At 63.6% G+C, this 55,898-nt stretch carries 53 protein-coding genes (2 of these 53 cut by a window edge); 32 read left to right on the top strand and 21 right to left on the bottom strand.

Annotation, left to right across the window (positions count from 1 at the left end):
• From ACQ4W0_RS01875 to ACQ4W0_RS01850, 6 genes are all read right to left on the bottom strand, one after another.
• A protein-coding gene (locus tag ACQ4W0_RS01875) for a LysR family transcriptional regulator (RefSeq protein ID WP_436575229.1) crosses the window boundary here: on the bottom strand, nt 1-74 show its 5' end (the start). It extends 904 nt beyond the left edge of the window; only the first 74 of its 978 coding nucleotides appear in the window; the start codon lies at nt 72-74; the stop codon falls past the left edge of the window.
• Between the two features lie 44 nt (nt 75-118).
• The gene (locus ACQ4W0_RS01870) at nt 119-604 is read right to left on the bottom strand and encodes a hypothetical protein (protein WP_436575228.1); all 486 of its coding nucleotides are present in this window, start codon (nt 602-604) and stop codon (nt 119-121) included.
• Nucleotides 601-2,424 (bottom strand): DNA helicase RecQ, encoded by a 1,824-nt coding sequence (gene recQ / locus ACQ4W0_RS01865; protein ID WP_436575227.1) that lies wholly within the window; start codon nt 2,422-2,424, stop codon nt 601-603. Before recQ ends, ACQ4W0_RS01870 begins: the two co-directional genes overlap by 4 nt.
• Nucleotides 2,425-2,430: 6 nt before the next feature.
• Entirely contained in the window at nt 2,431-3,276 is an 846-nt protein-coding gene (locus tag ACQ4W0_RS01860) for an undecaprenyl-diphosphate phosphatase (RefSeq protein ID WP_436575226.1), read from the bottom strand.
• A 155-nt stretch (nt 3,277-3,431) separates the two neighbouring features.
• The gene (locus tag ACQ4W0_RS01855; RefSeq protein WP_436575225.1) at nt 3,432-4,580 is read right to left on the bottom strand and encodes an MFS transporter; all 1,149 of its coding nucleotides are present in this window, start codon (nt 4,578-4,580) and stop codon (nt 3,432-3,434) included.
• A 33-nt stretch (nt 4,581-4,613) separates the two neighbouring features.
• Nucleotides 4,614-5,384 (bottom strand): DeoR/GlpR family DNA-binding transcription regulator, encoded by a 771-nt coding sequence (locus tag ACQ4W0_RS01850; protein WP_436575224.1) that lies wholly within the window; start codon nt 5,382-5,384, stop codon nt 4,614-4,616.
• Between the two features lie 145 nt (nt 5,385-5,529).
• Here ACQ4W0_RS01850 and ACQ4W0_RS01845 point away from each other — a divergent pair, with 145 nt between their 5' ends.
• Nucleotides 5,530-5,778, top strand: a complete 249-nt coding sequence (locus tag ACQ4W0_RS01845; RefSeq protein ID WP_436575223.1) for a hypothetical protein — start codon at nt 5,530-5,532, stop codon at nt 5,776-5,778.
• A gap of 26 nt (nt 5,779-5,804) precedes the next feature.
• On the opposite strand, the gene ACQ4W0_RS01840 is transcribed toward ACQ4W0_RS01845, so the two are convergent.
• From ACQ4W0_RS01840 to ACQ4W0_RS01825, 4 genes are all read right to left on the bottom strand, one after another.
• Nucleotides 5,805-6,077, bottom strand: coding sequence for a YkgJ family cysteine cluster protein (locus ACQ4W0_RS01840; protein WP_436575222.1), 273 nt, complete (start codon nt 6,075-6,077; stop codon nt 5,805-5,807).
• A 70-nt stretch (nt 6,078-6,147) separates the two neighbouring features.
• Nucleotides 6,148-7,017: a head GIN domain-containing protein gene (locus ACQ4W0_RS01835; protein WP_436575221.1), complete on the bottom strand. Its 870-nt coding sequence runs from the start codon at nt 7,015-7,017 to the stop codon at nt 6,148-6,150.
• A gap of 182 nt (nt 7,018-7,199) precedes the next feature.
• A complete protein-coding gene (locus ACQ4W0_RS01830) occupies nt 7,200-8,435 on the bottom strand; it encodes a sensor histidine kinase (protein ID WP_436575220.1) in 1,236 nt (411 codons plus the stop codon).
• The gene (locus ACQ4W0_RS01825; RefSeq protein ID WP_436575219.1) at nt 8,425-9,777 is read right to left on the bottom strand and encodes a sigma-54-dependent transcriptional regulator; all 1,353 of its coding nucleotides are present in this window, start codon (nt 9,775-9,777) and stop codon (nt 8,425-8,427) included. Before ACQ4W0_RS01825 ends, ACQ4W0_RS01830 begins: the two co-directional genes overlap by 11 nt.
• 278 nt (nt 9,778-10,055) lie before the next feature.
• Here ACQ4W0_RS01825 and ACQ4W0_RS01820 point away from each other — a divergent pair, with 278 nt between their 5' ends.
• From ACQ4W0_RS01820 to ACQ4W0_RS01790, 7 genes are all read left to right on the top strand, one after another.
• Nucleotides 10,056-11,330 carry an efflux RND transporter periplasmic adaptor subunit gene (locus tag ACQ4W0_RS01820; RefSeq protein WP_436575218.1) on the top strand — a complete coding sequence of 425 codons (1,275 nt, stop codon included), beginning with the start codon at nt 10,056-10,058 and terminating at the stop codon, nt 11,328-11,330.
• A 31-nt stretch (nt 11,331-11,361) separates the two neighbouring features.
• Nucleotides 11,362-12,042, top strand: coding sequence for an ABC transporter ATP-binding protein (locus ACQ4W0_RS01815; protein ID WP_141170895.1), 681 nt, complete (start codon nt 11,362-11,364; stop codon nt 12,040-12,042).
• The gene (locus ACQ4W0_RS01810; RefSeq protein WP_436575217.1) at nt 12,039-14,429 is read left to right on the top strand and encodes an ABC transporter permease; all 2,391 of its coding nucleotides are present in this window, start codon (nt 12,039-12,041) and stop codon (nt 14,427-14,429) included. Before ACQ4W0_RS01815 ends, ACQ4W0_RS01810 begins: the two co-directional genes overlap by 4 nt.
• Nucleotides 14,430-14,676: 247 nt before the next feature.
• Complete coding sequence (locus tag ACQ4W0_RS01805) at nt 14,677-15,327, top strand: TetR/AcrR family transcriptional regulator (RefSeq protein WP_436575216.1); 651 nt, start codon at nt 14,677-14,679, stop codon at nt 15,325-15,327.
• 170 nt (nt 15,328-15,497) lie between these two features.
• Nucleotides 15,498-16,148 (top strand): protein-L-isoaspartate O-methyltransferase family protein, encoded by a 651-nt coding sequence (locus ACQ4W0_RS01800; RefSeq protein WP_436575215.1) that lies wholly within the window; start codon nt 15,498-15,500, stop codon nt 16,146-16,148.
• 13 nt (nt 16,149-16,161) lie between these two features.
• The gene (locus ACQ4W0_RS01795; protein WP_102121294.1) at nt 16,162-16,485 is read left to right on the top strand and encodes a rhodanese-like domain-containing protein; all 324 of its coding nucleotides are present in this window, start codon (nt 16,162-16,164) and stop codon (nt 16,483-16,485) included.
• Between the two features lie 141 nt (nt 16,486-16,626).
• A complete protein-coding gene (locus ACQ4W0_RS01790; protein ID WP_436575214.1) occupies nt 16,627-17,949 on the top strand; it encodes a TolC family outer membrane protein in 1,323 nt (440 codons plus the stop codon).
• A gap of 69 nt (nt 17,950-18,018) precedes the next feature.
• On the opposite strand, the gene ACQ4W0_RS01785 is transcribed toward ACQ4W0_RS01790, so the two are convergent.
• Complete coding sequence (locus ACQ4W0_RS01785) at nt 18,019-18,486, bottom strand: DMT family transporter (RefSeq protein ID WP_436575213.1); 468 nt, start codon at nt 18,484-18,486, stop codon at nt 18,019-18,021.
• Nucleotides 18,487-18,577: 91 nt separating this feature from the next.
• On the opposite strand from ACQ4W0_RS01785, the gene ACQ4W0_RS01780 reads away from it, so the two are divergent.
• Entirely contained in the window at nt 18,578-19,483 is a 906-nt protein-coding gene (locus ACQ4W0_RS01780; protein WP_436575212.1) for a LysR substrate-binding domain-containing protein, read from the top strand.
• A 4-nt stretch (nt 19,484-19,487) separates the two neighbouring features.
• Here ACQ4W0_RS01780 and gloA read toward each other — a convergent pair whose 3' ends face one another.
• From gloA to ACQ4W0_RS01760, 4 genes are all read right to left on the bottom strand, one after another.
• A complete protein-coding gene (gloA, locus tag ACQ4W0_RS01775) occupies nt 19,488-19,895 on the bottom strand; it encodes a lactoylglutathione lyase (RefSeq protein ID WP_010401713.1) in 408 nt (135 codons plus the stop codon).
• Between the two features lie 112 nt (nt 19,896-20,007).
• The gene (locus ACQ4W0_RS01770) at nt 20,008-20,430 is read right to left on the bottom strand and encodes an OsmC family protein (protein WP_436575211.1); all 423 of its coding nucleotides are present in this window, start codon (nt 20,428-20,430) and stop codon (nt 20,008-20,010) included.
• A 118-nt stretch (nt 20,431-20,548) separates the two neighbouring features.
• The gene (locus ACQ4W0_RS01765) at nt 20,549-21,859 is read right to left on the bottom strand and encodes a PQQ-dependent sugar dehydrogenase (protein ID WP_436575210.1); all 1,311 of its coding nucleotides are present in this window, start codon (nt 21,857-21,859) and stop codon (nt 20,549-20,551) included.
• Between the two features lie 51 nt (nt 21,860-21,910).
• Nucleotides 21,911-22,177, bottom strand: coding sequence for a hypothetical protein (locus tag ACQ4W0_RS01760; protein WP_436575209.1), 267 nt, complete (start codon nt 22,175-22,177; stop codon nt 21,911-21,913).
• 261 nt (nt 22,178-22,438) lie between these two features.
• Between ACQ4W0_RS01760 and ACQ4W0_RS01755 the strand changes: the two genes are divergently transcribed.
• From ACQ4W0_RS01755 to ACQ4W0_RS01705, 11 genes are all read left to right on the top strand, one after another.
• Nucleotides 22,439-23,410, top strand: a complete 972-nt coding sequence (locus ACQ4W0_RS01755; RefSeq protein ID WP_243857921.1) for an NAD kinase — start codon at nt 22,439-22,441, stop codon at nt 23,408-23,410.
• A gap of 48 nt (nt 23,411-23,458) precedes the next feature.
• Nucleotides 23,459-25,126, top strand: coding sequence for a DNA repair protein RecN (gene recN, locus ACQ4W0_RS01750; protein WP_436575208.1), 1,668 nt, complete (start codon nt 23,459-23,461; stop codon nt 25,124-25,126).
• Nucleotides 25,127-25,265: 139 nt separating this feature from the next.
• The gene (hemH, locus tag ACQ4W0_RS01745) at nt 25,266-26,375 is read left to right on the top strand and encodes a ferrochelatase (RefSeq protein WP_436575207.1); all 1,110 of its coding nucleotides are present in this window, start codon (nt 25,266-25,268) and stop codon (nt 26,373-26,375) included.
• A gap of 344 nt (nt 26,376-26,719) precedes the next feature.
• A complete protein-coding gene (gene grpE / locus ACQ4W0_RS01740; RefSeq protein WP_436575206.1) occupies nt 26,720-27,241 on the top strand; it encodes a nucleotide exchange factor GrpE in 522 nt (173 codons plus the stop codon).
• A gap of 91 nt (nt 27,242-27,332) precedes the next feature.
• Nucleotides 27,333-29,276 (top strand): molecular chaperone DnaK, encoded by a 1,944-nt coding sequence (gene dnaK / locus ACQ4W0_RS01735; protein WP_436531063.1) that lies wholly within the window; start codon nt 27,333-27,335, stop codon nt 29,274-29,276.
• Between the two features lie 160 nt (nt 29,277-29,436).
• Nucleotides 29,437-30,570, top strand: a complete 1,134-nt coding sequence (gene dnaJ / locus ACQ4W0_RS01730; RefSeq protein ID WP_219115251.1) for a molecular chaperone DnaJ — start codon at nt 29,437-29,439, stop codon at nt 30,568-30,570.
• A gap of 134 nt (nt 30,571-30,704) precedes the next feature.
• Nucleotides 30,705-31,376 (top strand): carbonate dehydratase, encoded by a 672-nt coding sequence (gene can, locus ACQ4W0_RS01725; RefSeq protein WP_436575205.1) that lies wholly within the window; start codon nt 30,705-30,707, stop codon nt 31,374-31,376.
• A gap of 189 nt (nt 31,377-31,565) precedes the next feature.
• On the top strand, nt 31,566-32,450 hold the full coding sequence (locus ACQ4W0_RS01720; RefSeq protein ID WP_436575204.1) for a TauD/TfdA dioxygenase family protein: 885 nt from the start codon (nt 31,566-31,568) through the stop codon (nt 32,448-32,450).
• Between the two features lie 32 nt (nt 32,451-32,482).
• Nucleotides 32,483-33,508, top strand: coding sequence for an ABC transporter substrate-binding protein (locus ACQ4W0_RS01715; protein ID WP_436575203.1), 1,026 nt, complete (start codon nt 32,483-32,485; stop codon nt 33,506-33,508).
• A 1-nt stretch (nt 33,509) separates the two neighbouring features.
• Entirely contained in the window at nt 33,510-34,355 is an 846-nt protein-coding gene (locus ACQ4W0_RS01710) for an ABC transporter ATP-binding protein (protein WP_436575202.1), read from the top strand.
• A complete protein-coding gene (locus ACQ4W0_RS01705) occupies nt 34,352-35,224 on the top strand; it encodes an ABC transporter permease (protein WP_436575201.1) in 873 nt (290 codons plus the stop codon). The genes ACQ4W0_RS01710 and ACQ4W0_RS01705 overlap by 4 nt, the downstream gene beginning before the upstream one ends.
• Here ACQ4W0_RS01705 and ACQ4W0_RS01700 read toward each other — a convergent pair whose 3' ends face one another.
• On the bottom strand, nt 35,225-36,112 hold the full coding sequence (locus ACQ4W0_RS01700; RefSeq protein WP_436575200.1) for an HTH-type transcriptional regulator ArgP: 888 nt from the start codon (nt 36,110-36,112) through the stop codon (nt 35,225-35,227). It abuts the gene before it with no gap.
• Nucleotides 36,113-36,256: 144 nt separating this feature from the next.
• Here ACQ4W0_RS01700 and ACQ4W0_RS01695 point away from each other — a divergent pair, with 144 nt between their 5' ends.
• From ACQ4W0_RS01695 to ACQ4W0_RS01675, 5 genes are all read left to right on the top strand, one after another.
• Nucleotides 36,257-38,686: a penicillin-binding protein 1A gene (locus tag ACQ4W0_RS01695; RefSeq protein ID WP_436575199.1), complete on the top strand. Its 2,430-nt coding sequence runs from the start codon at nt 36,257-36,259 to the stop codon at nt 38,684-38,686.
• Nucleotides 38,687-38,690: 4 nt separating this feature from the next.
• The gene (locus ACQ4W0_RS01690; RefSeq protein ID WP_436575198.1) at nt 38,691-39,314 is read left to right on the top strand and encodes a trimeric intracellular cation channel family protein; all 624 of its coding nucleotides are present in this window, start codon (nt 38,691-38,693) and stop codon (nt 39,312-39,314) included.
• Between the two features lie 96 nt (nt 39,315-39,410).
• Entirely contained in the window at nt 39,411-41,315 is a 1,905-nt protein-coding gene (locus ACQ4W0_RS01685; protein WP_436575197.1) for a beta-propeller domain-containing protein, read from the top strand.
• Nucleotides 41,316-41,364: 49 nt separating this feature from the next.
• Nucleotides 41,365-41,931, top strand: a complete 567-nt coding sequence (locus tag ACQ4W0_RS01680; protein WP_436575196.1) for a sigma-70 family RNA polymerase sigma factor — start codon at nt 41,365-41,367, stop codon at nt 41,929-41,931.
• Nucleotides 41,928-42,710: a hypothetical protein gene (locus ACQ4W0_RS01675; protein ID WP_436575195.1), complete on the top strand. Its 783-nt coding sequence runs from the start codon at nt 41,928-41,930 to the stop codon at nt 42,708-42,710. Before ACQ4W0_RS01680 ends, ACQ4W0_RS01675 begins: the two co-directional genes overlap by 4 nt.
• A 6-nt stretch (nt 42,711-42,716) precedes the next feature.
• Here ACQ4W0_RS01675 and ACQ4W0_RS01670 read toward each other — a convergent pair whose 3' ends face one another.
• Nucleotides 42,717-43,862, bottom strand: coding sequence for an MFS transporter (locus ACQ4W0_RS01670; RefSeq protein ID WP_436575194.1), 1,146 nt, complete (start codon nt 43,860-43,862; stop codon nt 42,717-42,719).
• A 284-nt stretch (nt 43,863-44,146) separates the two neighbouring features.
• On the opposite strand from ACQ4W0_RS01670, the gene ACQ4W0_RS01665 reads away from it, so the two are divergent.
• The 7 genes from ACQ4W0_RS01665 to ACQ4W0_RS01635 all read left to right on the top strand — a co-directional run bounded on the left by ACQ4W0_RS01665 (nt 44,147) and on the right by ACQ4W0_RS01635 (nt 52,412).
• Complete coding sequence (locus ACQ4W0_RS01665; protein WP_436575193.1) at nt 44,147-44,929, top strand: gamma-glutamyl-gamma-aminobutyrate hydrolase family protein; 783 nt, start codon at nt 44,147-44,149, stop codon at nt 44,927-44,929.
• Between the two features lie 56 nt (nt 44,930-44,985).
• Nucleotides 44,986-46,356: a glutamine synthetase family protein gene (locus tag ACQ4W0_RS01660; protein ID WP_102121276.1), complete on the top strand. Its 1,371-nt coding sequence runs from the start codon at nt 44,986-44,988 to the stop codon at nt 46,354-46,356.
• Nucleotides 46,357-46,366: 10 nt separating this feature from the next.
• Nucleotides 46,367-47,827 carry an aspartate aminotransferase family protein gene (locus ACQ4W0_RS01655; protein ID WP_436575192.1) on the top strand — a complete coding sequence of 487 codons (1,461 nt, stop codon included), beginning with the start codon at nt 46,367-46,369 and terminating at the stop codon, nt 47,825-47,827.
• A 133-nt stretch (nt 47,828-47,960) separates the two neighbouring features.
• Entirely contained in the window at nt 47,961-49,109 is a 1,149-nt protein-coding gene (locus ACQ4W0_RS01650) for an ABC transporter ATP-binding protein (protein WP_436575191.1), read from the top strand.
• A gap of 7 nt (nt 49,110-49,116) precedes the next feature.
• Nucleotides 49,117-50,046, top strand: a complete 930-nt coding sequence (locus ACQ4W0_RS01645) for an ABC transporter permease subunit (protein ID WP_436575190.1) — start codon at nt 49,117-49,119, stop codon at nt 50,044-50,046.
• Nucleotides 50,043-50,894, top strand: coding sequence for an ABC transporter permease (locus tag ACQ4W0_RS01640; RefSeq protein WP_436575189.1), 852 nt, complete (start codon nt 50,043-50,045; stop codon nt 50,892-50,894). Before ACQ4W0_RS01645 ends, ACQ4W0_RS01640 begins: the two co-directional genes overlap by 4 nt.
• A gap of 30 nt (nt 50,895-50,924) precedes the next feature.
• Nucleotides 50,925-52,412, top strand: coding sequence for an aldehyde dehydrogenase (locus ACQ4W0_RS01635; RefSeq protein WP_436575188.1), 1,488 nt, complete (start codon nt 50,925-50,927; stop codon nt 52,410-52,412).
• A gap of 54 nt (nt 52,413-52,466) precedes the next feature.
• Here ACQ4W0_RS01635 and panB read toward each other — a convergent pair whose 3' ends face one another.
• From panB to ACQ4W0_RS01615, 4 genes are all read right to left on the bottom strand, one after another.
• Nucleotides 52,467-53,342, bottom strand: a complete 876-nt coding sequence (gene panB / locus ACQ4W0_RS01630; RefSeq protein ID WP_436575187.1) for a 3-methyl-2-oxobutanoate hydroxymethyltransferase — start codon at nt 53,340-53,342, stop codon at nt 52,467-52,469.
• 110 nt (nt 53,343-53,452) lie between these two features.
• Nucleotides 53,453-53,941, bottom strand: coding sequence for a 2-amino-4-hydroxy-6-hydroxymethyldihydropteridine diphosphokinase (gene folK / locus ACQ4W0_RS01625; protein ID WP_436575186.1), 489 nt, complete (start codon nt 53,939-53,941; stop codon nt 53,453-53,455).
• On the bottom strand, nt 53,941-55,317 hold the full coding sequence (gene pcnB, locus ACQ4W0_RS01620) for a polynucleotide adenylyltransferase PcnB (RefSeq protein ID WP_436575185.1): 1,377 nt from the start codon (nt 55,315-55,317) through the stop codon (nt 53,941-53,943). Before pcnB ends, folK begins: the two co-directional genes overlap by 1 nt.
• Nucleotides 55,310-55,898, bottom strand: the 3' portion of a protein-coding gene (locus tag ACQ4W0_RS01615; RefSeq protein WP_436575390.1) for a histidinol-phosphatase. It continues 83 nt past the right edge of the window; only the last 589 of its 672 coding nucleotides appear in the window; the start codon falls outside the window, past its right edge — the gene reads right to left on this strand; its stop codon occupies nt 55,310-55,312. The genes pcnB and ACQ4W0_RS01615 overlap by 8 nt, the downstream gene beginning before the upstream one ends.

Genomic DNA, 55,898 nt, shown 5'->3' with positions numbered 1-55,898 from the left:
CGCAGGGCCGCGGAACGACTGAAATTATGAGTTTCAGCGAGCGAGATGAAGTCTTCCAGCCATTTGGTTTCCATCGCGGCAGCGTTCCGTTATCAAGGGCAGAGGCAAGGTGAAGTGGTCAGGGCGTATCGGATGATGCCGCCGGCTGGTACAGGGCGGCGGGCAGGCCGAAGAACGACGGCGGTCCCAAGTTCGTGCCATCGAGCGAGCCGCCCGCGTTCAGGGCCTTGCTGATGGCCGACAGCAGGGAGCTGCGGTCGGCCAGGTTTTTCATCAGCGCGCGCGGGCCATTGTGGAAGGTATGCTGGGCGATGTCCACGGCCATGACAAAGATCGGTTCGCAGCGCATGGGGAACTCCACCCACTCGCCATCGTCGTCCTGGGCGCAGAAGGTGTCGGGCAGGGTCATGTTTTCGGCGCCGGGAAGGTGCGAAGCCAGCACCAGGCCGAAAGCTTCCGGCACCACGTCGGCCAGGCGGCGCACGGTGAAATCATCGCGCACCAGGGCACGCAATTGCTCTTCCGTTTCATCGCTGGCGTCGGGCTGGGCGCCAAGCAGTTTCACGGCCTGGTAAATCAGGTCGGACGAAAGGGCTTCCATCACATCATCTCCAGGATCATGGCGACGATTTCATCACCATACGAGGCCAGTTTTTTCTCGCCCACGCCACTCACGCCGCGCATCTGCTCCAGCGAGGTAGGCTTGGCCTTGGCGATTTCGCGCAGGGTGGCGTCGACAAAAATGACGTACGCCGGCACGTTGTGCGTACGCGCCGTTTCCACGCGCCACCAGCGCAGCTTGTCGAAAATCGCCTGCTCGCTGGTGGACAGGTCCGTCTCGACATAACCCTTCGCCACGCTGGTGCCGCGCTTGCTGGTTTTCACCGGTTTCTGGTACTGGCGCAGCTGCACTTTCTGGCCTCCCTTGAGCACGGGGCGCGAGGCGTCCGTCAGTTTTAGCGAGCTGTATTGTTCATGGTCGACCGAGACGAGGCCCAGCGCAATGGCCTGGCGCAGGATAGCTTTCCATTCCGCTTCGCCCAGGTCCGAGCCGATGCCGAAGACGGACAGTGAATCGTGATGCCAGGTCTTGATGCGTTCCGATTCCACGCCGCGCAGCACGTCGATCACGTGGCCGCCGGCGAAGCGTTGGTCGACGCGGTAGATGGCCGACAGCAGTTTTTGCACGGGCACCGTGCCGTCGAAGGAGACGGGCGGCACCAAACAGGTGTCGCAATTGCCGCACGGCGAAGCCGGTTCGCCGAAGTATTCGAGCAAGCGCATGCGGCGGCAGCTGAGCGTTTCGCACAGGCCCAGCATGGCGTCGAGTTTCACGCCCAGCACGCGCTTGAAAGTGTCCTCTGCTTCCGATTCATCGATCATGCGCCGTTGCAGCACCACATCCTGCAAGCCGTACGCCATCCAGGCGTTGGCGGCCATGCCGTCGCGGCCCGCGCGGCCCGTTTCCTGGTAATAGCCCTCGATGCTTTTTGGCAGATCCAGATGCGCGACGAAGCGCACGTCGGGCTTGTCGATGCCCATGCCGAAGGCGATGGTGGCGACCATGACGATGTTTTCCTCGCGCAGGAAGCGCGCCTGGTTGGCGCTGCGCTTGGCGTACTCCATGCCGGCGTGGTAGGGCAGGGCGCGGATGCCGCTCTGGTTCAAAAATTCCGCCGTCTCTTCGACTTTCTTGCGCGACAGGCAGTAGACGATGCCGCAGTCGCCAGTGTGCTCGGTGTTGATGAAGTCGAGCAGCTGCTTGCGGCCATTCGCCTTTTCCACGATCTGGTAGCGGATGTTCGGGCGGTCGAAGGACGAGACGAACTGGCGCGCGTCTTCCAGCTGCAGACGCAGGGCGATTTCGGCGCGCGTCTGCGGGTCGGCCGTGGCCGTGAGCGCAATGCGCGGCACGTCCGGGAATTGCTCGTGCAGCACAGACAGCTTGATGTATTCCGGGCGGAAGTCGTGGCCCCACTGGGCCACGCAATGCGCCTCGTCGATGGCGAACAGGGAAATTTTTGACGCCTGGAACAGGTCCAGGCAGCGTTGCGTCATCAGGCGCTCGGGCGCCACGTAGACGACGTCGATGCCGCCCGTGCGCACCAGGCGCTCGATGCGGCTCGCTTCTTCGTAGGTTTGCGTGGAATTGAGGAAGGCGGCGCGCACGCCGACTTCCTCCAGCGCGTCCACCTGGTCCTGCATCAGCGCGATCAGCGGCGAGACGACGACGCCCACGCCATCGCGCAGCAGCGCGGGAATCTGATAGCACAGCGACTTGCCGCCGCCCGTGGGCATCAGCACCAGCGCATCGCCGCCATGGCTGACGTGGTCGACGATGTCGGCTTGCTGGCCGCGGAATGCCGGGTAGCCGAAAACGGTTTGCAGCAGGTGCAGCGCGCGCTGGTTAAGATCTTGATTCATAGTGCCTTATGCTGCCCAAACAACCCAGCCGTAGTGGGCGCTGGCCAGGACCAGCAAGCCAAACACGATGCGGTACCAGGCAAAAAACGTGAAGTCGTGCGAGCTGATGTAACGCAGCAGCCAGCGCACGCACAGGAAGGCGGAGATGAAGGCGGCCACGGTGCCCACGCCGAACAGGGGCACGTCGGTGGCCGACAGGATGTCGCGCGCTTTGTACAGCGAGTAGAAGGTGGCCGCCAGCAGGGTGGGGATGGCCAGGAAGAACGAGAATTCGGTGGCCGTCTTGCGCGACAGGCCCAGTAGCATGCCGCCGATGATGGTCGAGCCGGAACGGCTGGTGCCGGGAATCAGTGCAAACGCCTGCGCGCAGCCCACTTTCAAGGCGTCGAGCGGCGTCATTTCATCGACCGAGTTGACGCGCACGGTGACCGGATTGGTGCGCGCGCGGCGCTCCACCAGCAAGATGATGATGCCGCCGATGATGAAGGCCAAGGCCACGGGCACGGGCTTGAACAGCGCATGCTTGATCATCTTGCCGATGGCCAGTCCGATAACGGCCAGCGGGATGAAGGCGATGGCCACGTTCAGCACGAACTTGCGCGACTTGACCTCGGTGCTGAAGGTGGACAGCACGTTGCCGATGCGCTGGCGGTATTCCCAGCACACGGCCAGGATGGCGCCGGCCTGGATGGCGATCTCGAAGACATCCATGACTTCTTTCGAGACATCTTTGGTAAAGTCGAGCAGGCTGCCGGCCAGGATCAAATGTCCCGTGGACGAAATCGGCAAAAATTCGGTAAAACCTTCGACCAGCCCCATGATGATGGCTTTTAACGCAAGAATGAGATCCATAGATGTATAAACGGGTATAAGTGACAGGATGGGGAGAGCGCGTGGCGCCAGCAATGTGCGCGGGGTCGAAGCTTACCACGCCGGAGGTCCGTGGAGCCGATTTGGGCGCTGGCGGGCGGTGCTTTTTTAGCGCCGTCCGCCAGGCAGGAGGGGGATCAGGAGACCTGTTTTGCCGGCGCCACCAGGCGCGCGCTGGCCGCTACCAGCAGCAGGGCGGCGCCCAGCATGGCGAAGGCGATATTCAGGCTGGTGGCGTGCGCCACGAAACCGATGACGGCCGGACCGGCCAGGATGCCCGCATAGCCGATGGTGGTGATGGCCGCCACCGCCAGGCTGGCCGGCATGGCGCGCTGGTTGCCGGCGGCCGTGAACAGGATGGGCACGATGTTCGCTGCGCCCAGGCCGATCAGCACGAAGCCTGCCATGGCCAGGCTGGCGTGCGGCGCCAGCACGGCCAGGAAGAAGCCTGCTGCTGCAAACAAGCCGCCGAAAGTGAGCACCCGCTTGCCGCCAAAGCGTCTGACTACCTTGTCACCTGTGAAGCGGCCCAGCGTCATGGCGATGGCGAAGGCGGCGTAGCCGAGGCCGCCCTTGGCTTCTTCCACGCCGCGCGTGGTGGTGAGGAACAGGGCGCTCCAGTCGAGAATCGCGCCTTCGGCCAGGAAGACGATAAAGCACAGCAAGCCGATAAAAATGACGGCACCATGCGGCATGACGAACAGCGGCGTTTTTTCGCCCGAGGCTGATGCCGTCGGCAGCAGATGGCCTTGCGCCGCGCCCAGCACGCCGCACAGCAGCAGCATCACCACCACGCAGGACCAGGCCGGTGTCAGGCCCAGCCACAGCAGCAGGGCCATGCAGGCCGCGCCGGCAAAGCCGCCCACGCTGAACAGCGCATGAAAACCTGACATCATGGCGCCACCATTGGCCTTTTCGATGATCACGGCCTGGATGTTGATGGCCACGTCGAAGGTGCCCATGGCCGCGCCGAACACCAGCAGCACCAGACCCAGTTGCAGCGGTGTGGCGGCCAGCGCCAGGCCGGGCAGGATGGCGGTCAGGAGCAGGCCGGCGCCGACGATGACCTTGCGGCAGCCGAAGCGGGCCGCGAGCATGCCCGTAAACGGCATCGCGCACAGCGAGCCGGCGCCCAGGCACAGCAGCAAAATGCCGAGGGTGGCTTCATCGAGGCCCAGGCGCGACTTGGCGTAGGGAACCAGCGGCGCCCAGGCCGCCATGCCGAGGCCAGCGGCGAAAAAGACCAGGCGCGTGGCGCGTTGCTGCAGGGTACCGGTGAGATGCATGGGAGAGCTTTTTAAAAATCGGGGTGGATAAAATCAGGCGCGGGCGCGCAACACTTGCACGCCCAGCCGTTCAAAGGCGGCAATGTGGGCCGCATTGGCATCGGCTTCGAGCACCAGGTGTTGCAGCAAGCCCGTGGCCAGTACGCCGAAGGGGGCGGCCGTGCCCAGCTTGTCGCTGGTGACGGCCACCACGACGGCCTTGCTGGCGCCGGCGATGCTGCGCTTGAATTCCGCCTCGTCGTAGTTGAACGCCGTTACGCCTGCGTCCGCATCGGCGCCGCAGGCACCCAGGAAACACAGGTCAGGATGCATGCGCTCGACGGTGCGCAGCGCCTGCGGGCCCAGGCTGGCGCCGGCACGGCGGTCGACTCTGCCGCCCGCCATGATCAGCTCGATTTCCGGGCGTTCCATGAGCGCCATGGCAATCGAGGGGGCATTGGTGATGACAGTGAGCGCCAACTCCGGCAAGGCGCAGGCGATGGCCAGGTTGGTCGACCCCGCATCGAGAAACAGCACCTGGCCCGCGCGCACGAGGGAGACGGCAGCCTGCGCCAGGCGCGCCTTGCGTTCCGGCGCTTCCTGCTTGCGCTGGGTCAGGGTGCCGCCATCAGGCGCCAGCGGCAGGGCGCCGCCATACACGCGCTGGCACAGGCCGGCCGCGGCCATCTCGCGCAAGTCGCGCCGTATCGTATCTTCAGACACGTCGAGTTGGCGCGCCAGGTCCAGCGCTAGTACGCGGCCGTCGGCGTGCAGTTGTTGCTGGATCAGCGCGTGACGTTGTTTGAGGAGCAGGGTGGCAGACATGTGAGCTTATGAATGTGCAGGAATGTGCATGAATATACGCAAACGTGCAACCGGAGTCAAGCCGGATGTTTTATCTGAGCAGGCATTGCCGGAAAGACATAATTTCTGTTAATGTTGCAAAAAATAGAATGAACAAGGGAACATCATGCTGTCAGGTACATCATTGCTGGCCATCCTGCTGGGCCGTGCCAGGCGCCGCCATGGATGGGGAATGCTGGGGGCGGTAGTGTTTTTAAATGTCATGCACTGGGTGCGCCACAGTACGCTGGACTGGCGCGACGCGCGCGACACTCTGTTCCTGCTGCTGATCTATCTGGGCCTTGCCATGCTGTTGGAATACAAGCGCCTGCGCGACGCGGAGGAAGCCTCGGCAACAGCCGAGGATGGCCGCTAAGCGGTAAAGATGGCAGGGGCCACTGCTCAGGGCGCCGTCAGCCGTTCCAGCTCTGCCAGCCAACCGACGGCATGTTCGCGGCTGCCGCCGCACATCTCCTCGGACGGCTGCAAGCCGCCGCAAAAGGCGGGCCGTTCCGGCAGGCCAAAGATCTTGCAGCGGTTGTCGTCGGCCAACTGCACGCAGCGTACACCCGCAGGTTTTCCATTGGGCATGCCGGGAATCGGGCTGGTGATGGACGGTGCGGTGCAGCAGGCGCCGCAGGATGGGCGGCATGCCAAGGGGGCAGAAGGGGACATGGGATTTCAGGCGAGCGGGTGAGGAGCCGACAGTATAGCAAGCCGGCCCCTGTGCCGCGCCAGGGCGCGTTTAGCGCACGATGCTGACGCGCTTGCCCGACAGGGTGCGGCGGGCCGGATCGCCATGCACCGTGATGCGGCCGGAACCGCTGGCGCGGGCGTTGACTTCATTCTGGACGGTGACATCGATGTCGCCGGAACCATTGCTCGCCAGATAGGCAACGTCGCTGTGCAGGGCGGCCAGGTTGATATCGCCCGAGCCATTCACGTTGGCATCGAGGCGCTGCACGGTGCCGCTGGCGCTGATGCTGCCCGAGCCGTTGACGGCCACGTTGATGCGTTCGCTGCGCACGCTGCCCAGTTGGATGTTGCCCGAACCGTTCTGCACCGCGTCCGTGTTGCCGCTGGCGAGGGCCGCCGCGTTGATGCTGCCCGAGCCATTGTTGGCCACGTCGAGGCGTCCCACCGTACCCGCCAGTTCGCTCTTCATCGAACCACGCTGCTCCAGGCTGAAATCTTCGCCATTGAAACCACTGGCTACCAGGCGGCCAGAGCCGGAGATGTTGATCTTCCTCAATTGCGGCGTCGTATAAATGACGTGGATGCCATTGCTGCTGCGAATGTTCGTATCGCTCCAGATGCGCAGGGTATTACCGCTCACTTCGCTATGGATGCGCGGCTGCAGATTGCTGTCCGCTTCGATCACCAGCGAGGTTGCCGGGCCGACGCGCACATCGATTTTCATATCGATGCGCTTCATGCTGTCGATGTCGAGCGTGTTGATGGTGCTGACCTGGCGCACGTCACGGCTCACTTGCTCGTTGCCCTGGATGGCATTGCCACCCGCGTCGGCATAGCGCACTTCGCCATCGTTGGGGTTGATGACGATGGCGCAGCCGCCAAGGGTAACGGCACAGCACAGGGCCAGCAAGGTACGCATGGTGTTTCCTTTATGATTGTTGTCGTTCGGAACAAGAAAAAAAGCCGGCTGCCGCGCCGCGGCTGCCGTGCTGTCGATGTCAAGATAACAAAGCGGCGTGCTGTCTTCGAGGAAAATGCGATGAACTGCGTAAAACGCGGCGTGAACTGCAGGCGCGTGCACTTGACGCGGTGCCGTGCGGCTTAAAAGCTGAGCAGGAAACATGCGCCGGCGCCGACGGGACGCGCATGGCGCAAGGTGCCGCCGTTGGCATGGGCCAGGTGGCGCACCAGTGCCAGGCCGATGCCGCGCCCCTGTTTCCTGGTCGAGAAAAACGGCATGAAAATGTGCGCGGCCAGCGTATCGGGCACGCCATGGCCATTATCGCGCACCTCGATGCGCAGGCGCGCCCCCCGACTCAGGCGGGCGCTGACCGTGACGCGCGGCGCGGCACTATCCTGCGTAGCCTCGACGGCATTTTTGAGCAGATTGATCAGCGCCTGTTCCAGCTGGCCTGCATCGATCCGTACTTCCAGCGACCCCGGTTCGACGGAAAATTCCGCCGTGCCACCGCGCGCCTGCCAGGCCGGTGCCAGCAGGGCTTCCAGGCGCTGGAACAGGTGTTCGAGGCGCACCGTTTCGGGCTGCGGTGCGGGCACGCTGGACAGGCTGCGGTAGCTGGCCACGAAATCGGCCAGGCTGGCGGCACGGCGCGCGATGGCGTCGCGCGCCGTGGCCAGGTCGGCATGGATGTCTGGCGGCAGCAGGGGGCGCACGTCCGCCAGCAGGTCGCAGGCCGTGCGCGACAGCGAGGCGACCGGTGTCAGCGAATTCATGATTTCATGCGTCAGCACTTGTACCAGTTCGCGCCAGGCATTGAGCGCCTCGGCTTCCAGTTCGCTTTCCACCGGCATCAGCGCGGCCAGGTGCTGCGGCGCGCCTTGCAGCGTCAGCGCCGCCACTGCCACGAGCGCCCGCTCCACGCCGCGTTCCGTGTCAAAACTGAGCAGGCGGCGCTGGCCCGGCGGCTGCGCCGCCAGCAGTTGTTGCCATCGCTGCGGTACGCTTGCGTGCCCGGGCGCCAACTGGCGCCGGGCGCATGCATTGAGTGGCGTCACGCTGCGTTCCGCAGTGCCGCTCTGGATACGGAACAGGGCAATGGGCGCATGTTCGAGACAGGCTTCGAGTGCCCTCAGCGATTCTTCATGGGGCGTTGGCGACGGTGCCGCCGTCATGGTCGGTTCCTGGCGCGTCAAACGCGGCGCGAGGCCCGTCAGGCAGCGGTACAGGAGCCACGTCGGCGGTAGGGCCAGCAGCAGGCACAGCACGCTCAGGCGCGGCGACGCCAGTGCGAAAAAATACCCGGCGGCGGCGACCAGCGCCAGCATGGCGGCGATGCTGGCGCCGGCCGTCGTCTTGAGGCTGCGCTCAGATGCCATGTTTGTTCAGCTTGCGGTACAGGGCGGCGCGGCTGATGCCCAGGGCGTTGGCCGCATGGCTGATATTGCCGTCGACCTGTTCCAGCGTGCGATGGATAGCGTCGCGTTCCAGCGCGCCGAGCGTCTGGCGTGCATCGGCGGGTGTCGCGGGCGCCGCTGTCGCCCGGGCGTGGCTGTCGAACAGGCCGAAGTCGCTGCACGTGTAGTGCGCTTCGCGCCCGAGGATGACGGCACGTTCGCAGGCATGGCGCAGCGCGCGCACATTGCCCGGCCAGTCATGTCGCTGCAGGTAGTCGAGTGCCTCCGGTCCAGGTGTGCGCGCGGTGCGCTGGTACTGGCTTTCGTAGTGCGCCAGGTAGTGCCGCAATAGCATGGCGATATCGTCGCGGCGCGCGCGCAGCGGCGGCACGCGCAGCACGATGGTATTGAGACGGAACAGCAGGTCGGGTCGGAACACGGCCGGATCGAACAGCCGTGCTTCATCGACATTGGTGGCGCTGATGATGCGTACGTCGATCGCTTCCGGACGGTCCGCGCCCAGCGGCGTCACTTCGCGCCGTTCCAGTGCCGTCAACAGCTTGGCTTGCGCCGCCAGCGGCAGGTTGCCGATTTCATCGAGAAAGAGCGAGCCGCCGCGCGCCGCCTGGAAGCGCCCCGCGCGTTCATTTTTGGCATCGGTGAACGCGCCTTTGCGGTGGCCGAACAATTCGCTCTCGAAGGTCGCCTCCGGTACGGCGCCCATGTCCACCGGCAGCATGGGACCGCCGGCGCGGCGCGAGGCCTGGTGCAGGGCGCGCGCCACCAGTTCCTTGCCGACGCCGTTTTCACCCAGCACCATCACGTTTGCCTCGGTGGGGCCGACGCTGGCGACCATCGCGCGCAGCTCGCGCATGGCGTGGGAGTCACCCATCAGGTCCGGTGTGGCAGTGGCTGTGGCGGCCGTGCCGGCGCGGCGCGCCAGCGCCTGTTCGACGGCGGCAGCCAGGCGCGCATTGTCCCAGGGCTTGGTGATGAAATCGCCGGCGCCGCGCTGCAGCGCCGCCACGGCCAGCGGGACGTCGGCATACGCCGTCATGGCGATCACGCAAGGCGGTTGCGGCAGTGCGCGCAGCAGGTCGAGCAAGGCCAGGCCTTGTGCGCCATCGGTCTGGCCGGGCTGGAAATTGAGGTCGAGCAGCACCACGTCCGGCACCGCCTGGACCAGCAGTGCGGGCAGGCCTGCAGGGTCGCACAGCGTATCGACTTTGCCGTCGCGATAGCGCCGCCGCAGCAGCAGCTGTGCGGCGCAGGCGACATCGATATCGTCGTCGAGGATCAGGACGTGGGCTGCGGTGAGGGCCATGGAGAGCATAGTGAGCGTCGGTCGGTGGCGCATTCTAGCAGCCGCGCTGGCGTCGTGGCGGCCGCTGCGGGCATGCCTGTTTGCCGGCGCTGTGCGCTTGCGAACAGCCGCTGTCCGGAAACGGACACCGCAGGACACCGCATCGCGCCGCCAAGGTCGGCGCACGGCCGCGGGGCGCATGTCCGCGTTGCGCTTGCTGCTGGCACGCTGCTTGCTGATAGATGGCGAATACTTGTGCGAAAGACGTGAAAATAAAGATGCCTGTTCCTCAATCTGCCATGTCCCATTTGCCGTCCAGCGGCGCGGCCATGGATACGCGCGTGCCGCGCAGCCGGCGCAAGCTGGTCGTCGCCGGCCTGGCGGGCATGCTGTTGCTGGCCGTGCTTGCCGCAGCAGGGTGGTGGGCCATGCCACGCGGCTTGCAGGTGCCTGCCGCCGAATTGCGCATCGGTGTCGTGGCGCGTGGTGTTTTCCTCGATGAAGTGGTGGTGCGCGCCAGCGCCGAGCCGCTGCATTCCGTGCTCCTCGATTCGGTCGAGTCGGGCCGCATCGAAGAGGTGGTTGCCAGTGATGGCGCACTGGTCAGGAAGGGCCAGCTGCTGTTCCGCATCTCCAATCCGCAGCGCAATCTGGAACTGCTGGCCCGCAAGGCCGAACATGCGCAGCAGATTTTCAATTTGTCCAATTTGCGCGTAGCGCAGCAGGCCAGCGCCAGCGAGCATCAGCGCCGCCTCGATGACCTGGCGTTCGCGCTGCAGCAGGGCGGCAAGCAGCATGCGCGCAATCTCAGGCTGGCGGCGCAGGGCTTCATTTCCAGCGTGGCGCTGGAGGAATCGGCCGACAGGCTGCTGCAGCAGCAGCGCGCGCTGGCGCAGGAACAGCAGGCGGCGCAGGCGGAGTCGTTGGTACGCCGCGATGCGGCCGGCCAGCTTGGCGCGTCCATCGCGGGCCTCAGCTCGGGCCTGCTGCTGGTCGGCGCCACGGTCGACGCCTTGGCCGTGCGCGCGCCGTCCGCCGGCCGGCTGACGGACTTCCGCCTGCAGGTGGGCGAGTCGATCGCGACGGGCAAGAATGTGGGCCGCATCGACGACCCTGTGCGCTACAAGCTGTCGGCCAGGGTGGACGAGTTTTACCTGAACCGCATGGCGGCGGGACGGCACGCCAGCATCGTCCAGGCTGGCCGCGATTACGCGCTGACTGTGCAGACGATTTATCCGCAGATCAAGGAGGGTCGCTTCACGGTGGAACTGGTGTTCCTGCACGGCCAGCCGCCCGTGCTCAACCCGGGACAAAGCCTCGATGCGCAGATCACCCTGGGCGAGCCGGCCGCCGCGTTGCTGCTGCCGAACGGCGCCTTCATCAACGATAGCGGCGGCGCCTGGGTCTACGTGCTCGATGCGTCAGGCGGGCAGGCGCAGCGGCGCGCAGTGCGTATCGGCCGGCGCAACAACAGCCAGCTCGAAGTACTGCACGGGCTGCAGGCAGGCGAGCGCGTGATCCTGTCGGCCTACGCGGAATATGGAAATTCCCCCAGATTGCACATTAGCCGGTAAATTCCCACCATCCTCCATAAAGGTTCCACCCATGCTCAAACTAGTCGGCGTCAGCAAGATGCATCAGTCAGGCGATATCCAGACCAAGGCGCTGGATCGCATCGACCTCGAGATCGAGGCGGGCGAATATGTCGCCATCACCGGCCCCTCGGGCTGCGGCAAATCGACCCTGCTGGGTCTGCTGGGTTTGCTCGATATTCCCAGCCATGGCGAATACTGGTTCGAGGGCCAGAATGTGGCGGGATGGAGCGAAGCCAAGCTCAATGCGCTGCGCCGCGGGCGCATCGGCTTCATCTTCCAGAGCTTTAACCTGATCGAGGAACTGAGCGTGTTCGAGAACGTGGAGCTGGCGCTGGAGTACAACGGCACGCCGGCGCGCGAACGGCGCCAGCGCGTGGCCGCCATGCTCGACAAGCTGGGCGTGGCCCACCGCGCTGGCCACCGGCCATCGCAACTGTCGGGTGGCCAGCAGCAGCGCGTGGCGATCGCGCGCGCGCTGGTGGCCGGGCCGGCCGTCCTGCTGGCCGATGAACCGACGGGCAACCTCGATACGGCGCACGGCAATGAAGTCATGCGCCTGCTGCGCAGCATCAATGCGGAGGGCACGACGGTGGTGATGGTGACCCACTCGCCCGACCATGCGGCGCAGGCGTCGCGCACCCTGCATTTGCTGGACGGCCGCGTCATGGTCGACGCCTTGCAGGCCGCATGAAGGCGGCCGATTTTCGCATCGGCTGGCGCCTGCTGGCGCAGCAGCGGGGCGCCTCGGCGGCCGTCATCCTGGGCCTGGCGGTGGGTTTCGCAGCCTGCTTCCTGCTATTGGGCTTTGTCGGCTACAGCCTGGGCTACGATAGCCAGGTGCCGCAGCGCGAGCGCGTGCTGCTGGTCAAGCAACGCATCAACCTGTTCATTCGCCCCGAATGGCAGAACTTTGCCTATCTGTCGTTGCGCGACGCAGCGCAGCGCAGCGGCGCGGTCGCCATGGCGAGCATCGTCAAGGAACTTGACTTGCCCGTGCAGCGCGACGAGCGCCCGTATGCGCTGAGCGTGCAAGCGGTCGATGCGGATTTCGCCAGCCTGTTCGGCGTCACGGCGCTGCAGGGCGATCTGCGTTCGGCGCTGGCGCAGCCCGATGCCGTGGCGTTGACGCAGACGGCGGCGCGCAAGCTGTTTGCCGACGCGCCCGCGCTGGGCCAGCTGCTGCAGATTGGCGGCGTCACGCTGAAGGTGCGCGCCATTCTGCCTGACCATCAGCGCAACACCAGCGTGCCGTATGAAGTGCTGGTGGGCACGCTCAGCAGTGCCTGGCCGGCGGCGCAGCGCGAGGCCGCTTTTTCCGGCAGGGGGCGCGGCGCCATTTACCTGCAGATGCGCCCCGGCGCAGCCCTCGACGCGCTGGCGGCGCTGCTGCAGCAGGCCGTCAACGACTCGCCACAAGACCGGCAGGTGCGCGGGGCATCCATGGGACGCGCGCTGGAGGGGCGCAACGTCACCGACATCGCGCTGCTGCCGCTGGCACAGGCTTACTTCGATGCGGACCTGTACAACAGCCGCGCGGCGGCGCGCCATGGGCAGCGCTCCAGCGTGGCGGGACTGGCCGTGCTGGCGCTGTTGATACTCGCCCTGGCCGTCATCAATTACGTCAATCTGGCCACCGTGCGCACCTTGCGCCGCCAGCGCGAAATTGGCGTGCGCAAGTTGCTCGGCGCCGGTGCGGCGCGCCTGATGCAGCAGTTCCTCGCCGAGTCGGTGCTGACGGCGCTGCTGGCGGCCGCCGCCGGCTTGCTGCTGGCCTGGCTGGCGCTGCCGCTCTTTGCCGAGTTGGTACAGCGGCCGCTGGACGATATGTTCACCGCCTGGCGCTGCGCCGTGGCCTTGCTGTTTGGCGTGCTGACGGGCTTGTGTGCGGGCGCCTATCCTGCCTGGTGTGCGCTGCGCGTGCGGCCCGGTCCCGCGCTGGCGGGCCGCGGCAACAGCGAAACAGCGGGTGGTCTGTGGTTGCGCCGCGTGCTGACGGTATTGCAGTTCGGCGCCGCCATGGCGCTGTGCGCCGCGACCCTGGCAGTCGGCTGGCAATCCTGGTATGGCAGCCATGCCTCGCCCGGCTTCGCGCCGGACGGCTTGCTGGTGCTGGACTTGCCACCTGATAGCGAGGCTAGCCCGCAGGCGCGCGCCTTCGAAGAGGCGCTGGCACGCCTGCCCGGCATCGGCGGCGTGGCTGGCATCGCGGAAGCGGTCGGGCGCGATAGCAGTAAGGTCGTCGGCAGCGTCAGGACGCGCGACGGGCGCGACGTGCGCCTGGAATACAAACCCATGACGCCGGGCTGGTTTGCGCTGCACCGCATCGTGCCCTTGCACGGGCGATTGTTCGATGCGGCGCAGGACCGGGTCGGCAGCCAGGTGGTGGTGCTCAATGCGGCGGCGGCGCTGGCGCTGGGCTATCCCACGCCGCAGGCCGCCGTGGGACAGGCGATGCCGGACGGGCAGGTGATCATCGGCATTGCGCCGCCGATCCGTTTCCAGGACATGCGCCAGGCTGCCCAGCCGATGCTGTTCGATCTGCGCCACGGCGGCGCGCTGTCCTTGCGCAGCAATGACGATGTGGCAGCCGCCCATGCGCGCATCGAGCCGCTGTGGCGGCGCTATTTTCCGGAGCGGATGCTGGAACTGCGCACGGCGCAAAGCCTGCTGACGGCGATGTATGCCGAGGACCTGCGCCTGGCGCGCATGCTCGGCCTGGCCAGCCTGATCGCCATGCTGCTCGCCGCCTTCGGCATCTACGTGCTGTCGGCCTACAGCGTGCAGCGCCGCAGCCGTGAAATTGTGCTGCGCAAGTTACATGGCGCAGGCCGCGCCGCCATCGCCCGCCTGGTGGGGCGCGAGTTCATGCTGCTGCTCGCCGCTGGCGCCGTACTGGGCCTGCCGCTGGCGGCCCTTGGCATTGCGCGCTACCTGGCCGGCTTTGTCGAACGCGCGCCGGTGGGCGCCTGGCCCCTGGCGGCGGCATTGTTGCTGGCCCTGTTGGTGGCCTTGCTGGCCACCGTGCGGCACACCTGGTCGGCCATGCGCATGGCCCCGGCGCAAGCCTTGCGCGATTGAGACGGGCTTGCGGCAGGCGTCAGCCCCAGGCACTCCCGGCCGATGGGCGCCCTGCAACTGCGACGCGTTACAATGGCGAGCGTGCACGTCAGCTTGCACGCGAGGTGCTGATACTTATATGTATACGTGCCAGTGTACTTCTGCGCTCCACGCCCGGGAGCAGGATGGGCCTGGCGGCCTGCGCTTGACCTTGGCGGTAGACAGGTCTACTATTAATGACTCAAAAGTAAGTTACTTGGAAAGACACATGCAAGCCCCGATTGATACCAAGCCCCGCTGGGAGCGGCGCAAGGATGCCCGCCCGCAGGAGTTGCTCGCCGCCGCCCTCGACCTGTTTGTCGAACGGGGGTTCGCATCGACGCGCCTGGAGGATGTGGCCAAGCGGGCCGGCGTGTCGAAAGGCACCCTGTACCTGTACTTTGAGAATAAACAAGAGCTGTTCAAGGCCGTGGTGCGCGACAATATCGTGCAGTCGATCGGCGAGGCGGAAGACAGCATGGCCGCCTCGGACAGCAGCAGCGCCGAGTTGTTGCGCAAGGTGATGATGCAGTGGTGGGAAGAATTCGGCGCCACCAAACTGGCCGGCTTGACCAAGCTGATGCTGGCCGAAGCGAACAATTTCCCGGAACTGGCGCAGTTTTACAACGAAGAAGTCGTCGCGCGCGGCAATGGGCTGATCGTCAGCCTGTTGGAACGGGGCATGCAGCGCGGCGAATTTCGCCAGGTCGATCCCGTGCTGGTCAGCACCATCCTCAGCGCGCCCGTCACCATGCTCATGATGTGGACGCACTCCTTCCTGCCATGCGAGGTCAAGAACATCGATCCGCTCGCCTACATGGATGCGTTTATCGACATGAGCTTGCGCAGCCTGCAGGTGGAGGCGCCCGGAAAAAGCTGATGCGCCGGGCCTGGTGACAACCGTTCAGTTGCCCCTTTTCCAAGGTTCGCCCCCCCAAATCTGCAGATCGTCGCAAATTTCCTCCATTCCCCGCCTTTATGGTTAACATGTGCTTTCAGCCAGTTCAACGATAAAATGGCGGATTATTACTTCACTTACCGAGTCCAAAGATGAATATCGAACAAGCCCGCTTCAATATGATCGAACAGCAGATCCGTCCATGGGACGTACTGGATCTCGACGTGCTGGAGCTGTTGAACGTGGTCAAGCGTGAAGATTTCGTGCCGGCCGCCTATAAAAACCTGGCCTTCGTCGATACTGAAATTCCACTGGGCGGCGGCGAATGCATGCTCACGCCGAAGCTGGAAGCGCGCATTTTGCAAGACGTCGCCGTTAAAAAACATGAGAATGTGCTGGAAATCGGCACCGGTAGCGGCTACATGGCTGCCTTGCTGGCGCACAAGGCGCGTCATGTGACGAGCGTGGAAATCGTTCCCCAATTGAAAACCCTGGCCGAGCAGAACCTGGCCGCCAATGGCGTGACGAACGTGACCGTGGAACTGGGCGACGGCGCCCAGGGCTGGAGCAAGGGTGCACCGTACGACGTGATCGTCGTTTCCGGCGCCCTGGCCGTGTTGCCGGAATCATTGTTGCAACAAGTGAAAGTCGGCGGCCGCATCCTGGCCATCATCGGCGAAGCGCCGATCATGTCGGCGCATCTGATCACGCGCAGCTCGGACAAGGCTTACGACACGCGCAAGCTGTTTGAAACCAATGTTACGCCGCTGCAAGCCGCGGCACCGTCGCATTTCCAGTTCTGAGGCGACCGATTCGATGGAGCATTTGAGTGCACCGCAGCTGGCCGCCTGGCTGGCTGACCCTTCGCGCCCGCGCCCGTTTTTGCTGGACGTGCGGGAACAGTGGGAGTTCGACCTGTGCCACCTCGATGGTGCCACCCTGATGCAGATGAACTCGATTCCCGCCCGCATCGATGACCTCGATGAAGACGCCGAGATCGTCTGCATTTGCCATCACGGCGCGCGCAGCATGCAAGTGGCGGCCTTCCTGGAGCGCAATGGTTTTGGCAAGATCAGTAATTTGACGGGCGGCGTGCATGCCTGGGCGCTGCAAGTCGACAGCGCAATGCCTAAATACTAAGTTATTTTGCAATAGATGCACCCAGGCATGTTTTCCTGCATGCCTGCGGAGGCCTGTACCCCGCTCACCCGGCGGGCGCAAGGCAAGCGGTAGCAGATTTTTGATTCCATCAACTTTTGACGACTCCAACGGAGAAATGCAATGCGGAAACCCCTTATCGCCGTGCTGATGACCAGCGCCTTTGTCTCGATGACATGCTCGCTGCAAGTGCAGGCGGCCGATCTCATCCAGGTGTACCAGCAGGCGCTGGCCAATGACGCGCAGTACGCCAGTGCGCGCGCGGCCCTGTCGGCCGGGATGGAGCGGGTTCCGCAGGGGCTGGCAGGCTTGCTGCCGCAAGTGTCCGCCTCGGGCAGCAATACGCGCAACAGCATCGAGCCGATCACCAGCACGATCTCCATGCCGACGGTCAAGGTGCACACGAATACCTACAACCTGACCCTGGCACAGCCGTTGTTCCGCTGGGACCGTTGGGAAACCTACCAGCAAAGCAAACTGGCACAAGCGATTGCCGAAGCGCAATTTGCACAGGTGCAGCAAGACTTGATCACGCGCGTGGCGCAGGCGTATTTCGACGTGCTGAGCGCGCAGGACAACCTGGGCGCCACGCAGGCGCAAAAGGTTGCCACCACGGAGCAGCTGGCTTCGGCCAAGCGCAATTTCGAGGTGGGCACGCAAACGATTACCGACACGCACGAAGCGCAAGCGGCCTATGACCTGGTGGTGGCGCAGGAATTTGCCGCCATCAATGACCTGGCCAACAAGCGCAGCGCGCTGCAAACCATCATCGGCGAGGCGCCAACGAACCTGGCACCCATGCGCACGGGCGTGGTCATCAGCGCGCCGGAACCGGCCGCCATCGAGCCGTGGGTGAGTTCGGCGGAAGAGCAGAACTATGGCGTCGTCACGGCCCAGTTCAATGTGGAATCGGCCAAGCGCGACATCGGCCGCAACCGCGCCGGCCACTATCCGACGCTGGACCTGATCGCCAACACGGGCCATACCTACACGACGGGCGGCGGCACGGGCAGCGCGAACAACAATGCCATCGGCGTGCAGTGGAGCATCCCGATCTTCAGCGGCTTTGCCGTCACCAGCAAGGTACGCGAATCGATCGCGCTGGAAAACAAGGCCCGCAACGACCTGGAAACGGCACGCCGCACCGCATCGCAGGGCGCACGCCAGGCTTTCCTGGGCGTCAACAGCGGCCTGGCACAAGTCAAGGCACTGGAAGCGGCGGAAGTGTCGAGCAAATCGGCGCTGGAGTCGAACCAGCTCGGCTACCAGGTGGGCGTGCGTATCAATATCGACGTCTTGAATGCGCAGAAACAATTGTACTCGACGCAAAAAGACCTGTCGAAAGCGCGCTACGACACCATCATGAACGGCTTGCGCCTGAAGTCGGCCGCTGGTACCTTGAAGGAAACGGATTTGATGCCCGTCAACGCCTTGTTGGACAAGTAATCCAGCGTTTGTGCGAGATCAAAACCAGCACCGGCAACGGCGCTGGTTTTTTTTCGCCCCGAGGTGTTTTCACACGGTGCGGCTGTTGGCCACTTGCGTGAGGATGACGCCGGCCACCACCAGGCCCGCGCCTGCCCAGTGCAGCGGAGAAATATGCTTGACGGCAAAGCCCAGCAAGCCGTAGCGGTCGATGGCCAGTGCGGCCAGCATTTGCCCGCCGATGACGGCCGCCATGAAGGGACCGGAACCCATGCGCGGCGCCAGCATCAGCGCCGCCGTAATATAAAACACGCCGGCCGCGCCGCCCAGCCAGGACCAGCCCGGGCCGCGCACGGCGAGGTGGAAATCGGGCGCCGGCACGCGCCAGACCAGCATCACCAGCGACGCGAGCACGGCGCTGACGGCCAGCGAGGCTATGGTGGCCCACAGCGGGTGGCCCAGATTGCGGCCCAGCGCGGCATTCGCGCCCGCCTGGAAGGGGACGACGGCGCCGGCCAGCATGGCCAGCGGAGCAAATACGGTAATCCATCCTTGCATGAGTGACTCCTGCAGTTGAGTTGATGGTGTCATCGTATTATGCTGTCAGGATTAAATCTAATTCGTAATTTGTCATTCAACTATGCACAAAATGAATAATCTGCGCGCCGTCGATTTGAATCTGCTGGTGATCCTGGAAGCGCTGCTCAGCGAACGCCATCTGTCGCGCGCGGCGGAACGCTTGCACATGAGCCAGCCTGCCGTCAGCCATGCGCTGGCACGCTTGCGCCACTTGCTCGACGATCCTCTGCTGTTGCGCGGCAAGGGCGGCTTCCAGCCCACGGCGCGCGCTCTGGAGTTGGCGCGGCCGCTGGCCGAAGCCCTGCAAAGCGTGCGCTCCGTGCTGGGCGGCGCCGTCTTCGAGGCGGCCACGGCGCAACGTGTATTTCGCCTGGCCATGTCCGACTATGGCGCAGCGTTGATCTTGCCCGCCTTGCTGCGCCGCTTGCGCGTGGAAGCTCCCGGCATCGACCTGGTCATTAGCTATGCCAGCCGTCCGGCCGTGGTGGCAGGCGTGCAGGATGGCGAGATCGACCTGGCGCTGGGCGTGTTCCCGCAACTGCCTGAGCAGCTCCATAGGGAAACCTTGTTTGAGGAAACGTTCATGTGCGCGCTCGACCCGGCCAGCCTGGCGCCGGGTGAAACGTTGAGTCTGGAGACTTATCTGGCGCGCCCCCATGTGCTGGTGGCGTCCAGCGAGGGCGGCATGGCCGCCGAAGTCGACGCGGCCCTGGCCCAACTGGGCCAGACGCGCCGCATCACCGTGCGCGTGCCGTACTGGACGGTCGCACCGGATGTCGTGCTGGGGACGGACATGATCCTGACGGTGGCGCAGCGCGCCTTGCGCGGCAGCGCGGCGCAGGGTCTGGCACAGCATTCTGCGCCATTTTTCATCGCGCCGTTTGCGTTTGAAGTGATACGGCACCGCCGCACGGAGGGCGATGCGGGGATCGCCTGGCTGCGCGCCGCCATTGCTCAGGCCGCCGAGCCAGGCTGAGGTATTACAAGCCGCCGCCCTGGCCGTCGAACTTGCGTTCGATCAATTCGATCTTGTAGCCATCGGGATCGGTGATGAAGGCGATGACCGTGTTACCGCCCTTGACGGGACCCGGTTCGCGCGTGACGTTGCCGCCATTCGCCCGTGCCGCGTCGCAGGCGGCGACGATATCGTCGGCCGAGATGGCGATGTGGCCATACGCCGTGCCCAGCTCGTAACTGGTGGTGCCATAGTTATACGTCAGTTCCAGTTCCGCATGGTCGGGATTCGATCCATAGCCGACGAAGGCCAGCGTGTACTGGTATTCCGGATTGTCGCTGGTGCGCAGCAACTTCATGCCCAGGACCTTGGTGTAAAAATCGATGGAGCGCTGCAGGTCGCCGACCCGTAACATGGTGTGCAAAATACGCATCGTAAATCCTTGATAATGATAGGGGAATGGCAGGATTTTATGCGTTTTACGGCTTTCTTGCCGAGACCGCCCCGGCCGCCCGCTGGCATAGGGGCGGCGGAAGCTGGCGTGCTTACTCCAGATGGGCGTCCAGCGTGATTTCCGTGGCCAGCAACTTCGACACTGGGCAGCCCAACTTGGCGCGCAGGGCCGCATCCTGGAACGCTTCGTTAGTGGCGCCAGGAATGGTCGCCACCAGGGTCAGGTGTACGGCCGTGATGGCATAGCTGCCATCGATTTTTTCCAGGCTGACATCGGCCGTGGTTTTCAGGGCCGTGGCGCGCAGGCCCGCCTCGCCCAGCTGGCCGGACAGGGCCATGGTGAAGCAGGCGGCATGGGCAGCGCCGATCAGTTCTTCCGGATTGCTGCCGGGACTGTCTTCGAAGCGCGTGTTGAAGCCATATGCCACATTGTCGAGCGCGCCGCTTTGGGTCGAAATAAACCCTTTGCCATCTTTAAGGCCGCCACTCCAGACGGCTGATCCTGTTTTTTTCATGATGTACTCCTTGCGTGGTTCGAGCGTTCATCATGCGCGTCCCACCCTTGCGCTTCCGTTCGTTGCGTCACACTGGAGGCGCATGCAGGGGCGCATGCGCGGCGCGGCGCCTATACGCTCACGGCGCCGGCGTCACGCGCCAGACAACATTGCCCACGTCGTCCGCCACCAGCAGCGCGCCCGCCTTGTCGACGGCCACGCCGACGGGGCGCCCTTGGGCCTTGCCGTTCTCGTCCAGGAAGCCGCTGACGACATCCTCTGGCGGACCGCTGGGCACGCCATTGGCGAAGGGCACATGGATGACTTTATAGCCGCTGAAGGGCTTGCGGTTCCACGAGCCGTGCTGGCCGATGAAGGCGCCGCCCCGGTAGCGGGCGGGCAGCAAGGTGCCGTCATAAAACGCCAGTCCCAGCGAGGCCGTGTGCGCGCCCAGCGCGTAGTCGGGCGCGATGGCGGTGGCTACCAGTTCGGGGCGCGGCGGCTTGACCCGGGCATCGACGTGCTGGCCGAAATAACTGTAAGGCCAGCCATAAAAGGCGCCTTCCTTGACCGAAGTCATGTAGTCCGGCACCAGGTCGTTGCCCAGTTCGTCGCGTTCATTGACGGCCGTCCACAGGGCGCCCGTTGTGGGTTGCCAAGCCATGCCGTTCGGATTGCGCAAGCCCGTGGCGTACACGCGTGCCTTGCCTGTGGCCCGCGTGACTTGCCAGATGGCGGCCCGGCCGTCTTCGGCCGCCATGCCGTTTTCGCCTACATTGCTGTTCGAGCCGACGGAAACATAGAGAAACTTGCCGTCGGCGCTGGCGACGACGTTTTTGGTCCAGTGGTGATTGATGGGTCCGCCCGGCAACTCCATCACCTTCACACCGGGCGCCGTGATGGCCGTTTGTCCGGTGACGTAAGGAAAGCGCATCAGGGCGTCGGCATTGGCAATGTACAACTCGTTGCCGATCAGGGCCATGCCGAATGGCGAATGCAAGCCTTGCAGGAACACGCTGCGCGTTTGCGCCACGCCATTCGCATCGATGCCGCGCAGCAGGGTAATCCGGTTGGCGCTGGGTGTGGCGGCACCCGCCTTTTTCATTTGCATCTGCATGATGGCGCCCTTGATGCCCTTGCTGTCGTCCGGTTTCGGCGGGGCATTCGTTTCCGCCACCAGCACGTCGCCATTCGGCAGCACGTACAGCCAGCGCGGATGGTCGAGGTCGCGCGCATACGCCTGGATGGCCAGGCCGGGCGCGACCACGGGGCGCTGCGCGGCCGTCCAGCGCTGCACGGGGGCAACATTAACGGTGGGAATGAATTGCTTGTTCGGTGCGGGCAGGGCGGGTTGCGGGCCAAAGCCCACGGGCATGGCGGGCGCCTGAGCGTGGGCGATGTGTACGCTGCAGGCAGCGGCCAGCAGGAATGAACAGACGTAGCGGTGCATGGCGTACTCCATAACATTGGCAGTGCGAGCAGCGGTGTGTGACAGTTGGAGTCAGCGCGCCTTCTTTGGTTCCAGCTGCGCGTCGGGGCGGGCTTGCTGCGGCGCGGCGGGCTTGACCTTTTCCACGCCGGGCTGGGCGTGGCGGTCCGTATCGACCAGGCCGCGTTCCAGGTCGCTGGCCGCCTGTTGCATGATTTTGCGCGGGCGCACGTCTTGCGCATCGGGCGATTCATCGCGCTCGTGCGGCAGTCGGTCGACACCGTCATTCCTGACCTTTTCATCGGTATTGATCTTGCGTTCGCTTGGCGGGGTATGCATAGGGCCTCCTGACAGTAAAGATGAATGAGCTCAGTGTCCTGCCGCGCCAGGCCGCCTGCAAGCGGATTTGTCCATGCTGGGAGCGCTGGCGCACGCATGGGCGATTCTTTTTCTGCGCTACACTGCGTGCAACACCAAGAACGCCCCTTGCAGGCACACGGCAGCCGCACTATACTGTGCATATATACAGTATCATGCGATGGCGGTGTGCGACGCGACAGCCTGGGGCGGCTTGCCACTGAATTCACTTCCGAGACTCTTATGCCCGTCGATACACACGCCGAACAGCGCGCCGAACAGCCAGCCGCGACCTTGCCAGCCCCGGGCGAGCGCTTCAACCTGGGCGCCAAGACCATCGCCCTGGTCGTGCGCCAGAATACGGATGGCATTGCCGAGCCCGTTAAAAGCATCGTCGATTTCCTGCAGGTGCTGGGCCACACGGTGGTCTTTGAGGCGGAGACGGCCGCGCACCTGAACCTGGCGTTTCCCGGCGTGCGCGCCATGTCGCCGGCCGAGATCGGCGCTGCCGCCGATTGCGCCATCGTCATGGGCGGCGACGGCACCATGCTGGGCATTGCGCGCCAGCTGGCGCCATTTGACGTCCCCTTGATCGGTATCAATCAGGGGCGCTTGGGTTTCATGACGGATATTCCGCTCGAGCGCATGCTGCCCGTGCTGGCGCAAATTCTCGGTGGCCGCTTCAAGGCAGAACGCCGCACCTTGCTCGAAGGCAGTGTGCTGCGCGACGGTGAGTCGATTCACGTGGGCATGGCCGTCAACGATGTCGTCGTCTCGCGCGGCGGCGGCGCCGGCATGGCCGAATTGCGCGTCGAAGTTGATGGCCACTTCATGTACAACCAGCGTTCGGATGGCTTGATCATCGCCACGCCCACGGGCTCGACCGCGTATGCGCTGTCGGCCGGCGGCCCCTTGCTGCACCCGACCCTGGGCGGCATCGTGCTCGTGCCGATCGCCCCGCATGCGCTGTCGAACCGTCCCATCGTCCTGCCCGACTCTAGCCAGATCGTGGTGGAAATCGTGCGCGGGCGTGATATCAGCGTCAATTTCGACATGCAGACCTTTGCCAGCCTGGTCCAGCAAGACCGCATCCTCATCCGCCGTTCGCCGCACACGATTACCTTCCTGCATCCGGAAGGGTGGAGTTACTACAACACCCTGCGTGAAAAATTGCACTGGAATGAGTACCCGTCGGGCGAGGGCAAGCTCAGCTAATCAGTTTCTCCACGTCAACCCGCGGTGCGCCGCCTAACCACAGAAGCCATGCTCCATACACTGTCCATTCGCGATTTTGTCATTGTCGATACCATTGAACTGGAATTTTCCGCCGGCTTCAGCGTGCTGACGGGTGAGACGGGCGCCGGCAAGTCCATCCTCATCGATGCGCTGACCCTGGCGCTGGGCGGACGCGGCGACGCCAGCGTGGTGCGCGAAGGCGCGGCCAAGGCCGACATCACGGCCGACTTCTCCGTCAGCGAGGTGGCGCAGGCCTGGCTGGTGGCACATGAATTCGCCAACGACGATGGCGGCGCCCTGCTGCGCCGCGTGATCGACAATGCGGGCCGCTCGAAGGCGTATATCAACGGCATCCCCGCCACGGCCGCGCAGTTGCGCGAACTGGGCGACATGCTGGTCGATATCCACGGCCAGCACGCGCACCAGTCGCTGCTGAAAAGCGAGGCGCAGCGTGCCCTGCTCGACGGCCAGGCGACGGCGCGCGAAGCGGGCGTGGAGCAGGATGCGCGGCAGGTGGCGGCGCTGCACAAGCGCTGGCGCGCCCTCGTGCGCCAGCGCGAAGAATTCGAAACGAATGCCGCCAACGTGCTGTACGAGCGCGAACGCCTGGAATGGCAAGTGGGCGAACTGGAAAAACTGGCGGCCAAGCCCGGCGAGTGGACGGAGATCACGAACGAGCACAGCCGCCTGTCGCACGCGGCCAGCCTGCTGGAAGGGGCGCAGGAAGCGCTGTCCCTCATTTCCGAGTCGGAAGACCATCCCATCGTGTCGCAACTGTCGGCCCTGAACCAGAAGCTGGGCAAGCTGGTGTCCGTCGATGCGGAATTGCAGCCGATCGTCGACCTGATCGAATCGTCGCGCATCCAGCTGCAAGAATCCGTGTACGCGCTGAACAACTACCTGGACCGCGTGGAACTGGACCCGGAACGCCTGCACCAGCTCGACGCGCGCATGGAAGCCATGCACAGCACGGCCCGCAAATTCCGCGTCACGCCCGAAGAATTGCCCGAGGAACACGCCAAGCTGTCGGAAAAGCTGCAGCACCTGGCGGACGCTTCCGACATCGAAGGCTTGTTGCGCCAGGAAGCGAAGATCGAGGCCGAATACCGCAGCGTTGCCGAGCGCTTGTCCGATACGCGCCGTGCCGCCGCCCTGGAGCTGGGGCACGCCGTCACGCGCGCCATGCAGGAACTGAGCATGACGGGCGGCAGCTTCGAAATCGCCTTGCACCCGTGCGCTCCGGCCGCCCACGGCTTGGAGCAAGTGGAATTCCTCGTCGCCGGCCATGCGGGCACGGCGCCCCGCTCGCTGGCCAAGGTGGCGTCCGGCGGCGAACTGGCGCGCATCGCGCTGGCCATCTCCGTCATCACTTCGCACGCCACCACCACGCCGACCCTGATCTTCGACGAGGTCGACAGCGGCATCGGCGGCGCCGTGGCCGAAGTGGTGGGGCGCCTGCTGAAACGCCTGGGGCAAGGCCGGCAAGTACTGTGCGTGACCCATTTGCCGCAAGTGGCCAGCCAGGCGAACCAGCATTTTCAGGTGGCAAAAAGCACCCTGGACAATGGCAAGACGGCTTCGCGCATCGACATGCTCGATGCCAAGGCCCGTGTGGAAGAAGTGGCGCGCATGCTGGGTGGCCTGGAAATCACGGCCACCACACGCAAGCACGCGCGCGAATTGCTGGCGATTTGACCGCAGGCTTAAATCCGGGGTCAGACCCCCGGACGCGTTAGCGCTGAGCTTGACGTTAAGCGCATTGAGGGTCTGACCCCCAGCAATTAATGCAACTATAATAACTGGCTAATCCATTCAACGCCTTCGAAGAGCTTTCATGTCATTTCAAACAGAACCGCCATACACGCATGGCAGCATCGACCGCAGCGCCGTGGTGCTGGTCAACCTGGGTACGCCCGATGCGCCCACCTCGTCGGCCGTGCGGCGTTATTTGAAGCAATTTTTGTCGGACCCGCGCGTGGTGGAGATTCCCCGCGTCGTCTGGTGGTGCATCCTGAACCTGATCATTTTGCCATTTCGCTCTGGCCAGTCGGCCAAAAAATACGCGTCGATCTGGACGCGCGAGGGCTCGCCCCTGAAAGTGCATACGCAAAAGCAGGCGAAATTGCTGGCCGGCGCCCTGGCCGAGCGTGGCCACGACCGCGTCACGGTGGCCATGGCCATGCGCTACGGTTCGCCCTCCCTGCCCGAGGTGCTGGCCAAGCTGAAAAGCGAAGGCTGTGAGCGCATCGCCATCCTGCCTGCCTATCCGCAATACTCGGGCACGACGACGGGCTCCATCTACGACGCCGTGTTCGCCCATTACGCCACGGTGCGCAATGTGCCGGAATTGCGTTTTATCAAGCAGTATCACGAACACGACACGTATATCGACGCCTTGCGCGATTCCGTGTTGAATCATTGGGAAGCGAACGGACGTCCGGAAAAACTGGTGATGAGTTTTCATGGTGTGCCCAAGCGTACCTTGCTGCTGGGCGATCCCTACCACTGCCAATGCCTGAAAACGGCACGATTGCTGGCGGAAAAGTTGAAGTTAAGTAAAGAGCAATACGTGGTGACCTTCCAGTCGCGCTTTGGCAAGGCCGAATGGCTGCAGCCGTACACGGCACCCACGCTGGTGGCGCTGGCGCAACAGGGCGTCAAGCGCGTCGACCTGCTGTGCCCGGGCTTTACCAGCGATTGCCTGGAAACGCTGGAAGAGATCGCCATGGAAGCCAAGCATGATTTCGAAACGGCCGGTGGCCAGCAGTTTCATTACATCGCTTGCTTGAATGAAACGCCAGCCTGGATCGCGGGCATGGCGGAAATTGCCGAACAGCACATGATTGGCTGGCCGACGATGAAGACGGCGCCGCAGCGCGAGGCCGACAAGAAAGCGGGCGCGCGGGCGCGCGCGGCGGCGCTGGCGCTGGGTGCTGCGAATTAAGGGGCATTAATTTTTACGCAATAAAAAGCCGCGCTTGCGCGGCTTTGTCATGTCTGGCGTGGCCAAAGCACTATCCAGATAGCAACGCTGCCAGTGGCAATGGCTGCGGCGGGGCTGGTAGAATGCCCGCTTTGCCGTGGGAAGCCTGCAAAATCAAGGGGGCGCGCACGGATCGCTGCCCGAAATGGGAAGTGCTTTGTAATAAGCTGTAACATGGATCGATGTAATCCTGGTTTTGCCGCACATACCCCTTGAAACAATAGGATATAGCCCCATCTGCCCGTTAGTGTTGTAAAGATAATTAGACTAACTCATTTAAGTCATTGATTGTAGGAGCTTTCTAGATGCAAGATCAGGAAAACCAAGCTGTACCTAATCCGCAAGCGGACGCCGCAGCTCCCGCAGAACCTACTTTGGAAGAGCAGCTGGCGAGTACCGAAGCGCGTCTTGCAGAGATGCACGATGCCTTCATGCGCGCCAAGGCCGATGGCGAAAATATTCGCCGCCGTGCGCAGGAAGATGTTGCTAAAGCGCATAAATTCGCAGTGGAAAGCTTTGCCGAAGCCATGGTGCCGGTGAAAGACAGCCTGGAAACGGCGCTGACGGTGGAAGCACCGACCATCGAATCGCTGAAAGAAGGCGTCGAGTTGACCCTGAAGCAATTGAACGCCGCGTTCGAGCGCAACCGCCTGGTGGAAGTGTTGCCGGTGCAGGGTGAGAAGCTCGATCCGATGAAACACCAGGCCGTTGCCGTGGTGCCAGCGGAGCAGGAAGCCAATACCATCGTGTCAGTCTTGCAAAAGGGTTATATGATTGCGGACCGTCTGCTGCGTCCAGCCATTGTAACGACCGCGCAAGCAAAATAATCAGAGGGCGGCATCAAGCAAGCCTTGAAACCATGCCGCTTTGCCACATATAAGAACCATCTGAAATCTAGCAAATAAAAGGGAAAAAATCATGGGTAGAATTATCGGTATCGATCTGGGAACCACGAATTCCTGCGTTTCCATCATGGAAAACGGTCAACCAAAGGTAATCGAAAACGCTGAAGGCGCACGCACGACGCCGTCGATTATTGCTTATCAAGAAGATGGCGAAATTCTCGTCGGCGCGCCAGCGAAACGCCAGGCCGTGACCAATCCGAAAAACACGCTGTACGCAGTCAAGCGTTTGATCGGTCGCAAGTTCGACGAAAAAGAAGTACAAAAAGACATCGCGCTGATGCCGTACCAAATCATGAAAGCCGACAACGGCGATGCATGGATCGGCGTACGCGACAAAAAACTGGCGCCGCCACAAATTTCCGCTGAAGTGCTGCGCAAGATGAAGAAAACGGCAGAAGACTACCTCGGTGAAGAAGTCACCGAAGCCGTCATCACCGTGCCTGCGTACTTCAACGACTCGCAGCGTCAAGCCACCAAGGATGCCGGCCGTATCGCTGGTCTGGACGTCAAGCGCATCATCAACGAGCCAACCGCGGCAGCGCTGGCGTTCGGCCTGGACAAGACCGAAAAAGGCGACCGTAAAATCGCCGTGTATGACTTGGGTGGCGGTACGTTCGACGTGTCCATCATCGAAATCGCAGATGTTGATGGCGAGAAACAATTTGAAGTGCTGTCGACCAACGGCGACACCTTCCTGGGCGGCGAAGACTTCGACCAACGCATCATCGATTACATCATCGACGAGTTCAAGAAGATCAACGGCATCGATCTGAAAAAAGATCCGATCGCTCTGCAGCGCATCAAGGCTTCGGCCGAGCGCGCGAAGATCGAACTGTCGTCGTCGCAGCAGACCGAGATCAATGAGCCGTACATCGCCATGGCCAATGGCGCGCCGGTCCACCTGAATCTGAAGATGACCCGCGCCAAGCTGGAATCGCTGGTGGAAGAATTGATCATCGCGACGATGGAACCTTGCCGCATCGCTATCAAGGATGCTGGTGTAAAAGTGTCCGACATCGACGACATCATCCTGGTCGGCGGCATGACCCGTATGCCGAAGGTACAGGAAAAAGTGAAGGAATTCTTTGGCAAAGATCCACGCAAAGACGTGAATCCGGACGAAGCCGTGGCAGTGGGCGCAGCGATTCAAGGTTCGGTCCTGTCGGGCGAACGCAAAGACTTGCTGTTGCTGGACGTCACCCCTCTGTCCCTGGGTATCGAAACCCTAGGCGGCGTGATGACCAAGATGATCCACAAAAACACGACGATTCCGACCAAGTTCAGCCAGGTGTTCTCGACGGCCGACGACAATCAGCCTGCGGTGACCATCAAGGTCTTCCAGGGTGAGCGCGAAATCGCCGCCGGCAACAAAGGCCTGGGTGAATTTAATCTGGAAGGCATTCCGCCATCGTCGCGCGGCACGCCGCAGATCGAAGTGACCTTCGACATCGACGCCAACGGTATCTTGCACGTCGGCGCGAAAGACAAGGCCACCGGCAAGGAAAACAAGATCACGATCAAGGCCAACTCCGGCTTGACCGAGGCTGAAATCCAGAAGATGGTGAAAGACGCCGAGTTGAACGCGGAAGAAGACAAGAAGGTCAAAGAATTGGCCGAGTCGCGCAACCAGGCCGATGCTCTGGTACACTCGACCCGGAAATCCTTGACCGAATACGGCGACAAGCTGGATGCGGGCGAGAAAGAGAAGATCGAAGCGGCGATCACCGACCTGGAAGCAAGCATCAAGGCGGGTGACAAGGCTGAGATCGACGCCAAGGTGGCTGCACTGTCGAGCGCATCGCAGAAACTGGGCGAAAAAATGTATGCCGACATGCAAGCGCAGCAAGCTGCCGGCGGCGCGGAAGGTGCACAGCAAGCTGCTGGCGCATCGGACGCAGGCGCCAAGCAAGACGACGTTGTTGACGCTGACTTCAAAGAAGTCAAAGACAGCAAGTAATGTCTTGCGCTCCCATGAGCTGGGGGCAGCCGGGCTGAACGCTACATCGCGGGATTAGCCGCGAAGACCGGCCGAGCCGAGTCGTTGCCCAGTGCAGCACTCGACTCGGCTTTTTCGTGTAATTTTTACATCAGTAGATAGACTGCAAGGTGCCGACAACATGGCAAAGCGTGATTTTTACGAGACACTCGGTGTCGCAAAAAATGCTTCGGAAGAAGAGATCAAAAAGTCTTACCGTAAACTGGCGATGAAATACCATCCGGACCGCAATCCGGATAGCAAGGAATCGGAAGAAAAGTTTAAGGAAGTCAAAGAAGCCTACGAGATGCTGACCAATCCGGAAAAGCGCGACGCGTATGACCGCTATGGTCACGCCGGCGTGGACCCGAACATGGGCGGCGGTGGCGGCTTCGGTGGCGGTGCTGGCGGCTTTGCCGACAGCTTCGGCGATATCTTCGGCGACATCTTTGGCGGTGGCGGTGGACGCAGCCGCAATGCGGGTCCACAGGTCTACCGTGGCGCCGACTTGCGCTATAACCTGGAAATTACACTGGAGCAAGCTGCGCACGGCTTCGACACGACTATCCGCGTGCCAAGCTGGGACAAGTGCGACACTTGCCACGGCAGCGGCGCCAAGCCGGGCACCTCGCCGACCACCTGCGGTACCTGCGGTGGTCATGGCCAGGTGCGCATGCAGCAAGGTTTTTTCAGCATCCAGCAAACCTGCCCGAAATGCCATGGCAGCGGCAAGGTCATCACCGACCCCTGCACGCCATGCGGCGGCGCCGGTCGCATCAAGCGCAACAAGACCCTGGAAGTCAAAATTCCAGTCGGTATCGACAATGGCATGCGTATCCGTTCGTCCGGCAACGGCGAACCGGGCACGAATGGCGGTCCGGCGGGCGACCTGTATGTGGAAATCCACATCAAGCCGCACGCTGTGTTCCAGCGCGAAGGCGACGACCTGCATTGCGAAATGCCGATCTCGTTCACCAAGGCGGCTCTGGGCGGCGAAATCGAAGTGCCGACCCTGAACGGCAAAGTGTCGTTCACGATCCCGGAAGGCACCCAGTCGGGCAAGACCTTCCGCCTGAAAGGCAAGGGCATCAAGGGCGTGCGTTCCGGTTACGCGGGCGACCTGTTCTGCCACGTGGCCATCGAAACACCGGTGAAGCTGACGGAAAAACAGAAAGACCTGCTGCGCGACTTTGAAAAGTCGACCACCGAGGGCGGTGCCAAGCACAGTCCGCAAAGCAAGACCTGGAAAGACAAGGTCAAGGATTTTTTTGAGTAAGCACACGTAATACCATGCGCCGGGATGCTTAAACATCCCGGCGTTTTTTTCACCACGACTGAGAAATCTGCGCACATCGCCGGCCTATGGGCGCGATCTGCCGCCCTCAGTCGTATTTACACAATGGGAGCGATATGACCGAAGCGAAAAATGGCCTGGCCCTGGCGGAACTGCTGCAGCGTAACCGCCGCTGGGCCGACTCGATGGTGGCGAAAGACCCGAACTTCTTCAAGAACCTGGAAGCGCAAACGTCGCCCGAATACCTGTGGATCGGCTGTTCCGACAGCCGCGTGCCCGCCAACGAACTGCTGGGCATGGCGCCTGGCGACGTGTTTGTCCACCGTAACATCGCCAATGTGGTCGTGCATTCCGACCTCAATTGCCTGTCCGTCCTGCAATTTGCCGTGGACGTGCTGAAAGTCAAACATGTCATCATCGTCGGCCATTACGGCTGCAAGGGCGTGCATGCGGCCATGACGGGCACGCGCATCGGCCTGGTCGACAACTGGCTGCGCCACGTGCAGGACGTGGGCCAGAAGCACGAACGCTACCTGGGCGACGTGCTGACCAGCCGCCAGCGCGGCGACCGCCTGTGCGAACTGAACGTGGTCGAACAGGTCCTGAACGTGTGCCAGACCACCATCGTGCAAGATGCGTGGGAACGGGGCCAGGAACTCAGCGTCCATGGCTGGGTCTATGGCTTGAAGGACGGTTTGCTGAACGACCTGGAAGTGACGGTCACGGCGGGCCACGAGTTGGCGCCGCGCATGGCGGCCCGCCTGGCCCGCTACGAAGCAACGGCGTAATCGGCGCAGCCAGGTTTTTGCCTGGGAGATATCTTAGCAAGGGCCAGCGCGCTGTTGCTGTGCCATTGCGTGACAGCGCCTGTTGCCGCGTGGCGCAACGCGCCGCGCATATCCATATAGTAAATGCTTCGTTTGCAAGCAGGGCCGGCCGGCATACAGTGGACTTCCCCTGATTCTTGGCAAATTTCCATGTCGGCTGTCCTGAAACCCGTGCAATCCACCAGCCATTTCCGTATCGAGACGTTCGATGCGCCGCTCGGCGCGCAAGTGCTGGGGCTGGACCTGGCGCAGCCGCTGTCGCTGGGCGATTTCCAGCGCCTGCACCACGCCCATCTCGACCATCACGTGCTGGTGTTTCGCGAGCAGCGCATCACGCCGCAGCAGCAGGTGGATTTCAGCCGCCGTTTCGGTCCCCTGCAAATCCACGTGCTGCGCCAGTTCCAGCTGCCGACGCAGCCGGAAGTGCTGATCATCTCGAACATCGTCGAGGATGGCCAGCCCATCGGCCTGGGCGACGCGGGCCATTTCTGGCATTCGGACCTGTCGTACAAGGAAGTGCCCAGCCTCGGCTCCATGCTGCATGCACAAGAGTTGCCGGACGAGGGCGGCGATACCGTATTTGCCAACATGCACCTGGCCTGGGAAAGCTTGCCGGCCGCGCTGCGCCACGCCGTGCGCGGCGCCCATGCCGAGCACAGCTACCTGAGTCAGTATGACGAGTTGCGCCGCCGCAACCCCTGGCGCCCCGCACTGACGCAGGCGCAGATCGATGAAGTCAAACCGGTCGCCCATCCCGTCGTGCGCGTGCACCCGGAAACGGGACGGCGCGCCCTGTTTGTCAGCGAACATTTCACCACGCGCATCGTCGGCTTGCCCGAGGATGAAAGCCGCGCCCTGCTCGACGAACTGTTTGCCCACAGCGTGCGCCCCGAGCACCTGTATGTGCACCGCTGGCAGCCGCACGACCTGGTGTTCTGGGATAACCGTTCCCTGATGCACCTGGCGACGGGTTGCCCGCCCGAGCAGCGCCGCAAGCTGTATCGCACCACCATCGAAGGCGATGCGCCGTACTGACTTTGTCTGTTGATCTGACCCAAGGAGTGTCCATGTTGCCGATCTTTACCTTTGCCCGCCGCCGCCTTTTCGCCACCATCGCCATGCTGTGTTTGACATGCATGGCGGCAAGCATGGCCCGGGCCGAAGGCCAGATCCGCATCGCGGGCCAGCACGGCATCACCTTCTTGCTGCTCAACATTGCTCAAGAACAAAAGCTGATCGAAAAGCATGGCAAGCAGCAGGGCGTCGACGTGAAGGTCGACTGGATCACCCTGTCTGGCGGACCCGCCATCAATGACGCTTTGTTGTCGGGCAATATCGATATCGCGGGGGCTGGGCTGGGGCCGCTGCTGACGATATGGGACCGTACGAAAGGCCGGCAGAATGTGCGCGGCGTGGCGTCCTTGGGCAATTTCCCCTACTACTTGATCAGCAACAACCCGAAGGTGAAAACCCTGGCGGACTTGACGGACAAGGACCGCATCGCCTTGCCTGCCGTGTCCGTCTCCGTGCAGGCGCGCATCTTGCAGATGGCCGTGGCAAAGCAGTGGGGCGACAAGGAATTTGCCCGCCTCGATAAAATCACGCAAACCCTGCCGCACCCGGATGCGGCGGCCGCCATCATCGCCGGCGGCACGGAACTGAGCGGCCACTTCGGCAATTCGCCGTTCCAGGAGCAGGAACTGGCGCAGAACCCGAACGCCCATATCATCTTGAACTCCTACGACGTGCAAGGCGGGCCCAGCTCGTCAACCCTGTTGTATGCGACGGAAAAATACCGCAAGGATAATCCCAAGACTTACCGCGCCTTCATCGCCGCGCTGGCGGAAGCGGCTCAGTATGCGAGCAGCAATCCACAGGGTGCGGCCGACATCTATATCAAGGTGAATAAAAGCAAGGTGGATCGCAATCTGCTGCTGAAAATCTTTGCCAATCCGCAAGTGCAATTCAAGATCGCGCCGCAAAATACCTATGGACTGGCGCAATTCCTGCATCGCGTGAATGCCATCCGCAACCTGCCCGATAGCTGGCGCGACTATTTCTTTGACGACCCTGCCATCACGCAAGGAGGCTGACATGAACGCACCCGCTTTTCACCTGGTACGCCCGCCCGCGACGGTGGTGCCCTTGCTCAGCGTCAAGAATGTCAGCCTGGAGTACCGCACGGAGCAGCGCACGGTGCGCGCCACGCATGACGTCAGTTTCGACGTGTTTCGCGGCGACCGTTTTGTGTTGCTAGGGCCATCGGGCTGCGGCAAATCTTCGCTCTTGAAAGCCGTGGCCGGTTTCATCGCGCCGCGCGCGGGCAGCATCGCCATGCAGGATAAGATCATCACGAAGCCGGGGCCGGACCGTGTCGTCGTGTTCCAGGAATTCGACCAGTTGCCGCCGTGGAAGACGGTGCTGGAAAACGTCATGTTCCCCTTGCTGGCCAGCAAGCGGCTGGACAAGGTGGCGGCCCGCGAGCGCGCCCATCACTGGATCGCCAAGGTGGGCCTGGCCGGCTTTGAAGATGCCCATCCGCATACCTTGTCGGGCGGCATGAAGCAGCGGGTAGCCATCGCCCGTGCGCTGGCCATGCAGCCGGAAGTACTGCTGATGGACGAGCCGTTTGCCGCCCTCGACGCCTTGACCCGGCGCAAGATGCAGGAAGAGCTGAACCGCTTGTGGGAAGAGCTGCGTTTTACCCTCGTGTTCGTCACGCATTCGATCGAGGAAGCGCTGGTGGTGGGTAACCGCATCCTGCTGCTGTCGCCCCATCCTGGCCGCGTGCGTGCCGAGCTCAACAGTCATCAATTCGGCTTGCACAGCGCCGGCAGTGCGGAATTCCAGGCCGCCAGTAGCCGCATCCACGGCTTGCTGTTCGATGAAGACGCAACGGCTGCCCCGCAAGCAGCCAGTGCGCAGCGGGAGGCCGTATGAACGTGCTGCTGGAGCCGCCCATCCGCCAGGAATTTGTGTATGCGGCGCCACCGCCGGCCGGCGTCACCGTCGAGCAGCCGCTGTCGCGCTGGCAGCGCTTGAGCCAGCACGCGCTGTGGCGCAAGGTCTTGATTTTGCTCAGCCTGGCTTTGCTGTGGGAAGGCGCGGCGCGCTGGACGCAGAACGATTTATTACTGCCCAGTTTTCTGCAGACGGCGCAGGCGTTCATCGGCGGCATCGCCAGCGGAGAATTGCTCACGCGCACGGCCGCTTCCCTGGTCGTCTTGCTGCAAGGCTATGCGGTGGGTGTGCTGGCCGCCTTCGTGCTGACCTTGCTGGCAGTGTCCAGCCGCCTTGGGCGCGACGTGCTGGAAACCCTGACAGCCATGCTCAATCCCTTGCCTGCCATTGCCCTGCTGCCGCTGGCCCTGCTGTGGTTCGGCCTGGGGCGCGCCAGCCTGATCTTTGTTATCGTCCACTCCGTGATGTGGCCGCTGGCCCTGAACACGTATGCTGGCTTCCAGGGCGTGCCCGAAACCCTGCGCATGGCGGGCCGTAATTACGGGCTGAACGGATTGCGCCTGGTGCTGCACATCCTCGTGCCGGGCGCCTTGCCCTCCATCGTCTCGGGCCTGAAAATAGCTTGGGCGTTTGCCTGGCGCACCCTGATCGCAGCCGAACTGGTATTCGGCACCACCTCGGGGCAGGGTGGTCTGGGCTGGTACATTTTCCAGAACCGCAACGAGCTGTACACGGACAAGGTGTTCGCGGGCCTGGCGGCCGTCATCGTGATTGGCTTGCTGGTGGAAAACATCGGCTTTCGCAGCCTGGAACGCGTCACCTTGAAACGCTGGGGGATGCAGCGATAGTTATTTCAGCATGGTGCGCGCCGCCGCGATGATGTGCCGCGACAACTGCTCCATGCGCGGCGACTGCACTTTCCACGTGTGCCAGTACAAGGCCACGTCGGCCGGTGTCTTCGGCGTGAGCATTTCCACCAGCTCGCCATCCGTATTCGCTTTCAGCAGCAGCTCCGGCACCATGCCATAGCCGAGGCCGTAGCGGATGGCGTTGAAGTGCGAGGTGGCGCCCGGCACATAATGGCAAGGATAGGCCCCTTCGGGCAGCCCCAGCGCCTCTTGCAGGAACGACGATTGCAAGGTGTCCTTGCGCGTGTAGGCGACGACGGGCGCCGTGCGCGCCGCCTTGCGCGTCAGGCCGTGCGCGAACCACTGCTGGCGGAACGCGGGCGTGGCCACCAGCCAGTAGCGCATCACGCCCAGCGGCTCGGCCGTGCAGCCGCGCATGGGCTTGGGCTCGGTGCTGATGCAGCCAATCGCCATGCCCGTTTCCAGCAAGGTGTAAGTGTGGTCCTGGTCTTCGACGGTCAGGTCCAGCAGCACGCGTTCGCGTATCAGCACCTCGGACAGGGCGGGGAAGAACCAGGTGCCCATCGAGTCCGCGTTCAGCGCCAGCACCAGGGTCAGCGGGGCATCCTGCTGCACCGCCAGCTCCGCCTTCAAATCTGCTTCCAGCAGCTTGGCCCGCTTCAGATACTGCATCAACCGCTGGCCCATGCGCGTGGCGCGCGCAGGACGGCTGCGCACGATCAAGGCATTGCCCAGCTGGCTTTCCAGCGCCCGCACGCGCTGCGAAATGGCGGGCGAGGTCAGGTGCAGCTGTAGCGCCGCCTGCTCGAAGCTGCCCGTTTCAACGACGGCGCGGAACGCTTCCGTGTGCTTGGGATTCAGGTTCATGGTGCGCGCCTAATATAAGAAAAATTTATCAATACTAAATAATACTTACTTTTCATAAGGATAGGTGTGTTGCGGTGCACAATGTTTCTTTGATGGAGTGCCGCGTACCCGTATGCGGCCTCCTGGCAGCAAGGAAATACCACCATGGAAGCACAAACGAACGACACGACCGCCCGCAAGCAGCCTTCGAAGCTGGCGCGCAATCTGAAATTCGGCCTGGGATTGACCCTGGGCCTGGGCATGGCCGCCGCGCTGGCGGGCGGCTGGTGGCTGCGCCAGGCCTGGCAGAACTTGCCGGCCGTCGAGCATCTGGCCCAGTACAAGCCTGCGCTGCCGCTGCGCATTTTTTCCAGCGAAGGCGAACTGCTGGCCGAATACGGCGAAGAGCGCCGCGAATTTTTGCCCTTGAAAGACATCCCGCTGCGCATGCGCCAAGCCTTGCTGGCCATCGAGGATGCGCGTTTCTACGAACACGGCGCCGTCGATTTCTATGGCTTGACGCGCGCCACGCTCGCCAACGTCGTCACGGGTCACCACGCGCAGGGCGCCAGTACCATCACCATGCAGGTGGCGCGCGATTTTTTCCTGTCGCGCGAAAAAACCGTGCAGCGCAAGCTGACGGAGATGCTGCTCGCCTACAAGCTGGAACAGCACTACGGCAAGGACAAGCTGCTGGAACTGTATATGAACCAGATTTACCTGGGCGAGCGTTCCTACGGCTTTTCCGCCGCCTCGAGCATTTATTTCGACAAGCCCTTGGCCGAGGTCAGCATCGCCGAAGCGGCCATGCTGGCAGGCTTGCCGAAGGCGCCGTCGGCCTATAACCCCGTCGCCAATCCTCAGCGCGCCAGCGTGCGCCAGCACTACATCCTGCAGCGCATGCGCGAACTTGGCTACATCACGCCAGCCGAATATGACGCCGCCGTGGCGGAAAAGCTGGCCCTGAACAAGGACCGCAACAGCTCCGTGCATGCGGCCGCGTATGCGGTCGAGGAAGCGCGCCAGCTGATCCTGCAAAGCTATCCGGAAGGCGCCTACAGCATGGGCCTGGACGTGACGACCACCATCCGCATGGCGCCGCAGCGGGCGGCCGACAAGTCGCTGCGCGATGGCTTGCTGAACGCGCAGGCGCGCCGTGGCTATCGTGGCCCGGAAGCGCGCCTGGCCGCCTCCGCAGACAGCGTGGCGCGCCAGCTGGCCGCCTATCCGGACAGCGGAGAATTGCGCGCCGCGCTGGTGCGCACGGTCGGGACGTCGGGCAAGCGCCAGCTGACGGCGCAGCTGCGCAATGGCGACGAGATCGTGCTGACCGCCTCGGATGCGCGCCTGGGTGGCAAGCTGCAATGGGATGGCAAGCGCGCCATCGTTGAAAACAGCGTGATTCGCGTGGTGCACGACGGGGCAAAGAACCGCTGGCTGGTAAGCCAGTTGCCCGAGATGGAAGGCGCGCTCATTTCCGTCGATGCACACAGCGGCGAAATCGTCGCCATGGCGGGCGGCTTCGATTTCTACCGCAATCACTACAACCACGCCACGCAGGCGTACCGCCAGCCCGGTTCCAGCTTCAAGCCCTTCGTGTATTCGGCGGCGCTGGAAAAGGGATATTTCCCCGGCACGGCCGTGGACGACACGCAGCGTCTGCTGCTGCCGCAGGAAACGGGCGCGCAGCCCTGGCGCCCGCGCAATTACGGCAACAACTATGAAGGTTTCATCAGCGTGCGGCGCGGCCTGGTGCGCTCGAAAAACCTGGTGGCCGTCAGCCTGATGCAGGCGGCCGGCCCCGGCTACGTGCAGCACTACGCCACGCGCTTCGGCTTCGAGGGCGCGCGCAATCCGGTTTCCCTGCCGCTTGCCTTGGGCGCGGGCGCCGTCACGCCGCTGCAGCTGGCGCAATCGTATGCGGTGTTCGCCAATGGCGGCATGCAGATGCCGCCCAAATTGATCAAGGAAGTGCGCAGCCGCAGCGGCGAAGTGCTGTTCAGCGATGCGGCGCCGCGTCCGAAAGGCGCACCGGTGCCGGGCACGCAAGTCATCTCCACGCGCAATGCCTACGTCATGGACAGCATGCTGCGCGACGTCGTCAAGAGCGGCACGGGACGCGGCGCGCTGGCGCTGGGAAGGGGCGACGCGGCCGGCAAGACGGGCACGTCGAACAATGCGTATGACGCCTGGTTCGCCGGCTATTCCTCGGGCCTGGTGTCCGTCGTCTGGCTCGGCTACGACCAGCCGAAAAGCCTGGGCAACGCCACGGGTGGCACCTTGGCGCTGCCCGTCTGGCGCGAATACATGCAGGTGGCCGTGCAGGGCCACCGCGAGCAGGTGCTGGCCGAACCGCCAGGCCTGGCACTGCTCGACGGCGACTATGTGTATGCCGAGTACCTGGCCGGCGACTGCCTGAAGGATAACTTTGCCTTTATCCACAGCAGTGTCAGCTGCGGCAGCGGCGATGCAGATACGCGCATGGCGCACGGAGACGCTGGCAATGGCGGCTCCAGCACGGGCACGAGCGAGGCACGCACCCTGAGCGAAGCGCGCGAACGCGAACAAATTCTCAAATCATTTTCGGAAGAGTAAGAGCATGCTGCTATATACGATTTACCTGGTGGCGATTGTCGCCGAAGCGATGTCCGGCGCCATCATGGGCATGCGGCGTGGCATGGATTTGTTCGGCATCTGCATGATCGGCACCGTCACGGCGCTGGGCGGCGGCACCGTGCGCGATGTGCTGCTGGGGCACTATCCGCTGGGCTGGATCGCGCATCCCGAATACCTGTTGTTTACCATCGGCGCGGCTGTCGTCACGGCTGTCGTGGCGCGTTACCTGCACCATTTGCGCACGGTCTTCCTGCTGGTCGATGGACTGGGCCTCGTGGCGTTTTGCGTGATTGGCTGCGACATCGCCATGTCGGCCAAGATGCACCCGGCCATCGTTGTGCTGGCGGGGATGATCACGGGCGTCTTCGGCGGCCTGCTGCGCGATATCCTGTGCAACCAGATTCCCCTCGTGCTGCAGCGCGAAGTGTATGCCACCGTGGCTCTGTTTACGGGCAGCCTGTACGTGGGCCTGCTGTACTTCAAGGTCGACAGCTCCGTGGCGCAGCTGGCGTCCATCGGCGCCGGTTTCCTGTTCCGCTTCCTGGCGTTGCACTTCGAGTGGCGCTTGCCGAATTTTAATGGCGACCGCATACGCGGTTTTGAATAAGGCAGCAACGTCGTCATTATTTTCACGCGTATTTAACCCCTTTTTCTGCGCCGCTGCGTTTCATGTTGGACACCCCAGCCAACCGGAGAAGAAGCGATGTCCAGCGCCCTCAAGATCACCCTGATACTGTCCCTGCTGCTGTCGGCAGGCTGTCACGCCGCCGACACGGCGCCGCGCAAGACCCTGGCGCCGTTCGCCAGCGAGCAGGCCTTGAGCAGCTATTTGCAGCAATTGCAGGCGCGCCAGGCGGCGCTGCAAAAGGAGCAGCAGAAACTGCAGCGCGCCACGGCGCAGTATTCGGCGCAGTACACGGCGGCGGCGCCCGCCCCTGCCGCGCCGATGGTGGCGAAAGCCGCGCCGGCAGCATCGGCAGAGGAGGCGGAATCCGTCACCAATGTGCAGACGGCGGGTGTGGACGAAGGCGGCATCGTCAAGCTGCATGGCAAGCACCTGGTGATGCTGCGGCGCGGCAAGCTGTTTACGGTGGCGGTGGGGGGCAATGCCTTGCAGCCCGTCGCCGCGCTCGACGTGTTCGCGCCAGGCAGCGATCCGTCGGGCAGCTGGTATGACGAGATGCTGATCGATGGCGATACGCTGGTGGTGATCGGCTACAGCTACAGCCGTGGCGGCACGGAAATCGGCCTGTTCGACATCGATGCGGATGGCAAGCTGGCCTACCGCGCCACGTATCACTTGCGCTCCAACGATTACTATTCCTCGCGCAATTACGCCAGCCGCCTGATCGGCAGCAAGCTGGTGTTCTATTCGCCCCTGTCGCTGAACTTGCACCGGGGCGACCCCTTTGTCAGCTTCCCGGCGCTGCGCCGCTGGCGCCCTGACGCCGTTCCATCTGACTTCAAGCGCATCGCCCCTGCCACGCGCATTTACCGCACCGATGAAGAGCCCGAACCGGGCGCCGGCCTGACCCTGCACACGGTCACCGTGTGCGACCTGGCGCAGCGCGACATGCGCTGCGAAGCGACCGCCGTGATGGGGCCGCAGGGCCGCGTATTTTATGTGTCGGGCGAGTCCGTATTCGTGTGGACCACGCGCCGCGGCCGCGACTCGGGCGTGTTCCGCATTCCCCTCGATGGTTCGGCGCCCAGCGCCCTGAAGGTGGCGGGGGCGCCCGTCGACCAGTTCTCGTTCCTGGAAAGCCTTGATGGCCACCTGAACGTTTTGCTGCGCGCCGAAGGCCAGGGAGACGCCATGTGGGATGGTGTGCGGGGCCGCGGCGACATGGCTCTGCTGCGCGTGCCATTGACGTCGTTTTCCGATGGCCGCGACAGTGCGCCCGCCAGCAGCTACAAGCCGCTGCCCGGTGGTGGCGGCTACGGTCTGCAGAACCGCTATGTGGGATCCTATCTGTTGTACGGCAATCCGGGCAATGGCGGCCGGCGGCAGGCGGACCAGGCCTGGCCACGCCAGCCCCTGTATGCCGTGCGCTGGGCCGATGCGGGCAGCGTGCAAGCCTTGGCCCTGCCACACGGCGTGGAGCGCATCGAGGCGCTGGGCAATGATGCCGTGGTGATCGGCGCGCAGGGCAAGGATCTGCATTTCAGCAGCATCCGCCTGGGAGCGCAGGCGGCGATTGCCACGCGCTACATCCGCGCCGATGCGGCGCAGGGCGAGTCGCGCAGCCACGGCTTTTTCTACAAGCCGCAAACGGCCAGCGAGGGCATGATCGGGTTGCCCATCCTGGGCGCGGACGAGCGGCCTGGCCTCAACAAGTCAGCCGCATCCGTGCTCTATCTGCGTAACAGCGGCTTGCAATTGACGGAACTGGGCGCGCTGGCCGCGCGGCCTGGCCAAGTATCAGCAGCGGACGACGGCTGCCGCGCTTCCTGCGTGGACTGGTATGGCAACGCGCGGCCCCTGTTCCTGCAGGGCCGGGTCTTCGCCCTGCTCGGCTATGAAGTGGTGGAAGGGGCGCTGAAGGACGGGCAGATCCGTGAAGTGCGCCGCGTCAGTTATGCGCCCATTGCGTCCACTGCACGCTGAAGGCGTAGGGGAATTGTCGCTGCCGCGTAGTTCGGCTACACTGGTCCGCATGCCCGATACTTTACTGACCGCGACGGATGAAGACCTGATGCTGCGCTACAGCGCCGGCGACCTGCCGTCGTTTCGCGAATTGTACCGGCGCCATAGCCAGGGCCTGTACCGCTTCGTGGCTTGGCGTGCACCGCGCCGCGCGTGGGTCGACGAAATCGTGCAGGACGCGTGGGCCAGCCTGCATGCGGCGCGCACGGGCTACCAACCGCAGGCGGCTTTCCGCACCTATCTGTACCAGATCGCGCGCAACCGCCTGATCGACCTCCTGCGCCAGAGGGAAGGGCAGGAACGAGGGGAAGCCGGCGAGCTGGCCGACGAGGGCGCATCGCCGCCGCAGTCGCTGGAGCAGAAACAGCAGCATGCGCTGCTGCATGCTGCCATCGCGGCGCTGCCGGCCGAGCAAAAGGAGGCGCTGGTGCTGCAGCAGTTCAGCGGCATGAGCATCCTCGAGATCGCCGTGGTGACGGGGGCGGAAGCGGAAACCGTCAAGAGCCGGCTGCGCTACGCCATGCAGAAATTGCGCGCGGGCTTGGACAGCGCCGCTGGCGCGGGAGGGCAGGCATGAATACGCACGATACAGATCATCAAGATGATCACGACGAAGAATTGAACGCGCTGCTGGCCAGTTTGCCGCAGCCCGCGCCTTCCAGCGCGCTCGATGCGGCCATTTTGGCGGACGCGGAAACGGCCCTGCACAAACCGGCGGCCGCGAACGACAGCGCCGATGGCGTACTGCGCACCTTGCCCGCCAAGAAATCCCCGGATTATCTGCAGCGCTGGCGCATTCCGCTGGGCCTGGCCGCGGCCGTGCTGCTGACGGTAAACCTGATCGGCGTGGACTGGTTCGGCTCGAAGCCGGCGCAATTCCCCGTGGTCGGGGAGCCGGTCACGCAGGAGGTGATGCCGGCTGCGGCGCCAGTGCCGCAGGCTGCCGTCTCCACGGCGCCCGTGCAGGCGCCAGCACCGGCGCGAGTGTCAGCGCCAGCGCCGCGCGCCATGGCCGCAGCCAAGCCGGCGCCGCCGCCTGAACTGGCGCCGCCGCCAGCCACGGACATGCAGCGGGCAATGGAGCAGCAAGCCGCCATGCAGGCCGAGTCCAGCCCGCAGCGCCAGGCACCGGTGCAGCGCGCGCTGGCCATGCCCGCTCCCGTCGTAGCAAAGTCGGCTCCGTTGCCGCCGCCGGTCAGGCTCGATGCTGGCGTATGGCTGGTGAAGATCGACGCCTTGTTAAAAGCGGACGAAGCGGCGCTGGCGCAGGAGGAATGGGCTGCGTTCCGGCAGGCGTATCCCGACTATCCTGTGGCCGAGGAGCTGCGGCAGCGCCTGGAAAAAATACCGAAGTAGCGCGCGTTACACGATCCCCTTCCTGCGCTCCCACACGGCGCTGCCGACGAAAATGGCGCAGCACACCCACATCACGGCCGGCAGGGCGTTCACGCCCACCGATTGCATCAAGACGCCCGTCAGCAGGGGGCCGCCGCCACTGGTCACGCCCCAGGTGGCGTTGACGATGGCGCTGGCGCTGGTCAGCGACAGACCCGTGAAGCGCTCGCCGCAGGCCACCAGCGCCAGCATGTAGATGCCGCCTGCCGCTGCGCCCAGCAACAGTAGCAAGGTCCACCACAGCCACGGCGTGCCGACTGCGAACGGCAGCAGCGGCAGCAGCAGGCAGACGGCCACGCCGCAGCCTGCGTGGACCCTGGCGCGGCCGAAGCGGTCTGCCATCCATCCCAGTGCGAACTGCAGACCGGTGTCGCCTACCAGCACCACGGTGGCCGACAGCAGGGCCAGGTCCGTGCTGATGCCGTGCTCCATCGCGTACAGCGGCAACAGGCTCAATGCCAGCGTATCGAACAGGGCGAAGAAGGCGGCGCCCAGCACGATCATCGGCATGCGCGGCAGGATCAAGCTCCATTTCACGCCATGTTCTTCCGGCTCGCGTTCCGGGCCGCCGTTCGAGATCAGCATCAATCCTGGCACGGCCAGCAAAAACAGCAGGCCGCAGGCGGCGAAGCTCCAGCTGATCTTGTCGTTGAACAGGGCCACCAGGGCGGGGCCGATCAGCTGGAAAAAGGTAAAGCTGGTGGTATACATGGCTACCACGCGTCCCCGCGAATTGTCGGGCGCCAGACGGTTGACCCACGCTTCGCCGATGGTAAACAGCACGCCCATGGCGCCGCCGAACAGGAAGCGCAGCACGCTCCACGCCAGCAGGTGGTCGTTGAACTGCATGGCGATCGTCGCCAGCGACGCCACCCACACGGCGCCCAGCATGGTGGCGCGCGCGCCGAAACGTCCCACCCAGCACGAGACGAAGGGCGAGGCGGCCAGGATGCCGAGTGCGCTGACGGCCGTGATCATGCCGATGATGTCCGTGCCCACGCCGCGCTGGTGCAAGGTCAGGGCCGTGAGCGGCATGGTGGCGCCCAGGCCAAGGCCAACCACGCCGATGCTCACCACGAGGGCGAAGAAATCACGCCATGGCATGCTCTTCATGGCTGCCCCCGCAGGGTGAAAAAGGAGTTTTGGAAGGCTGGAAAACGGTGTGGATGCATGGGAAAGTAGGGGACTTTGCCTGCGGCGCTGGTGTTTGGCGCCGGACGGGCATATGATGATTTTAATAAAGGCAAGATTGCAAAGCCGTAGTGTAGGCGATGTGTGCCGCCGCTGGCCATGCCCATCAGTGTGGCCGCCCCTGCCGGCTCTGCTGTACAGTGAAGCGAGCGGCAGCGCTGTCATGGCGCTGTCATTGGATCGTCACGCCAGCGAGGTAGCACTCTATGCGCCGTCCCATCGTTCTCGTCCCCGCCTGCCAGCGCCAGCTGGGAAACCATGCCTGGCACATGGCGCAGGACAAATACCTGCACGCCGTGCTGCACGGCGCCGGCTGCATGCCGCTGCTGCTGCCTGCCCTGGGAGCTGACGCGGACCTGGACCTGGACGCGGCGCTGCAGATCGCCGATGGCATCATGCTGACCGGTTCGGCCTCGAACGTCGACGCTCGCCTGTATGGCGAAGACATCCTGCATCCCGACCTGCCGCAAGACCCCGCGCGCGACGCCACCACCTTGCCGCTGATCCGCGCCGCGCTGGCGCGCCAGCTGCCCTTGCTCGCCATCTGCCGCGGCTTCCAGGAAGTCAACGTGGCCCTGGGCGGCAGCCTGCACCAGGCCGTGCATGCGGTGCCGGGCATGATGGACCACCGGGAGAATGGGCTCGATCCCCTGGCGCGCCAGTACGCGCCCGCGCACCGGATCAAGTTGATGCCGGACGGCCTGTTGTCACGCCTGCTGGGTGGCGAGAGCGAAATGATGGTCAATTCCCTGCATGGCCAGGGCATCGCCCGGCTGGCCGATGGCTTGCTGGTGGAAGCCCTGGCAGACGACGGCCTGGTGGAGGCCTATACGGTGGCCAGCGCCGCCGGTTTTACGCTGGCCGTGCAATGGCACCCCGAATGGCGGGTGGAAGACAATCCGCAGTCCATGCGCCTGTTCGGCGCTTTTGGCCAGGCGTGCCGCGATTTCCAGGAACAGCAGCACAGAAAGAATGACCGGACAGGATGACAGGCGCGCCGCACCAGCACCGCGCGGCGCTTGATTAATACCAGCGAGAGGGAAACATGGCAATACGCGAAAATTTCACCTATACGGATATGGATTTGTGGCTCAATGAAAAGCGCGTCACGGAAATCGAATGCCTGGTACCCGACTTGACGGGCGTGGCGCGCGGGAAGATCCTGCCGCGCGGGAAATTCACCCAGGAGCGCGGCATGCGCATCCCGGAAGCCGTGCTGGGCATGACGGTGACGGGCAATTACCCGGTCGACGACGGCGGCTACGACCGCGCCATTTCCAGCACCGACCGCGACATGATTTTAAAGGCCGATCCCACCACCATTACCATGGTGCCGTGGGCCACGGACCCCACCGCGCAAGTCATCCACGACTGCTATTTCGCCGACGGCATGCTGGTCGATTTTGCTCCAAGATCTGTGCTGCGGCGCGTGCTGAAACTGTATGCGGACAAGGGCTGGAAGCCCGTGGTGGCGCCCGAGCTGGAGTTCTACCTGACGGCGAAAAACACGGACCCGGACTTGCCATTGAAGCCGCCCATCGGCCGCAGCGGCCGGGCCGAGACCAGCCGTCAGGTGTACAGCATCGATGCCGTCAATGAGTTCGACCCCCTGTTCGAGGATATCTACGATTACTGCGAATTGATGAACCTAGACGTCGACACCTTGATCCACGAGATCGGTGCGGGACAGATGGAAATCAACTTCCTGCACGGCGACCCTTTGGGCCTGGCAGACAAGGTCTTTTTCTTCAAGCGCACCCTGCGTGAAGCGGCCTTGAAACACGATATGTACGCCACCTTCATGGCCAAGCCCATGGCGGGCGAGCCGGGGTCCGCCATGCATGTGCACCAGAGTGTCGTCGATGCGAAGACGGGACTGAACATCTTCAGCAACGACGATGGTTCGGCGGCGCCCATCTTCAAGCATTATATTGCGGGCTTGCAGCGCTACATGCCGTCGGCCATGGCCATCGTCGCGCCCTACGTGAATTCCTACCGCCGCATCGTGCGCCACACGGCCGCACCCATCAACATCCAGTGGGGCCTGGACAACCGCACGGTGGGTTTTCGGGTGCCCGAGTCGGGCGTGCAGGACCGCCGCGTGGAAAACCGCATCATCGGCGCCGACGCCAATCCCTACCTGGCGCTGGCCGTGACGCTGGCCTGTGGATATCTGGGCATGACGGAGCAGCTGGAAGCGACGCCGATGATGGTGGGCAGCGCCTACGACATGAAATTCGAGCTGCCGCAAGGCTTGCCCGAAGCCCTGCAACTGCTGCGCGCGGAAGACAAGCTGCGCACGGTGCTGGGCGATCGCTTCATCGACGTGTATGCGGCCATCAAGGACCTGGAGCACCAGGAGTTCATGACGGTCATCAGCCCCTGGGAGCGCGAGCACCTCTTGCTGCACGTATAAAGGATCACCTATGAGCACAACCAACAATCCACTGGCGCCCAGCGCCGCCCTGATCGCCTCCGTGGCGCAGAAAAACGCCGTGCCGCAGGTGTATGACACGGCCGCCATCCAGCAAATGGACTCGGCCCACTACCTGCACCCATTCACCGATTTCCAGGACCTGGCATCGAAAGGCGCCAGGGTGATCGTGCGCGGCGACGGCGTTTACCTGTGGGATAGCCAGGGCAAGAAAATCGTCGACGGCATGTCGGGCCTGTGGTGCGTGAACGTGGGCTATGGCCGCACCTCGATTTCGCAAGCCGTATATCGGCAAATGGAGACGCTGCCCTTCTATAACAGCTTCTTTGGCACGACGAACGTGCCGGCCGCGCAGCTGGCGGCCAAGCTGGCGCAGATCTCGCCGCCGCAGTTCCAGCACGTGTTCTTCACCAGTTCCGGCTCGGAGGGCAACGACACGAATGTGCGCATGGTGCGCCGCTACTGGGATATCCTCGGCTACCAGGAGCGCCACACCATCATCAGCCGCCACAATGCCTATCACGGCAGCACGGTGGCGGGGGCGTCCCTGGGCGGCATGGATGGCATGCACGCGCAGGGCGGCTTGCCGATACCGGGCATCGCGCATATCGGCCAGCCGAATTACCTGGAAGCGGGCCACGGCATGACGCCCGATGAGTTCGGCCTGAAGGCGGCCGGTTGGCTGGAAGACAAAATCCTGGAAATCGGCGCCGACAAGGTGGCCGCCTTCATCGGCGAACCGGTGCAGGGCGCCGGCGGCGTCATCATCCCGCCATCGACGTATTGGCCCGAGGTCCAGCGCATCTGCGACAAGTACGGCATCTTGCTCATCGCCGATGAAGTCATCTGCGGCTTTGGCCGCCTGGGGCGCTGGTTCGGCTCCGAACTGTTCGGTATCAAGCCCGACCTGATCACCTTTGCCAAGGGCGTCACCTCGGGCTACGTGCCGCTGGGCGGCGTGCTGGTGGGGGACAGGGTGGCCAAGGTACTGATCGAGCAGGGCGGCGAATTCACGCATGGTTTTACCTATTCGGGCCATCCTGTCGCTTGTGCGGCGGCCCTGGAAAACATCCGCATCATCGAGGAAGAACAGCTGGTGGCGAAAGTGGCCGAGGATACGGGACCGTACCTGAAACAGTGCTTCGCCAGTCTGGGCGAGCATCCGCTGGTGGGCTACGCGGACAGCTGCGGCCTGGTCGCGGGACTGAACCTGGTGCGCAAGAAGGGCGCCACCGTGCACGACAACGAACTGTTCGACGAAAGCCAGGGCGTGGGCATGCTCTGCCGTGGTCACATGTTCGACAACGGCGTCATCATGCGCGCCGTGGGCGAGCGCATGATCGTCGCCCCGCCCCTGGTCATGACGCGCGCGCAGATCGATGAAATGGTGGCGTTGATACGGCTGTGTTTGGACAAGACGCATGCGGATGTGAAGGCGAAGGGCTGGGTGTAGGTTTTTGCCCCATTTTGCCGCCATCTGCGCGATTTTTGGACCGCAATGGCGGCATTTCCGCTAAACTTCCATCTTGGCCGCTCCTGTAGCGGCCAGTTTTTCATTTTGACACCCTCTACCAAAGCATCCACACATGACGATAGCAACACCCGCCGCGTCGGCCAGCGACGCCCAAGCGCCTTTCTTGCTGATTGATCAGCTGGTCAAGGAATTCGATGGCGTGCGCGCCGTCGATGCGATTTCCGTGACGATCAACCAGGGCGAGATTTTCGCCCTGCTCGGTAGTTCAGGTTGCGGCAAGTCGACCTTGCTGCGCATGCTGGCTGGCTTCGAGACGCCGACCTCGGGCCGTATCGCCCTGGCGGGCAACAGCATCGTCGATGTGCCGCCGCACCAGCGTCCTATCAACATGATGTTCCAGTCGTATGCGCTGTTCCCGCATCTGTCCGTGTGGGATAACATCGCCTTCGGCCTGCGCCGCGACGGCTTGCCGAAAGCGGAAGTGGTGGCGCGCGTCGAGCAGATGCTGGCGCTGGTGCAACTGGGCCAATACGCCAAACGCAAGCCGCACCAATTGTCGGGCGGCCAGCAGCAGCGCGTGGCGCTGGCGCGCAGCCTGGCCAAGCGTCCGCAGTTGCTGCTGCTCGACGAGCCGCTGGGCGCGCTCGACAAGAAACTGCGCGAGCGCACGCAGATGGAGCTGGTCAACATCATCGAACAGGTGGGCGTGACCTGCGTGATGGTCACGCACGACCAGGATGAAGCCATGAGCATGGCCACGCGCATCGCCGTCATGAGCGAGGGACGCATCCTGCAGGTGGGCGCGCCCGGTGAAATCTATGAAACGCCGAACTGCCGCTTTGTCGCCGACTTCATCGGCAGCGTCAACCTGTTCGAGGGGCGCATCACGGAAGATGAACCCGATCACGTGGTCATCGACACGCCCGACGGCCGCCAGTATGTCGCGCATGGCATCACGGGCAACCTGGGCATGGATGTCTCGGTGGCCGTGCGCCCCGAAAAAATCGGTATCCAGATCGACCCACCTACATTGGAAGAGCGCGCGTCGGCGGCCGAACACGGCTACAACTGCGCCCAGGGCGTGATCGTCGCCATGGCGTATTTTGGCAATGAAACCAGTTACCATGTGCGCCTCGACAGCGGCACGGTGGTGAAAGTCTCGCGCACCAACGCGGCCCGCCACGACGCCGCGCGCCTCGAGCGCGAGCAGCGCGTGTGGGTATGGTGGGATGGCGCCGACATCGTCGTGCTGACCAGCTGAGGCCATCATGACGTCCCTCCTGCAATCGCTGCGCCACTTCGTCACCTTGCGCTGGCTGACGGGCCGCAACGCCGTCATCGCCGTGCCGTCGCTGTTCCTGACTGCCGCTTTCCTGGTGCCTTTCCTGATCGTGCTGCGCATCAGCCTGTCCGACATGGACACGGCGGGCAGCCCGTTCGGCGGTTTGCTATCGTACGTCGACGGCATCGTCGTGCTGAAGGTAAAAATTGCCAACTATCTGTTCATCGCCGCCGATGAGCTGTATTTGCTCACCTACCTCAGTTCCATCAAGTACGCGGCCATTACCACCGCCATCTGTCTGTTCATTGGCTACCCATTCGCCTACTTCATGGCGCGCGCCAGGCCGTCCATCCGGCCCGTGCTGATGATGCTGGTAATGCTGCCGTTCTGGACCTCGTTCCTGCTGCGCGTGTATGCGTGGAAGGGCATCCTCGCCAACCATGGCCTGCTTAACGACCTGCTGATCGCGCTGGGCTTCGTGCAGGAACCGCTGCACATGATGAATACCTCGTTTTCACTGGTGGTCGGCATGGTGTACGCCTATCTGCCGTTCATGATTTTGCCCCTGTATGCCAATCTGGTGAAAATGGACATGCGTTATCTCGAAGCGGCGGCCGACTTGGGCGCCACGCCCCTGCAGGCGTTCTGGCGCATCACGGTGCCGCTGTCGAAGTCGGGCATCATCGCCGGCGCCATGCTGGTGTTCATTCCTTCCGTGGGCGAATATGTGATTCCCGAGCTGTTGGGCGGCCCGGAAACCCTGATGATCGGCCGCGTGCTGTGGGATGAATACTTCACGAATAACGACTGGGCCATGGCGTCGTCGGTGACGGTGCTGGTGGTCTTGCTGATCCTCGTGCCGATGGCCATTTTTAACAAATACAAGACGGACCAGGACGCGGAGGAGCGCACATGAACGGACGTACCTTTTTACAGCGCTGGTTCGGCCGCGGCTGGCTCTCGCTCGGCTATCTGTTCCTGTACCTGCCCATCATCGTGCTGATCGTCTTTTCGTTCAACAGCTCGCGCCAGGACATGGTGTGGAGCGGCTTTTCGCTGCGCTGGTACAGCGAGTTGATGAGCGATACGGAAATCATTTCCGGCTTCGGCCTTTCCCTGAAGATCGCCTTCATGTCGGCCACGTCGTCCGTCATCCTTGGCACCTTCGCCGCCTTCGCGCTGACCAATTACCAGCGCTTCCGTGGCCGCACCCTATTTTCATCCATGGTCAGCGCACCGCTGGTGATGCCGGAAGTGATCATCGGCCTGTCGCTGCTGCTGATGCTGGTGTCCATGCAAAAGGTCTTCGGTTTCCCCGAACGGGGCGTGCTGACCATCTGGCTCGGGCACACCCTGCTGGGCATGGCATATGCGGCCGTGGTGGTGCAGTCGCGCCTGCAGGAAATGAGCAAGTCGCTGGCCGAAGCGGCCATGGACCTGGGCTGCCGCGCGCACCAGGTATTCTTCCTCGTGACCCTGCCGAACATTACGCAAGCCCTGGCCTCGGCCTGGCTGCTGACGTTTACCCTGTCGCTCGACGACGTGGTGCTGTCGGCCTTTTTGTCCGGCCCCGGTTCGACGACGATGCCGCTGGTGATCTTCTCGCGCGCGCGCCTGGGGCTCGATCCGCGCGTCAACGCGATTGCCGCGCTGACCATCCTGGTGGTGACGCTTGCCGTGATCGCGTATGCCGTGATGCTGGCGCGCGCCGACCGGAAACGCCGCAAGCAGATGTCTGCGGCCTATTCGCCAGACCAGGAGTAAGCTGCTCTTAAACTGACACAGGAGACGACCATGACGGAAAACACCAGCTGGCATGCGCGGGCCGCAGCGCTCACGATCGATGGACGCGCCTTCATCAATGGCGAACGGATGGGGGCGAGGTCTGGCCAGACTTTCGACAATCTCTCGCCCATCGATGGCCGTCTCTTGGGCCAGGTGGCCCGCTGCGACACGGCCGATGTGGATGCGGCCGTGCTGGCCGCCCGCGCCGCCTTTGATGACCGTCGCTGGGCAGGCAAGTCGCCCGCACAGCGCAAGCGGATATTGATCAAGTTCGCCGACCTGGTACAGCAATACGGTCCCGAGCTGGCCTTGCTGGAAACCCTGGATATGGGTAAGCCGATCAAGTACAGCCAGAGCGTGGACGTGGGCGCCGCCGCCAACTGCCTGCGCTGGTATGGCGAGGCAATCGACAAGGTCTACGATGAAATCGCGCCGACGCCCGCCAACAGCCTGGCCCTGATCACGCGCGAACCGGTCGGCGTCGTCGCCGCCATCGTGCCGTGGAATTACCCGATGATCATGGCCGCCTGGAAGATAGCGCCGGCCCTCGCGGCCGGCAACAGCGTGATATTGAAGCCGTCCGAAAAATCGCCGCTGACGGCACTGCGCCTGGCCGACATCGCGCTGGAAGCGGGCGTGCCGGCGGGCGTGTTCAACGTGCTGCCAGGTTACGGCCATGAGGCCGGCGCCGCGCTGGCGCTGCACATGGATGTCGATTGCATCGGCTTTACGGGTTCCACGCGGACGGGAAAATTGATCGTGCAGATGGCGGGCCAGTCGAATTTGAAACGGGCATGGACGGAGCTGGGCGGCAAGTCCGCCAACATCGTCTGCGCCGATTGCCCTGACCTGGACAAGGCCGTGGCGGCCGCCGTCGGTTCCATCTTCTTCAACCAGGGCGAAAGCTGCAACGCGCCCTCGCGCCTGTTCGTGGAGGAGTCGATCAAGCAGGAATTCCTGGCCAAGGCACTAGCCATGCTGCCCCGCTTCCAGCCCGGCGACCCGCTCGACGAAGCCACCGTCATGGGCGCCATCGTCGACGCCACCCAGATGAACACGGTGATGGGCTATATCGCGGCCGGCAAGAACGAAGGCGCGCAGCTGCTCGGCGGCGGCGACGCCGTGCGCGCGGAGACGGGCGGCTACTACGTGCAGCCGACCATCTTTGGCGTGGACGCCGGCATGACGATAGCGCGCGAAGAGATTTTTGGGCCTGTGCTGTCCGTGCTGGGCTTTACGGATATCACCGAGGCCATCAAACAGGCGAACGCCACGCCGTACGGCTTGCAGGCGGCCGTGTGGACGTCCGACATTAGCAAGGCGATCCAGACGGCGCGCGCTCTGCGCGCCGGCACCGTGCACGTCAACCAGTACGACGGCGATGACATCACCGTGCCGTTCGGCGGCTACAAGCAGTCGGGCAACGGGCGCGACAAGTCGCTGCACGCACTGGACAAGTACACGGAGTTGAAGACGACGTGGATACAGGTGGGATAAAACGAAGCGCTGTCGGCCTGGCGCGCAGCGCGCAAGCCGACAGGCGGAATCACATCAGAAGCAGTGTTCCAGCGCCGGGAAGCTGCCATCCTTGACGGCTTGCACATAGCCGGTGACGGCGTCGTCGATGCTGGCCGCGCCTTCCATGAAGTTGCGCACGAAGCGCGCCTTGCGCCCTGGGAACACGCCCAACATGTCGTGCATGACCAGCACCTGGCCCGAGCAGTCGGGACCGGCGCCGATGCCGATGGTGGGTATCGTCAGCATGTCCGTCACTTCCTTGCCCAGCTGCGACGGCATGGCTTCCATCAGTACGATGGCGGCGCCCGCGTTTTGCAGCACCAGCGCATCGTTCTTCAGTTCCGCCGCGCTTTCCGTGCTCTTGCCCTGCACTTTATAGCCGCCCAGTTGGTGCACCGATTGCGGCGTCAGGCCGATGTGGGCGCAGACGGGGATGCCGCGTTCGGTGAGGAAACGGACGATCTCGGCCAGCCAGGCGCCGCCTTCGATCTTGATCATGTGCGCGCCTGCCTGCATTAGGATGACGGCATTCGCGTAGGCTGTTTCGGGCGTGCCATATGCGCCGAACGGCAGGTCGGACATGATCATGGCCGACTTGGCGCCGCGCGCCACGGAAGCCGTGTGATAGGCCAGTTCGGCCACGGTGACGGGCAGGGTGGAGTTGTGGCCGTTGCAGACCATGCCGAGCGAATCGCCGATCAGCAGGATCTCCACGCCGCAGCGGTCCATCAGGGACGCGAAGCTGGCGTCATAGCAGGTCAGCATGGTGATCTTTTCACGGGCGGCGCGCAGCGTGGCCAGCGTGTGGATGGTCACGGCCTTGTTGGCGACAGGCTTGGATGGCGTCGGCGCCGGTGTGGCGGCCTTGTCTTTTGCGGCCAGATCTGTTCCTTGCAAATAAGCGGACATAGGTATTCTCTAGAGTGAAAGGGGTACGACGCCGCTAGTGTAGTACTTTATGCGGCGCGCTGCAGGAGCGGCATTGTAGAGGATGGGAGCGAGATGGGGCAGAGCTGGGGTCAGAGCTGGCTGATGGCCTGGTCAGTGACGCTTGCCAGGTAGTCCTGCGCGGGCCCGAGTCCGGGCACGACGATGGCGGGCGCCAAGGCCAGCAGCGGTACCAGCACGAAGGCCCGTTCGGTCAGGCGTGGATGCGGCACCGTCAGGGTGGCGCTGGCGATCTGCGCGTCGCCGTACAGCAGCAGGTCCAGGTCGAGGGTGCGCGGGGCGTTGCGGTAGGGCCGTTCGCGCCCGTGCGCCGCCTCGATGGCGTGCAGGGCCAGCAGCAGCTCTTCGGCCGGCAGGGTGGTCGTGATGCGCGCCACCGCGTTGATGTAGTCGTCACCGCTGGAAGCTATGGGCGCCGTGCGGTAGCTGGCCGAGGCGTCCAGCAAGCTGGCCCCGGGCAGGCGCGCCAGGCGCGTAATGGCATCCTGTACATTCGCGCGCGCATCGCCCAGGTTGGCACCGATGCCGATGTAGGCGGTGACCGGTGGAAGTGCGTCCATTATTCGTCGCCGGTGCTGCCCGTGGTGTTGCTGCCGCCCGTGCCGGTCTTGCTGCGCGTGCTGCGGCGTGGCGGACGCTTCTTCTTGACGGCGCCCGGTGCTGCATTCGCCCTGACGAGCAGCGCTTCGCGCGTTTCCTCGTCGCCCTCATAAAAGGCCGTCCACCATTCGCCGATCTCCATGTCGATCTCGCCCGAGGCGCAGCGCAGCAGCAGGAAGTCGTAGCCGGCGCGGAAGCGCAGGTGTTCCAGCAGTTTATGCGGCGCCTTGCCCACGCGGCGCTCGAAGCGGGGCTGCATCGACCAGATGTCGCGCATGTCGGAGCCGATCTTGCGCTGCAGCGCCAGTTTTTCCGTTTGCGAATCAAGCACGTCGTCGGCCGCCAGGTGCAGCGCGGGGATGGTCGACTCGCCGGCGGCGCGGTAGGCCGTCCATTTTTCCAGTACCTGGTGCCACAGCAGCGAGGCAAACAGAAAGCCCGGCGATACGGTCTTGCCGGCGGCGATGCGTTGATCCGTGGCGTCCAGCGCCAGGGTGACGAATTTCGCGCCCAGCGGCTGTTCCAGCACCACGTCGAGCAGCGGCAGCAAGCCGTGATGCAAGCCTTCCTTGCGCAGCTGCTGCAGGCAGGCCAGCGCGTGGCCGCTCATCAGCAGTTTCAGCATTTCGTCGAACACGCGCGGCGCCGGCACGTTGTTGATCAGCGGCGCCATGATGGGAATCGGCGCGGCCGTGTGCGGCTCGATGGTGAATTTCAGCTTGGCGGCGAAGCGCACCACGCGCAGCATGCGCACGGGGTCTTCGCGGTAGCGCTCTTCCGGCTTGCCGATCATGCGCAAGGTCTTGGCGCGGATGTCTTCCACACCGCCGTGGTAATCGAGCACTTCCTGCGTGGCCGGGTTGTAGTACATGGCGTTGATGGTGAAGTCGCGGCGCAGCGCATCTTCGTGCTGCAGACCGAAGGTGTTGTCGCGCAGGACGCGGCCATGTTCATCCTTGGGCGCGGAGTCGGCACCGGCGCCGCGGAAGGTCGTCACTTCCAGCAAATCCTGGCCGAACATCACATGCACGATCTGGAATCGCTTGCCGATGATGAAGGCGCGGCGGAACAGGCGCTTGACCTGTTCCGGTGTGGCGTTGGTGGCGATGTCGAAGTCTTTCGGCTTCACGCCCAGCAGCAGGTCGCGCACGGCGCCGCCGACGACAAAAGCTTCGAAGCCCGCTTCCTGCAGGCTGCTGGTGACGCGGATGGCATTCGACGACACCAGTTTCGGGTCGATTCCGTGTTGCGCGGGACCGAGCACGATGGGTGCCGTGGTGTCGCGCGCTGCCTCTTTTTTAACGCCGAGGATCTTGCGGATGAATTTTTTAATCATTGAATAAGTGGAGTGATGGCCAGCCGTGGAGGGATGCGTGTGCGCTCAAAGCGGTGTTGGGATTGGTCGCGACAGGGTGGGTAACGACGGACAGCAAGGGAATGTCGTTGTGTGAATCGCTGTAAAAGTAGCTGCGCTCGAACTGCCCCAGCTCCTTGCCCATCTTTTCCAGCCAGGCGTGGGTGTGGGTCAGCTTGCCCGCGCCCAGTGTCGGCGTGCCCAGTAGCTTGCCAGTGACATTGCCTTCGGCGTCGTATTCGGGCATGGCGGCCAGCAGGTGCTCGACACCCAGCGCATCTGCGATGGGCTTGGTGATGAAATGGTTGGTGGCCGTGACGATGGCCAGCAAATCGCCCGCATCCTGGTGCTGCTTGAGCAAGGCCACGACTTCGGGGCGGATCGCCGGCAAGACCACTTCGGCCATGAATTGCCGGTGCAGCGCTTCCAGGCGTTCGCGTGGAAACTGCGCCAGCGTGCCGAGGGAAAATTCCAGGTATTCCACCGGGTCCAGGGTGCCGGCCTGGTATTGCGCGAAAAATTCGTCGTTGCGGCGGGTGAATTCGGCGGCGTCCACGGCACCG

The organism is Janthinobacterium breve, from assembly GCF_051380895.1.
Classification (GTDB): Bacteria; Pseudomonadota; Gammaproteobacteria; order Burkholderiales; family Burkholderiaceae_D; genus Janthinobacterium.
This window is presented reverse-complemented; position numbering and strand designations above follow the sequence as displayed.

Excerpts from the sequence above, each read along its gene's own strand:
- dnaK (WP_436531063.1), top strand. The coding sequence starts at position 27,333 with ATGGGTAGAATTATCGGTATCGATCTGGGAACCACGAATTCCTGCGTT.
- ACQ4W0_RS01720 (WP_436575204.1), top strand. The coding sequence starts at position 31,566 with ATGTCGGCTGTCCTGAAACCCGTGCAATCCACCAGCCATTTCCGTATC.
- pcnB (WP_436575185.1), bottom strand. The coding sequence starts at position 55,317 with ATGATTAAAAAATTCATCCGCAAGATCCTCGGCGTTAAAAAAGAGGCA.
- hemH (WP_436575207.1), top strand. The coding sequence starts at position 25,266 with ATGTCATTTCAAACAGAACCGCCATACACGCATGGCAGCATCGACCGC.
- grpE (WP_436575206.1), top strand. The coding sequence starts at position 26,720 with ATGCAAGATCAGGAAAACCAAGCTGTACCTAATCCGCAAGCGGACGCC.
- folK (WP_436575186.1), bottom strand. The coding sequence starts at position 53,941 with ATGGACGCACTTCCACCGGTCACCGCCTACATCGGCATCGGTGCCAAC.
- can (WP_436575205.1), top strand. The coding sequence starts at position 30,705 with ATGACCGAAGCGAAAAATGGCCTGGCCCTGGCGGAACTGCTGCAGCGT.
- ACQ4W0_RS01835 (WP_436575221.1), bottom strand. The coding sequence starts at position 7,017 with ATGCGTACCTTGCTGGCCCTGTGCTGTGCCGTTACCCTTGGCGGCTGC.
- ACQ4W0_RS01800 (WP_436575215.1), top strand. The coding sequence starts at position 15,498 with ATGAATATCGAACAAGCCCGCTTCAATATGATCGAACAGCAGATCCGT.
- ACQ4W0_RS01690 (WP_436575198.1), top strand. The coding sequence starts at position 38,691 with ATGCTGCTATATACGATTTACCTGGTGGCGATTGTCGCCGAAGCGATG.
- ACQ4W0_RS01825 (WP_436575219.1), bottom strand. The coding sequence starts at position 9,777 with ATGGCCCTCACCGCAGCCCACGTCCTGATCCTCGACGACGATATCGAT.
- ACQ4W0_RS01815 (WP_141170895.1), top strand. The coding sequence starts at position 11,362 with ATGCTCAAACTAGTCGGCGTCAGCAAGATGCATCAGTCAGGCGATATC.
- ACQ4W0_RS01855 (WP_436575225.1), bottom strand. The coding sequence starts at position 4,580 with ATGCATCTCACCGGTACCCTGCAGCAACGCGCCACGCGCCTGGTCTTT.
- ACQ4W0_RS01840 (WP_436575222.1), bottom strand. The coding sequence starts at position 6,077 with ATGTCCCCTTCTGCCCCCTTGGCATGCCGCCCATCCTGCGGCGCCTGC.
- gloA (WP_010401713.1), bottom strand. The coding sequence starts at position 19,895 with ATGCGTATTTTGCACACCATGTTACGGGTCGGCGACCTGCAGCGCTCC.
- ACQ4W0_RS01770 (WP_436575211.1), bottom strand. The coding sequence starts at position 20,430 with ATGAAAAAAACAGGATCAGCCGTCTGGAGTGGCGGCCTTAAAGATGGC.
- ACQ4W0_RS01650 (WP_436575191.1), top strand. The coding sequence starts at position 47,961 with ATGACGATAGCAACACCCGCCGCGTCGGCCAGCGACGCCCAAGCGCCT.
- panB (WP_436575187.1), bottom strand. The coding sequence starts at position 53,342 with ATGTCCGCTTATTTGCAAGGAACAGATCTGGCCGCAAAAGACAAGGCC.
- ACQ4W0_RS01655 (WP_436575192.1), top strand. The coding sequence starts at position 46,367 with ATGAGCACAACCAACAATCCACTGGCGCCCAGCGCCGCCCTGATCGCC.
- ACQ4W0_RS01805 (WP_436575216.1), top strand. The coding sequence starts at position 14,677 with ATGCAAGCCCCGATTGATACCAAGCCCCGCTGGGAGCGGCGCAAGGAT.
- ACQ4W0_RS01645 (WP_436575190.1), top strand. The coding sequence starts at position 49,117 with ATGACGTCCCTCCTGCAATCGCTGCGCCACTTCGTCACCTTGCGCTGG.
- ACQ4W0_RS01700 (WP_436575200.1), bottom strand. The coding sequence starts at position 36,112 with ATGAACCTGAATCCCAAGCACACGGAAGCGTTCCGCGCCGTCGTTGAA.
- ACQ4W0_RS01790 (WP_436575214.1), top strand. The coding sequence starts at position 16,627 with ATGCGGAAACCCCTTATCGCCGTGCTGATGACCAGCGCCTTTGTCTCG.
- ACQ4W0_RS01665 (WP_436575193.1), top strand. The coding sequence starts at position 44,147 with ATGCGCCGTCCCATCGTTCTCGTCCCCGCCTGCCAGCGCCAGCTGGGA.
- ACQ4W0_RS01705 (WP_436575201.1), top strand. The coding sequence starts at position 34,352 with ATGAACGTGCTGCTGGAGCCGCCCATCCGCCAGGAATTTGTGTATGCG.
- ACQ4W0_RS01755 (WP_243857921.1), top strand. The coding sequence starts at position 22,439 with ATGCCCGTCGATACACACGCCGAACAGCGCGCCGAACAGCCAGCCGCG.
- ACQ4W0_RS01830 (WP_436575220.1), bottom strand. The coding sequence starts at position 8,435 with ATGGCATCTGAGCGCAGCCTCAAGACGACGGCCGGCGCCAGCATCGCC.
- ACQ4W0_RS01715 (WP_436575203.1), top strand. The coding sequence starts at position 32,483 with ATGTTGCCGATCTTTACCTTTGCCCGCCGCCGCCTTTTCGCCACCATC.
- ACQ4W0_RS01845 (WP_436575223.1), top strand. The coding sequence starts at position 5,530 with ATGCTGTCAGGTACATCATTGCTGGCCATCCTGCTGGGCCGTGCCAGG.
- ACQ4W0_RS01850 (WP_436575224.1), bottom strand. The coding sequence starts at position 5,384 with ATGTCTGCCACCCTGCTCCTCAAACAACGTCACGCGCTGATCCAGCAA.
- ACQ4W0_RS01685 (WP_436575197.1), top strand. The coding sequence starts at position 39,411 with ATGTCCAGCGCCCTCAAGATCACCCTGATACTGTCCCTGCTGCTGTCG.
- dnaJ (WP_219115251.1), top strand. The coding sequence starts at position 29,437 with ATGGCAAAGCGTGATTTTTACGAGACACTCGGTGTCGCAAAAAATGCT.
- ACQ4W0_RS01860 (WP_436575226.1), bottom strand. The coding sequence starts at position 3,276 with ATGGATCTCATTCTTGCGTTAAAAGCCATCATCATGGGGCTGGTCGAA.
- ACQ4W0_RS01820 (WP_436575218.1), top strand. The coding sequence starts at position 10,056 with ATGTCCCATTTGCCGTCCAGCGGCGCGGCCATGGATACGCGCGTGCCG.
- ACQ4W0_RS01635 (WP_436575188.1), top strand. The coding sequence starts at position 50,925 with ATGACGGAAAACACCAGCTGGCATGCGCGGGCCGCAGCGCTCACGATC.
- ACQ4W0_RS01760 (WP_436575209.1), bottom strand. The coding sequence starts at position 22,177 with ATGCATACCCCGCCAAGCGAACGCAAGATCAATACCGATGAAAAGGTC.
- ACQ4W0_RS01675 (WP_436575195.1), top strand. The coding sequence starts at position 41,928 with ATGAATACGCACGATACAGATCATCAAGATGATCACGACGAAGAATTG.
- ACQ4W0_RS01780 (WP_436575212.1), top strand. The coding sequence starts at position 18,578 with ATGAATAATCTGCGCGCCGTCGATTTGAATCTGCTGGTGATCCTGGAA.
- ACQ4W0_RS01660 (WP_102121276.1), top strand. The coding sequence starts at position 44,986 with ATGGCAATACGCGAAAATTTCACCTATACGGATATGGATTTGTGGCTC.
- recQ (WP_436575227.1), bottom strand. The coding sequence starts at position 2,424 with ATGAATCAAGATCTTAACCAGCGCGCGCTGCACCTGCTGCAAACCGTT.
- ACQ4W0_RS01670 (WP_436575194.1), bottom strand. The coding sequence starts at position 43,862 with ATGAAGAGCATGCCATGGCGTGATTTCTTCGCCCTCGTGGTGAGCATC.
- ACQ4W0_RS01695 (WP_436575199.1), top strand. The coding sequence starts at position 36,257 with ATGGAAGCACAAACGAACGACACGACCGCCCGCAAGCAGCCTTCGAAG.
- ACQ4W0_RS01785 (WP_436575213.1), bottom strand. The coding sequence starts at position 18,486 with ATGCAAGGATGGATTACCGTATTTGCTCCGCTGGCCATGCTGGCCGGC.
- recN (WP_436575208.1), top strand. The coding sequence starts at position 23,459 with ATGCTCCATACACTGTCCATTCGCGATTTTGTCATTGTCGATACCATT.
- ACQ4W0_RS01640 (WP_436575189.1), top strand. The coding sequence starts at position 50,043 with ATGAACGGACGTACCTTTTTACAGCGCTGGTTCGGCCGCGGCTGGCTC.
- ACQ4W0_RS01765 (WP_436575210.1), bottom strand. The coding sequence starts at position 21,859 with ATGCACCGCTACGTCTGTTCATTCCTGCTGGCCGCTGCCTGCAGCGTA.
- ACQ4W0_RS01710 (WP_436575202.1), top strand. The coding sequence starts at position 33,510 with ATGAACGCACCCGCTTTTCACCTGGTACGCCCGCCCGCGACGGTGGTG.
- ACQ4W0_RS01680 (WP_436575196.1), top strand. The coding sequence starts at position 41,365 with ATGCCCGATACTTTACTGACCGCGACGGATGAAGACCTGATGCTGCGC.
- ACQ4W0_RS01810 (WP_436575217.1), top strand. The coding sequence starts at position 12,039 with ATGAAGGCGGCCGATTTTCGCATCGGCTGGCGCCTGCTGGCGCAGCAG.
- ACQ4W0_RS01795 (WP_102121294.1), top strand. The coding sequence starts at position 16,162 with ATGGAGCATTTGAGTGCACCGCAGCTGGCCGCCTGGCTGGCTGACCCT.